Here is a 57,671-nt window from a genome sequence, read left to right as displayed (position 1 = left end):
ATCAACACCATTTCGGCTTTCGATAGATGACGCGGTCTGTGCACCGTGGGTGCTTGCCGGTGGTAGACCGGAGGCTAGTCACTTTCTTTTGCCTCGGCTCGGCGCCCCCACCAAAAGAAGAGTAATTAAAGAAAAGGCGACCGCAGAGCCGCTGCCCGCGGTAGGCGGGTCCCCAAATTTTTCGACTGTCAGTCGGGTTGAAAGACCAACTCTCTACGCTCAAACATGTTTTCCAACAATTCCCGCCTAACACCCGAAAAACTTGGCAGCGCCGATGACGGGGTAGCTCAACTTCAACTTCAACTTCAACTGCAACTGCAACCCAGAGTGTCACTTTTGACGTGTTTGGCGTATTAGCGACAACTTGCCTTGAGTTACGCGATCACGGTTCCCAGCGCTGCTAATAATGCTTGTCGCACTTTCATTTCTTGAGGTGCTACGCCGAAGCCGACCATTACACCTTGGGCGTCGATGAATCGGCAGATGGTTCTTTCGCCGTCTTGCTCTGTCTCCCAACGGCCGCCTTCTATAGCGTGGCGTGGTGGTGGGACGAGTGCTAGCGGGTAGCTTGGGGTTTTGACGATTACCGGGGATTCTTTTAGCTCAATTGGTGTGTGCTCGCCTGTGAGCGTTTTGGCGATGGCGCGGGCGGCGCTCATTATTGGGGCGATGTAAGGTAGTGGGCCGGTGCGGCCTTCTTTGTCCAATAGATATTCGGCGCAGTCGCCCAGCGCATAGATATCTGCGTTGCTGGTGCAACCGTGGGTATCGACCAGAATGCCACGTTCGGTTTTTAATTGCGCGGCTTGTGCCAGGCGCAAGTCTGGGCGTAATCCGACCGCAGATAATACTAAATCTGCATTGAGAATTTCACCATTTGCCAACGTTATTTGTAGGGCGCCGTCGGCATGGTCGATACGACTGGCGGTGGTGCTTAAATGCAGTTTGATGCCGCGGGATGTGAGCGCTTTTTGCAGACCTTGGGACAGTGCCGGTGCGGCGAGGGCTGCTAACGGTAATGCGTTCGGATCAATCAACGTCACTGCGTGGCCGTGCGCGGCAAGATCATCGGCGAATTCGCAGCCGATTAGACCAGCGCCAAGTATCGCGACGCGGGCAGATGCGCGTTGATCCGGTAGCAGTTGGGCGCGGAATGTCGCGTAATCGCCGATGTGATTGACCGATAGTACGGTGTCGCTGGCGTCTCCATCAATATTGAGTCGAATGGGTTGCGCGCCCACTGCCAATATCAACTTTTCATATTCAAACAAGCCTGCGCTGGTATCCAGTGTCTTGGCCATGGGGTCGATGTTATTTACCTGAACGCTGGTCATGATGTCGGCTTGCAGTTGCTCGGCCATTTGCGCTGAAGTCTGTGTGATCAACTGCGCCGCTAATTTCTTTTGGGCAAAGGCAATTGACAACATTGGTTTTGAATAAGACCCGCCATCGTCACCGGTGAGGATGAGCAGCGGAGTGGCTTTGTCCAATTTGCGCAATTCGCGGGCCAAAGTGTAAGCGGCAGTGCCTGCGCCAATAATGATGATGGGATTCATGATGAGTTTCTGAAGAGATCGATTGGCCGTGATGATAATGCGGATTGCTTGCAGCGGCTAGAAACTAATTATTGTGGATACTGATCTGGCCGAAGTGTAGATGCGTATTAAAGACGGATGCCTTGAAATAAATTAATAATTTAATAATTTATTTTTATGAAAATTGACTGCCTGATAATGTAAATTCCCCAAAACTGTCAAAAAGTGGCTTGATCAGTAAGCTCCATTCACCAGAAGCGGAAGCGGATTGGCTCCGGGATAGTATTGTTTCTTAAGTGGCAACTGATGGTAGCGCTGCATCGATTTGGGTAAATAGCCCAAGGTATTCTCGCCCAGAAAGTACTTCTGGTACAAGTTGTTCATAACAAATACATAAGTGACAGCGCCCAGTCTGCTAAAATTACTTTCTTTACACTAGAACTTTGGGGACGGCAGCGTATGGATTCGATGATCGACAAAAAAGAAGAACTTCGCCAGCAGTTGCGTCAGGCTGCACTCGAATATCACGAGTTTCCAACTCCTGGCAAAATTAGTGTTACTGCGACTAAATCATTAACCACCCAGCGCGATCTGGCGCTGGCGTATTCTCCGGGTGTTGCTGCGGCATGTGAAGAAATCGTCGCCGACCCCGCTAATGCTTTCCGTTACACGGCGCGTGGCAATCTGGTTGCAGTGATCACTAACGGGACAGCCGTGCTGGGCCTTGGCAATATCGGTCCGCTGGCTTCCAAGCCGGTAATGGAAGGCAAGGGCGTTCTGTTCAAAAAATTTGCAGGCATTGATGTCTTCGACATCGAAGTCAACGAAACCGACCCGGACAAACTGTGCGACATCATTGCATCATTAGAACCAACTTTCGGCGGTATTAACCTCGAAGACATCAAAGCGCCAGAATGCTTTGAAATTGAACGTAAATTGCGCGATCGTATGAAGATTCCAGTCTTCCATGACGACCAGCACGGTACCGCGATTATCGTCGGTGCGGCTATTTTGAACGGCCTTAAAGTGGTCGGTAAAGATATAAAAAACTGCAAGCTGGTCGTATCCGGCGCGGGCGCTGCGGCGCTGGCCTGTCTCGACCTGATCGTTGATCTTGGATTCCCGATTGAAAATATCTTTGTCACCGATTTAGCTGGTGTGGTCTACGAAGGCCGTGTTGAGCTGATGGACCCGGACAAACTGCGCTTTGCCCGCAAAACAGAAGCACGCAAGTTGGCAGATTTAATGCCCGGTGCCGATATATTCCTCGGCTTGTCTGCCGGTGGCGTGCTAAAGCAAGACATGGTAAAGGTCATGGGACCGCGTCCAATAGTCTTGGCTTTGGCAAATCCGAATCCTGAAATTTTGCCGGAAGACGTCAAAGAAGTGCGTGATGACGTGATCATGGCAACCGGCCGTTCGGACTATCCGAATCAGGTTAACAACGTCTTGTGCTTCCCCTACATTTTCCGTGGCGCGCTGGATTGTGGTGCCACCACGATCACCCGCGAGATGGAAATCGCGGTGGTCCATGCGATCGCGGAACTAGCGCAGGCTGAGCAGTCCGACGTCGTTGCCGCTACCTATGGCATCGCCAATATGTCGTTCGGTCCGGAATATATTATTCCGAAGCCTTTCGATCCGCGTCTGATGATCAAGATTGCACCCGCGGTAGCAAGAGCTGCTGAAGCGTCCGGAGTGGCTGCACGTCCGATTCAGGATATGGAAGCCTATATTGAGCGTTTGCAGCAGTTCGTCTATCACAGCGGCACTTTCATGCGTCCACTTTTCCAGATCGCCAAGAAAGCACCGGCGGGGGAAAAACGGATTGTCTTCGCAGAAGGCGAAGAAGAGCGCGTTTTGCGTGCAGTCCAAATTGTTGTGGATGAAAATCTGGCAAAACCGATTCTCATTGGACGTCCGGCAGTATTGCAACAGCGTATTGAACGCTTCGGCTTGCGCCTGAAAGTCGATGTCGATTTTGAGGTCATTAATCCAGAGTTTGACAACCGCTATCGCGATTACTGGCAGACATTCCTGGCAATGACCAAGCGCCAGGGCGTCACTGAGCAATACGCCAAACTTGAAATGCGTCGTCGTCACACGTTGATCGGATCAATGGCGATTCATAAAGGCCATGCAGATGGCATGATTTGCGGCACGTATGGAACGCATGATTTGCATTTGACCTACATCGACATGGTGTTGGGCCGTCGTGAAGGCGTCAACGTTTATGCAGCGATGAACGCGTTGATTCTGTCGAATCGCCAATTGGTATTGGTCGATACGCACGTCAACGAAAATCCTACCGCTGAAGAGTTGGCGGAAATTACTATTTTGGCTGCAGAAGAAATGCAGCGCTTCGGTATTAAGCCGCATGTTGCATTGCTGTCGCACTCCAACTTCGGCACCAGCAATAGCCTCTCTGCACAGAAAATGCGCAAGACGTTAGCGATCGTCCGCGAGCGTGCGCCAGACCTTGAGATCGACGGTGAAATGCATGGCGATACAGCATTGAACGCCGGTCAGCTCAGAAAAGTGATGCTTGATTCACCGCTGACAGCAGATGCCAACCTGGTTGTGATGCCGAATATCGACGCTGCCAATATTGCCTACAATCTGCTCAAAACAACTTCAGGAAATGGCGTTGCAGTGGGTCCGATTCTGTTAGGTTGCGCTAAGCCGGTTCACATTTTGACGCCATCAGCGACAGTACGTCGCATCGTCAATATGACGGCATTGTGCGTAGTGGATGCGATTTCGGTACGTAAGCCTTAGTAGCCAGAAAAAACTGGAAGCGACCTCGATATGCGATCCTTTAGGGACCGAATATCGAGGCTTTTTTTTATCGAAAATATAGGTTGCTGGCTTTTGGCAAAGACTAGCGATAGACCGATCTCCGGATTGAGCCAGCCTATTCAACGCACCGAAAAAAAATCCCTGACGCTGTGATGCTGGCGTTTAGATTTCGCCGCCGTCATCTTTCTTTTTTTGCCGCTTGATAGGTACGCGGCCGGTCTGCACATGCCGAGAAGCATGGTCGCAATGACCTGGCTGATCATCAAAAAACATATGCGGCCTGAATGCTGCCAACACGTCCGATTTGGCGACGCCACCCATGAAAAACGTTTCATCAATCGTCACGTTCCAGGCGCGTAACGTGCGTATCACGCGTTCGTGTGCGGGAGAGGAACGGGCTGTTACCAATGCCGTGCGAATCGGACCGGCGCGTCCATCGGGATTTTTAAAATTACTCTGAATAAAAGAGAGCGCCATCAGCAACCGCGCAAACGGGCCTTCTGGCAAAGGCTTCAAAGCGTTTTCACGTTCATGGCGTTCAAAAGCTTCAATGCCTTTGGTTTGAAAAATACGTTCCGATTCATCCGAAAAAATCACGGCATCGCCATCAAAGGCGATGCGGATTTGATCCAGTTCCTCGCTATCCCGCTGACCATTCTGTTGCGTCGGCATTTGATACAACAACGCCGCAGCGGTATCCGAGTTGATCGCCGCCTGCACATCGTCCTCGTGCAATGACAGAAAAAGACTCACATTAAATGCGTGCAGATATGGTGCCAATGATGCGCCGCCAGACAATACCGCACGCGTAATATCCAGCTCATAATGTTTGATCGCGTTAAAAATGCGCATGGAGGTTTCAGTCGAATTGCGCGACATGATCACTACTTCCACCAAGCGCTGATCGGGTGTCAGCCGATTTAGCTTAAGTAGTGCGCGAACCAGTGCAAACGCAGCGCCGGGTTTGAGTATCTGGTTTTCGTTCAGCAGTTGATGCTGTTGATAAGCCGCCAATCCCTGCGTACGAAAAATAACCTCTTCCGCCTCCAGATCAAACAGTGCACGGGAGGAAATACCGACGACGAGTAGTTTGGCGAGCGAGACGGGCATGGTGGACACTGAATAAGGATAGCAATGACCAATTATAGACGGCAATGTGGATTGCTAAATGCTTGTCAAATAACTGATAAAGATGAACCGCTAACACAATGACTAAAACCGCCGCCCCCGAACGTTCATTCAGTGAATTAGCAAGTTAGTAAGTAGTAAGTCTGCAATCTAACGATCAATGGCTGAGACATTGATGATTGATTGCCATACCGACTGCGGCAGAGCGTGTTTCTACCCCTAACTTGATAAAAATGTGTTCAAGATGCTTGTTCACTGTACGTGGACTCATCCCCAGAATTTCCGCTATGTCGCGGTTGGTTTTGCCTTTTGCCAGCCAGTTAAGAACATCCGTCTCGCGCGGCGTCAAACGATATTGCTCTCGCTGCGCTGCGTTGACTCCGCCTATTCCGGTGAGTTCCAGCAGGCTTGGAATACGGGCGTTATCTGCGGGCACGACGCTCTTTTCTTCCAGCAAAAGGGTCAATTCTCCGGTGCGCGCATTTCTCTCCAGGCGGATGTGCAATTCCTCGTCGTCACGCTTCAATACTAACGGCTGAAAAGGCATTGACGGCAACGTGGCTGGTCCGTTTTGTCGTTCCAATACAAGGTTTTCATTGAGCCAGAATTGCATTTGAGACGGCAGTCTGGAAACCCGTGTGTGATCGGCGGCGACTGAAAAGTATTTTTCCAGCCAATGTGACGCCTTGCTCGATTGCCACAGCGGCGCCCCATTGGCGTCAAGCACGATCACCGCATTAGCGGCCGCATCAATTGCGCCCCTTGTTTGGGACATCATGCGCGCCGTTTTAATATGCGCGCCGATGCGAGCGACGATTTCCTGCGGTCGGATCGGCTTGGTGACGTAATCAATGCCACCAACCTCAAACCCTTTGATCACATGTTCGGTCTCCGTCAGGCCAGTCATGAACACTACAGGCACGTGCTCAACATGCTTCAACAGCTTGATGCGCCGGCACGTTTCAAAGCCATCCATGCCCGGCATCACCGCATCCAGCAGGATCAGATCTGGCGTAATGCGTTGCAGACGCTCCAACGCGCTGGCACCATCGGTGGCAACCAGAACGATATGGCCGCTGTCGTCCAATGCATCCGACAACAGTGCCAGATTGTCTGGCATATCGTCGACGATCAACACCACGTGCCGGTCAAACCTTGTCGACATCCTCACGCATCATCTCCTTAATACGGTTGTTAAAGTCATTGAGCCGAAACCGTTTTACCAGCCGACGCATGTCGCTGGTGAATGGCAAATACAACGCATCCTGCTGCGCGATTTCATCTAGTCGTCGCAGAATACCTTTGACGTAACCGATCTCGCCCAGCGCCAGCAAGGTTTCAAGTTTTTCTTGCGATGGCGTCAGAAACATCACCTTGGCTGGTACTTCAGGCTTAACTTTATCCTGAACTTGCGGTGTTGATTCTTGCGTACTTTGTTCTGGTATTTTCGGTTCCTCCGCGATCCAGTCCAGTTTAAGATGTAGGCGGATTTTATAGAGTAGTTCATTGAACGACACCGGCTTTGCCACAAAGTCGGTGTGCAGCATTGCTTCCTGACGTCCCGGTCCGCTGTCAATGGCGCTGGCCGACACCATAATGACTGGCAAGTCGGCATGTCCGCGTGCACGAATCGTCTGACATACCGCCCAGCCATCCATCGTCGGCATCGAAATATCAAGCAAGATCAAATCGGGCAGTTGCCCGACACCCGCCGCCTCGGCACTCGCCGCCACGGCAATGGCCGCCAATCCCGCTGCGCCGCTTTCCGCTTGTGCGATGATAAAACCCAGCGGTGACAGCATCGCATGCAGCACGGCGCGTTGCGAAGCATGATCGTCGATGATGAGTATACGTTTTCTGGCTCCGCGATAACCAGACATTTGATCTTCCAACTTTAAGCGTGGACGCGGCACATTCACCCTCGGCAGATAGATTTTTAATTGAAACGTGCTGCCGCGACCAGGTTCGCTGTTAACAGTGAGTTGACCGCCCATGATGTGCGTCAACATGCTGCTGATCGCGAGACCCAGACCAGTGCCGATATCATCCCGCAGATTGGCCGCATTGCTGCGTTCAAACGGCAGAAAGATGCGCGTCAGATCATCAGCGCCAATTCCGATACCAGTATCGATAATCTCGAAATAAGCCATTTCCCTGACATAACGCACGCGTAAAACGACGCCACCACTATCCGTAAACTTCACCGCATTACCGAGCAGGTTAATCAAAATTTGACGTAGCCTTTTCTGATCGGCATGAACGACTTCTGGCAACCGTTCCGCTTTATCAAACTGAAACTGCAAGCCTTTCTGTGCGGCTTGCGGTGCGATCATGTCGACAATTTGATCTAAAAATTCGCTCAGCGGCACTTCATCGGAAGCTAAGCGCATTTTGCCAGCTTCGATCCGGGCGATATCGAGCAGCCCGTCAATCAAACTTAACAGATGTTCGCCGCTGCTACGAATCACACTCACCGCATCCCGACGCCCCGCTGGCAGCGCAGCGTCCATTTGCAGAATCTGCGCATAGCCGAGAATGCTGTTAAGCGGCGTGCGCAGTTCGTGGCTCATGCCGGTGACGAAGCGGCTCTTCGCCAGATTTGCTGCCTCCGCCGCCTCTTTGGCGCGCTGCAATTCGGCATCAGTGTGCTTATGGGCTTCGATTTCCTGCAATAACAGATTAGTCTGGCGCTCCGACTCCTCATGCGCCACCTTGCGGCTTTCGTTGGTCAGAATCAGCCACCACGTGCCGACGCCAGTCACAACAATTAATACCGAAAACAACTTGATAAAAACGCTAGCCATAGAATCGGGCGTGCCAGTTGATGCCGTCATTGCAACGTTGAGCGGGGCTGTCAGGCTGGATAGTTGCTGGTAATACAGCGTCCACAAAATCAACGCCAGCCCAGCCGATAGCAGACCGAAAACAATCAGATAATGCCCAATCCGGGTATTCAATTTGCTGGTGAAGCGCATCGGTAATACGGCGCGCATCGCATGTAGAATCTGATCCGGCATCCGCGATTCGGTCTTGCAGCGATCATTGCAACGGGCATCCAGCGAACAGCATAACGAGCAAATCGCGCCCTGATAGGCCGGGCAGTGCGCCATGTCAGGGGTTTCGAATTGTTTTTCGCAAATGACGCATTCGCGTTGCTCGGGGGCGTTTTCGGTCAATGCATTGGTTGGTAAGTCGGACAAGATATTAGGTCGTGCAATGTAATAGTGCCCTTTGGTTAACCATGCGATCACCGGCGCAATCAGCATCGCGCTGCACAATGCGATGAACGGCGAAAGCGCTTTAGCCACAGGCCCAAATACGCCTGCCATTGCAATGCCAGCCAATATCGACGCCAACAGCATCGCACCGACGCCGACCGGATTGATGTCATACAAATGCGCGCGTTTGAACTCAATATGCGGCGGACTCAGCCCCAACGGTTTGTTAATCACCAGATCTGCCACGACCGCACCGATCCACGAAATCGCCACCAATGAATACAAACCTAATACATGCTCCAGCGCCTTGAAGACGCCAAGTTCCATCAACAACACCGCGATCAGAACATTGAATACTAACCACACGACACGCCCCGGATGACTGTGCGTCAGGCGGGCGAAAAAATTCGACCACGCCAGCGAACCGGCATACGCATTCGTCACATTGATCTTGATTTGTGACACCACCACAAACGCCGCGACCGCGGCTAATCCCCACGCAGGATCAGAAAATACATAGCGATACGCAATCAGGTACATTTGGGTTGGTTCAATTGCCCGATCCATCGGCACTTCATGTTGAATCGCCAGAAAGGCCAACAGCGCGCCACCCAACATCTTGGCTGCACCGATCAAGATCCAGCCGGGACCAGCAAGTAACAAAGCGATCCACCAGCGTACGCGATTGGCGGGAGTCTTTTCTGGCAGAAACCGCAAAAAGTCGACCTGTTCACCGATTTGCGCAATGAGCGAAAACGCCACGGTGGCGGCTGAACCGAACAACATGACATTGAATCCCGTACCGTCTTCAGCACGACCGGCAAAGGACATCAAATTTGAAATCGCATCCGGTTCTTTATGCAGTACGGCGATATACGGCAACACTAACAGCGTGATCCAGACTGGCTGCGTCCACATTTGCAGACGATTGATCAGCGTAATGCCATAGGTCACCATCGGAATGATAATCAACGAACAGACGATGTAACCCAGCACCACAGGGAGTCCGAAATAGAGCTCGACCGCCTGCGCCATGATCGACGCTTCCAGTGCAAAAAATATAAACGTAAACGAAGCGTAAATCAGTGACGTGATGGTCGAGCCGATATAACCGAATCCTGCGCCACGCGTCAGCAAGTCCATATCGACGCCGTACTTTGCAGCGTAATAACTGATCGGCAAACCAGTCAGAAAAAACAGAATGGTCACGCAAATGATGGCCCAAAACGCATTCGTGAATCCATAATTCAGCGTGATCGACCCGCTGATAGCCTCAAGCGCCAGAAATGACACCGCACCCAAAGCAGTATTTGCCAGCCGAAATTCCGACCATTTGCGAAATGACCGAGGCGTAAATCGCAACGCGTAATCTTCCAGCGTCTCGTTAGCGACCCAAGTATTGTAATCGCGCCGGACTTTAACGATGCGCTGTGATGCAGGAGCTTTCACGTCGTGTGCTTCTCTTCTTATGCGTTAGCGACAGTTTTCAGACTAAAGCCGACCAATCGCTGCCAAGGGATAAATTTGTCAATAACCATAAGCAATTTCCACACCAGACACCGCCAGGATTTATACGTCATTTGACGTAGAGATGAGCGGTTTTGTATGTTTTTTTAAGGGACTTAGTGCGCAGCGCCTTCTTGTCGAACGAGCTGTGCACTGTTTCAGTGCGGGAGTGTAGATTTTTGTAATAAAAATCGCTGACGGGCGACGTACACCCGTTGTAAAACTTGCCCTCACTAATTCCAGTCATCGTGTAGGAAAGCAATGCCGCAGGCGAGCTTTTATAAATCTCACAAATAGACCGCGGGAGTTACGCAAACGCGTCCCAGCAAGGCGTGCCGACGCAGACAGGACGCAAGTACGGCAAGGAAAGCACAACGCAGCTGGTGCGCGTTTACGTAACTCCCGCCTAAGTTAAATGACTTATTGTTGCAATGCAGTATAGAACTTACTCTTCAATCCGTAACGCGCTATTTGGATCAAGCCGAACAGCGAAAAAAGCCCAAAAGCTCAAAAGCTCAAAGCCCAAAAATAACTCTCGCCCCCTAACCGTCTAACAAGGAGCACCGCATGCCGCATAGTCCATCCTCGCGTCGTACATCTTCAACCGTCGCTTCTTCTCAACGTCGCAAGATGTTATTGGGATTGGCTGCCAGTGCCGCGATGGCGCTGCCGTTGACCGTTTTTGCGCAACAATTTCCAACGGCTAAAGTCAACACGACCAAGCTGGCGATTACCGACACTGAAGTTACCGTCGGTCAGTTACATTCGGCCACCGGCACCATGGCGATCAGCGAAACTGGTTCGATTCAGGCCGAACGTCTGGCGATTGATCAGATCAACGCCGCTGGTGGAATTCTGGGACGTAAGATCAAGATCATCCAGGAAGATGGTGCCAGCGACTGGCCGACCTTTGCTGAGAAAGCCAAAAAATTACTGCAAAACGATCACGTTGCCGCGGTATTCGGTTGCTGGACTTCCGCCTCACGCAAAGCCGTATTACCGATCTTTGAAAAAGAAAACGGTCTGTTGTACTACCCGACTTTCTATGAAGGCCTTGAGCAATCGAAGAATGTGTTTTATACCGGGCAGGAAGCCACGCAACAAGTACTTGCTGGCCTAAATTGGGTAGCTAAAGAGAAGAAAGCAAAAACCTTCTTCCTCGTTGGTTCTGACTATATCTGGCCACGCACGTCGAACAAAATTGCGCGTAAACATATCGAAAACGTGCTCAAGGGCTCAGTCGTTGGCGAAGAATATTATCCACTGGGAAATACGCAGTTCGGCTCTTTGATTAACAAAATCAAACTGAAAAAGCCGGATGTCATCTTCGCTGACGTGGTCGGCGGAAGTAACGTGGCGTTTTACAAGCAGTTGAAGGCCGCTGGCGTCACCGCCAAGACTCAAAACCTGCTAACCATTTCAGTCACAGAAGACGAAATGCTCGGCATTGGTGGTGAAAACGTTGAAGGCTTTTACGCTTCGATGAAGTATTTCCAAAGCCTCGACAATCCGGCGAACAAAAAATTCGTCGCCGAATTCAAAGCAAAATACGGTCCGAATGCGGTTATCGGCGATGTCACCCAAGCAGCCTATCTGGGCCCTTGGTTGTGGAAAGCGGCAGTCGAAAAAGCGGGTAGTTTTGATGTCGATAAAGTGGTTGCCGCTTCGCCTGGAATAGAGCTGAAAGCCTCACCTGAAGGCACCGTAAAAATTCATCCGAATCATCATCTGTGGAGCAAAACGCTGATCGGCGAAGCGCAAAAAGATGGTCAGTTCAAAGTGGTCTATACGTCTGATCTGATTGAGCCAAATCCTTTCCCAAAAGGCTATCAATAATCCACGCATAGTTTATTTTTCTTAATATCGATTACCCGGTGCAGGATTGCGCACCGGGCAATCAAGATCTGAAACTTGAATATTCCGTACCCGATTTTGTCATTAGACTTTTTTCACAACCGTAGCAAGCCTCAGCAAGCGGAAACAGGTTACGAAAAATTTTTATTCACGTGGAGTCACCATGGTCTCACTATCCGAATTCGGTGCCGTCTTTGTCATGCAGGGCTTTAACGGCCTATCGGTTTTTTGCGTGCTACTGCTGATGGCACTTGGTCTCGCAATCATTTTCGGGCAGATGGGCGTCATCAATATGGCGCACGGAGAGTTCCTTACCATTGGCGCTTACGTCACTTATTTGCTGTCCCAATTAACCACCCAATACGCACCCAGCCTTCAACCGTACTATTTCTTCGGCGCGATTGTTTTATCGTTTGTTGTGGCCTATGCGGTTGGTTATCTGGCCGAATGGCTGATGATCAGTCGACTCTACAAACGTCCGCTCGATACCTTGCTGGCAACGTGGGGATTAAGTCTGGCGATGCAGCAAACGTTTCGTTCAGTGTTCGGCGCGAAGGAAGTCAGCGCCACGCTGCCGGAATGGCTAATGGGTTCTTTCAAGCTGACCTCGAATATCGATATTCCTATCAACGGTGTGTTCATCATGGGATTAACCCTGTTGCTCACCGGTGGTATCTTTCTGCTGTTATTCCGTTCGCGCTGGGGTTTGCAAGTACGCGCTACGGTCCAGAACCGTGTGATGAGTGGTGCTGTCGGCATCAATACGCGCAAGGTTGATCGCAGCACCTTTGCTCTTGGTTGTGGCGTAGCCGGTATCGCTGGCGCCGCATTCACGACGATTGGTTCAACTGGCCCGACTAGTGGCTCCTTGTATATCGTGGACACCTTTCTGGTAGTAGTTTTTGGCGGCGCGCAAAGTCTCATTGGTACCATCGCTTCGGCTTTCACGATTGCCCAGACCCAATCCACAGCCGAGTTTTTCCTGACCGGTTCGATGGCCAAGGTGTTGACCTTATCGGCCGTGATCCTGATCCTGATGTTGCGTCCGCAAGGTCTGTTTTCTGCCCGGCTGCGCAAATAAGCGTGCCCTTCCAATCGTACAAAGGCGCAATATGAATACGGTATACGAAAAATTGTTGGGCGGTCGATCCGGTGCTATCGGACTGCTGATACTCGGTGTACTGTTGTTAGTGGTGTTTCCCCTCTTGTTTGATAGTTTTCGTCTGAATCTGGTCGGCAAATATCTGACTTATGCTTTCGTCGCCGTGGGCTTAGTGCTGTGCTGGGGTTATGGTGGCATCCTGAGTTTGGGGCAGGGCGTATTCTTCGGTTTGGGTGGCTATTGCATGGCGATGTTTCTGAAACTTGAAGCATCTGATCCCATCAGCACAAAAATCCAGTCGACACCCGGCATTCCAGATTTTATGGACTGGAACCAGATCACCCAATTGCCAATGATGTGGAAGCCATTCCATAGCCTCAGTTTTACTATTTTGGCAGTGTTGATCGTGCCAACATTACTGGCGTTGATAATCGGTATCGCCATGTTCAAGCGACGCGTTGGAGACGTCTATTTCTCCATCGTGACGCAGGCAATAGCCGCCATTCTGTCTATTCTGATTATCGGACAGCAAGGCCTGACCGGCGGCGTTAACGGCATCACGGATTTGAAGACGATGCTGGGATGGGATATTCGCACCGACTCGGCAAAGTTAATGTTGTATTTCGTCAATGCTGGACTATTGCTGAGTTGCGTGGTGTTTGGTCGCATTATCCTGACGTCCAAATTGGGCCGTTTGTTAATGGCGATGCGTGACAAAGAAGAGCGGGTGCGTTTCTCCGGCTACGACGTCGCCAGTTTTAAAATATTTGTATATTGTGTCGCTGCACTCTTTTCCGCGATTGGTGGCGCAATGTTCACGCTGCAGGTTGGCTTTATGTCGCCATCCTTTGTCGGTATTGTGCCATCGATCGAAATGGTGATCTATGCAGCAGTGGGCGGTCGTATGTCATTGCTGGGCGCAGTGTATGGCACCTTGCTGGTCAACTTTGGGAAGACCTTCTTTTCTGAAACGTTTCCTGAATTATGGTTGTTCCTGATGGGTGGACTGTTCATCGTTGTTGTGATGTATTTTCCAAATGGTCTTGCTGGTCTATATGACAGTCACGGTAAAAAATGGCTATTAAAACTGATGCCGCGCCGTTCCGTAAAAGAATCGTTACTCCCAACGCCAGTAGTTGTGCCAGTGAAGAAAAACTCTGTCATACCGACATCTGATCGCACGCTAGCCAATTCTGACGGTGGCAATCTGGAGGTGTTGAAATGAGTAACCCGATAGGATTTGAATCCACCGAACATCCGGTCCTCGCCATTGAAGATTTGACCGTCTCATTTGACGGTTTCACCGCAGTCGATAAGTTAAATCTGTACGTGCAGCGCAATGAAGTACGGGTCGTCATCGGACCGAACGGTGCAGGAAAGACTACCGTGCTGGATTTAATTTGTGGCAAAACGCAAGCGACTTCTGGAAGCATTCAGTTCAAGAATCGTGAACTGACAAAAATGCGCGAACACGAGATTGTGCAAGCTGGCGTTGGACGCAAATTTCAGACGCCATCGATCTATGAAAATCTCACCGTATTTGAAAATCTGGAACTCTCGTTTCCTCGCGGTCGAAAAGTCTTTGGCGCATTGGTGTTCAAGCGTAGCGCTGATGTCATTGAGCGCGTTGAGGCGGTTGCCATCGATATTTTTCTCGAAGAGTATTTAAGCATGCAAGCTGACCTTTTATCGCACGGACAGAAGCAATGGCTGGAAATCGGCATGCTGCTGATGCAAGAACCGGAATTGTTGATGCTCGACGAACCAGTCGCCGGGATGAGCGTATCAGAACGTGAAAAGACCGCAGAGTTGTTGGGTCGCATCAGCAAGGGACGTTCTGTGCTTGTCATCGAGCATGACATGGAATTCGTTAAAAGTATCGCCCATAAAGTGACCGTCCTGCATCAGGGAAAAATCCTTGCCGAAGGCAGCATGGAGTCGGTCCAGGCCGATCCCAAAGTGATCGAAGTGTATCTGGGTCACTGATTTCTTACCAAAGGATTGACTATGTTTAATGTTGCGCATCTCGCTTCCGGTTATGGCCAAAGCCAGGTCATTCATGACATCAACTTGCGCGTCGCCAAACAGGAAATAGTGGCAGTCATGGGCCGCAACGGTATGGGCAAGACTACACTCTTCAAAACGCTCATGGGAATTCTGCCGACACGTGGCGGCAGCATCCAGATCGATGGCGTGGAGTTATCCAAAATGGAAAGCCATCAGCGCGTTGCCAGCGGCGTTGCTTACGTTCCGCAAGGGCGCATGATTTTTCCTGGGATGACAGTATTGGAAAACATCCAGACCGGGTTGCCAGCCGCTGCGCAGGGAAGGGTCCCGGAAGAGTTGTATGCGTTGTTTCCAGTGCTTTTCGATATGCGCAGCCGCAAGGGCGGAAATCTGTCTGGCGGTCAGCAACAGCAACTGGCGATTGCCCGCGCGCTGGCAACTAATCCAAGAGTGTTGTTGCTGGATGAGCCAACCGAAGGTATCCAGCCATCGATTATCAAAGATATCGCACGTAGTCTCAAAGAGATTCGAAAAATACGTGAATTGACCATCATTGTTTCAGAGCAAGTGCTGAGTTTCACGATGGAGATTGCTGATCGTTTTCTGGTCATCGACAAAGGAAATCTGGTGTACGAAGACACCAGGGATCGAGTGGATGCAGCCACGATCAGTCGCTACTTATCGGTTTAAGTCCCTAACTAATTTGCTAGTCGCCAGGCAGACTAACGAAGTCATTTATTTTTTTTCATTACCTCCAATCAACGAAAGCGCACGATGAGACACGGCGATATTTCAGGAAGCAAAGATGCGGTTGGCGTCGCAGTGGTGAATTACAAAATGCCGCGGTTACATACAAAAGCAGAAGTGTTGGATAACGTGCGCAATATTGCGGCGATGGTGGTGGGTATGAAGCAGGGATTACCAGGGATGGATCTGGTCATTTTTCCTGAGTATTCCAGTCACGGCATCATGTACGACCCGACCGAAATGATGGAGACCGCTTCCACCATTCCCGGGGAAGAGACCGATATTTTTGCACAGGCTTGCCGCACTGCGAATGTCTGGGGTGTGTTTTCACTGACAGGTGAGCGGCATGAAGAACATCCGAATAAGGTCCCGTACAACACCTTGATTTTGATGAACAATCACGGTGAAATCGTACAAAAATATCGCAAGATCATGCCTTGGACACCGATTGAAGGCTGGTATCCGGGCGAGCAAACGTATGTTTCAGAAGGCCCAAAGGGTTTGCAAATTAGCCTGATTATTTGCGATGACGGTAATTATCCGGAAATCTGGCGTGATTGCGCGATGAAAGGTGCTGAGTTAGTCGTGCGCTGCCAGGGTTACATGTATCCAGCGAAAGAGCAGCAAGTAATGGTATCCAAATGTATGGCGTGGATGAATAACATCTACGTGGCCGTCGCCAACGCGACGGGCTTCGATGGCGTGTATTCGTATTTCGGTCACTCTGCCATTGTCGGGTTTGACGGACGCACATTAGGCGAATGCGGCACCGAAGAAATGGGGATTCAATACGCCGAATTATCAGTCAGCCAGATTCGCGATGCACGGCGGAACTGGCAATCGCAAAACCATTTGTACAAACTTTTACACCGTGGTTATACCGGAAAAATCAATTCCGGCGAAGCACCTGAAGGCGTTGCCGATTGTCCGTTCGATTTCTATAAAACCTGGGTCAATGATCCGCAGGCCGCACGGCGCCAGGCAGAAGCACTTACACGTACCACCGCCGGAACTGCGGAGTGTCCGATTGAAGGTATTCCGAATAGCTAGTTTTTTGGCTTCGGGTCGTACACGCCATTCCTACTTTTTTTCTTTATTTAACATTTTCGTCTGTCACTCGATAAGGAGATACGTATGCAACATTTCAAAATTAAACCTGGCGTGCCGCTGGCAGAACAAGCGGAACTTGGGCATAACCGCTGGCATCCGGATATTCCCTTTTTGTCTTCGGTAAAACCCGGTGAATCGATCATGATCGAATCACTCGATTTTCTCGATGCGCAGATTAAAGATAATGATGACGTGTCGGATGTACAGAACGTTGACCTGACGCGCGCGCATCCATTAACAGGCCCCTTTTATGTTGAAGGAGCAGAGCCAGGCGATCTCTTGGTGATTGACTTACTCGACATTAAGCCAATTACGCCGGTAGGTTTTTCAGGTGTGTTTGCAAAAGAGAATGGCGGTGGATTTCTGGCCGATATGTTCCCCAATGCCGACAAAGCGATCTGGGATTTGAAAGGGTTGTATGCGACCTCGCGCCATATTCCCGGCGTTCGGATAGCGGGCCTGACGCATCCTGGCTTGATGGGTTGTTTGCCGTCGCACGATTTGCTGGCCGAATGGAACCGGCGCGAAGCGCCACTTGCTGCCAAAGGGCTGGCAAAGCCGCCTGATCCTAGCACTGCTGTTTTGCGTGGTTTGAGTGGTGCAAAGTTCGATGCAATGGCACGAGAAGCAGCGCGCACCGTGCCGCCGCGCGAGCATGGCGGCAACACCGACATCAAGGATTTATCGGCTGGCACGCGTATTTTCTTCCCCGTGTATGTTAAGGGCGCTGGTTTCTCGATGGGCGATTTACATTTCTCGCAAGGTGATGGCGAGATCGGTTTTTGTGGCGCCATTGAAATGGATGGCGTCAGTCACGTCGGTTTCGATCTTATCAAAGGCGGTATGGCGAAATATAATATTTCGTCACCGATTTTTATGCCGAGTATTGTCAAGCCGCATTACGAGCAATGGCTGACTTTTGAAGGTATCAGTGTGGAGAACGGCGTCAACTATTATCTTGATGCGACGGTCGCTTATCGTCAGGCCTGTCTCAAGGCAATCGACTATCTGACACACTTTGGCTATACCGGTAGCCAGGCTTATATGTTGCTCACCGCAGCGCCGGTAGAAGGGCGGATCGGCGGAATCGTCGATATTCCTAACTGCGCGTGCACGGTGTCGCTACCGACCTCCATTTTTGACCAGGACATCACGCCAAAAGGCATGTTGAACGACAAAGCTTATTGGGGAAGATAGTCGCTTTGATTGATTGACACCGAGCGCCGCATCTCCGTTGATGCGGCGCTATTCGGTGAGATAACAGACCTGACATGACGGGAAAATACAATGCCGCTTTACGATATTCGCTGTAGCCATTGCGATGGCATATTTGAGAAGTTGCTGCGTTTGCAGGCTTTGGGCAACGATATTGGCTGTCCTTATTGCCAGCAACAGACCAATGCAACCCCATTATTAAGCGGCGGCCATGTCGCGTTAAAGACGACGCACAGTTGGAAACCTCGGAACGGTGCCGAGCAATTGGCGGGTATGGTCGCTGGTGGTCCGGGTGCACATGCAGGTGCCGCACCCAGCAGTGTCTTACATAATTGCAAAGGGTTTAATTGCAGTGTTTGTGATACCTGAACTGAAATGGAAGATCGTATTGAGGCGTGCCGACGACATTTGGTTGCGTCGTTGCGGGCTGATGTGATGTTATCAATTAACCTCTACATTAGGGTGCAGACAAAGCGGTAGCGTTGTGTTGATTCTGGCGAACGGTTCTTATTTTGCAGTGTCAAAGCTGCTCTATACAAATAAGGAAACCGACCTCATGATAGACAGCATATTGACTAGTATAAAAAATACGATGAATCAGGTACTGACTACGATAAAAAAGATAAATATAACAACAAAAAAAAATTATAGTAAGCAAGCTATCAACTTGGGTACTCAACCATGAAAAATATGTTGATGGTCACATTACGTGTAGTAAGTTTGTTAACTGTCTCAATAACTGTCTTATTAACTGTCTTAGTCACAGTGGGTTGCGCAAGCCATCCGGCCGAACCGGGTAGAGGTCCAGTGGTGCAAATGTACGGCACCATCGACACTGGCGTTACCATGCAATCTCGATAGTATTAAAACCTCCCCGCCAAATGGAACGATTGCGCCGACAAGGCGCATGACGTTCCTTTTCCTGTTTCCATCAGCTCATGGAATCAACGCTTAGCTATCACGTGTGACCTGTTTCACTAGGCAGTCGGCCGTTGCACCAAATCGGACGGATGTCAGGTTTTTCGCAACTAAAATTGTCGGGTGAAACGCAGCCAGTTAGTATTGAACATAGTACGGAAATGATGAACGCTGTTTTCATGGAGTCGCTCCCTGTCGGTGGTCCCAGTAGTTTATGATGCGTAACTTTTTTAATACTGTTTGTGTTTGACGTTGCCCTCGTTTTTAGCTTACCCGAAGATTTTGTTCAAGATTAAAATAACCGCTTAATAGATCACCCTGTCATTTTTCATTCCTTTTTGCCTTCATTCAGATTGGTTAAGATTGATTGTGTTGCGCCGTTTAATCACGCCATTCAGCCTCTTGTGAATTTAGTAGACTTATAGTTACCACATCGCTATGCTTTAGTTAAAGCAAAGAAAGACTAAGCACACGTGCGAAATTTTTAATATGTTGTGTTATTAAATCGAAAAAAATGCGTACTAATTTATCGATTTGTATCTTCTCCGATTCTGTTATTTATATCACTATTTTTATACGAAGACCCTTGGTAAAAGGAAATTGCCATGGTGGCTAAAGTAGTTAATATCGCCGCTGGCGAGAAGGCCGGCATGAGTCCCAAAAAACAGGAAGGCGATGAACGCTTTCCCATCGTAGGTATTGGCGCTTCGGCCGGAGGGTTGGAAGCGTTCGAGCAATTTTTCCGCCCTGTTCCAGCCGATTGCGGGATGGCCTTCATACTCATTTCTCATCTCGACCCAGATCATGTCAGTCTGCTAACAGAAATATTGCAACGCACAACCACGATGCAAGTATGTGAGGCTAGGGACGAGCAAAAAGTAGAAGTCAATTGCGTCTATGTTATTCCCCCCAATCGGGATATGACAATCAGTCGCGGCGCGCTACGCCTCAGCGTTCCCAAAGTTCCGCGGGGGCAACGGATGGCGATCGACGTATTTATGGGGTCTTTAGCTAAAGATCAGGGATCAAGGGCGATTGGTGTTGTTTTGTCAGGTACCGGCACGGACGGTACTGTTGGCTTGAGTGCCATCCTTGCGGCGGGTGGAACCTCTATTGTCCAAGATCCGACTACCGCTAAATACGACGGCATGCCTCGCAGTGCGATCAACGCCGGGTGCGCCCGTTTTACATTCCCTGCAGATCAAATGGCGGCATATTTGTTAGATAACACTCTAAAGCCAATGCCATCGAAAGAACATTTGCCGAGTGTGAAGGATACGTCTGGTAGCGTCGCCAAGATATTGCAGTTATTAAAAAGCGGCGCAGGACACGACTTTTCGCTTTATAAAACAAATACCATTTGTCGTCGTATTGAACGACGCATGTCGACTCATAACATTCGCGATATGGAAATGTACGCGCGATATCTCAGTGAGCATCCGGCCGAGGTGCAAATCTTATTTAAGGAATTGTTGATTAACGTCACACGTTTTTTTCGTGATCCAGAGACTTTTGTCATTTTGAAGCAGGATATTCTTGCAGCGCTCTTAGCCGATATATCGGATCAATATGTACTGCGGGTGTGGGTGGCAGGTTGCGCCACCGGCGAGGAAGCTTATTCGATTGCCATCATTCTGCGTGAATTGATGAATGAGTGCGGACGAGAGTGCAAAGTGCAGTTGTATAGTACTGATCTCGATGATGAAGCAATTGCTATCGCCCGTGCCGGATTTTACGTATCGGGCATCAGCGAGGACGTCACGCCAGAGCGGCTTCATCGATTTTTCATCAAAGAAGATACTGGCTATCGTGTAAAAAAAGAAATCCGCGAGATGATCGTGTTTGCGGTCCATAACATTTTGAAAGACCCACCTTTCACCAAACTGGATTTACTCAGTTGTCGCAACGTAATGATCTATCTTGAGCCGGAATTGCAAAACCGTCTGATTCCTTCTTTTCATTACGCGCTTAAGCAAAACGGAACACTGCTATTATCGCCTTCTGAAGGCTTAGGTTCGCATACAGACCTGTTTGCCCCCATTAATCGGAAATGGAAATTATTCCGGTCTGTACCGTCCTCCACGCCGACACGACTTGTGCATGCGCGGGACTTATCATGGACAGCGGAAATACGTAAGAAAGTCCCCGAGGAAGTTATCAAAAAAACTAACGAAAATAGCTTCGCCGAGATCACAAAACGCGCGTTAATTCGCGCCTTTGCGCCTGCCTCAGTCATCACCGATTTGAAGGGTGACATTTTATATGTGCATGGCGATACTGGCAAATACCTGCGTCCAGCTCCCGGGCAGGCCACGCTGAATGTCATCGAGATGGCGCGTGAAGGATTGCAATCGGAGCTTCGTGTTGCCATTTATGCTGGCGCTAACCTCGGGACCTCGACACTGGATCAGGAAGTCACTCTCAAAACGGATGACGCTACTCAAATAGTGAGCATTAGTGTCAGACCGCAATCTGAGCCAGACACGAAAAAGGGATTATTGCTAATCAGTTTTAGGGAAGTGGCACAACCACCGGCAGGAGTTCCCGCTGCGGACGCACATCCCGCCAGTTCTGAGGAGTTGCGTCAGATTGAAGAGTTGCAACGCGAGCTAGCTTATATTAAAGAGAGTCTCCATTCGACCATCGAGGAACAGCAGAATTTTAACGAGGAACTCAAATGCGTTAATGAGGAGATGCAATCGACTAACGAAGAACTGCAATCGACTAATGAGGAGTTGGAGACATCTAAAGAAGAGCTGCAATCGGTCAATGAAGAACTGGTGACCGTCAACGCAGAATTAGAGGCCAAGATAGAACAATTGGCCGATATGCAAAATGACATGAAAAATTTGCTGGAAAATATTCACGTCGGCACGATTTTCCTTGATCAAAATATGCATGTGCGCAGGTTCACCCGGGATGCTGTGCGGATTTATCGGTTGGCACAGTCAGATATGGGGCGTGCCCTGGGCGACATTAAATCGGACCTCACTGGCGACGACCTGTTAAGCGAGGCCAAAGAAGTTCTGGAAACGTTGATTCCGCTTGAGCGCGAAGTCAGCACCGCCAACGGCGACTGGTATTTGGCCCGCATTCAGCCTTATCGCACTCTCGACAATGTGATTGATGGTGTCGTCCTGACCTTTACCGACATTACTGAACACATCAAAGCGATTGAGGCACGCGAGGCCCAGCATCTGGCCGAGGGCATTATCAATACTGTGCGTGAGCCATTACTGGTACTGGATAGTTCCTTCAGAGTGATATCTGCGAGCCAGTCGTTCTATCGGGAGTTTAAGGTTCAACCGCAAGATACAGTGGGTAATTTGATTTACGATTTAGGTAGCCGTCAATGGGATATTCTGGCACTGCGCCAGTTGCTGGAAAGTGTCCGACAACACAATGAGACTTTTGAAGACTACCCGGTAGAGCAGGACTTTCCGATTATTGGTCGCCGCAAAATGCTGCTCAATGCGCGTCGTATTGTCAGTAAAACCGGCGAATCGAATTTGATATTACTTGCTCTGGCGGCGGTCACATGAACGATAAGTCCAACAACGCAGATCGGCAACGATCAGAGGCTGAAACTAAACTCGCCCATTCGACGGTGACAACGGTATCGGAGTTCGCAAACCGCTCCACGGACGAAATTCTGCACGAACTACGCGTGCATCAGGTCGAGCTGGAGATGCAGAACGAAGAGTTGCGGCGGACGCAAATTATTCTGGAAGAGACCCGTGATCGCTACGTCGACCTCTACGATTTTGCGCCGGTCGGTTACCTCACGTTGACTTCCGAGGGTTTGATTATTGAGGTCAATCTTACCGCCGCAACGTTGTTGGGGATAGATCGGTCGAAATTACTACAGCGTCGTTTTGCACGTTTTGTCACGGTGGAAGATAAAGATCGCTGGCATCGATATTTCATTGGCGTATTGCGACAGACGCAACAGCAGCAATGTGAACTAACGATGTTGAGTAACGCTGGCTTGCCATTTGAAGTGCAGCTCGATTCTTTGCGTATAGACGCTGATGGGCCGATGAATCCGACACAGGTAGTGCGGGTGACTCTTACGGACATCCACGTCCGCAAACAGGCAGAAGCCAAGCTGCATTTGATTGCTAAGGTTTTTGAGCAGAGCGGCGAAGCCATCATGGTGACGGATGTCAACCGTGCGATCATCATGGTCAACCACGCGTTTACGACGATCACCGGTTATAGCGAAGCCGAGACGATCGGCAAGAATCAAAACATGTTGCAAACCGACCATCACGGTCAGGATTTTTATCAAAAAGTGTGGACCACCGTCGATATGGAAGGGCATTGGCAAGGCGAGATGTCATGCCGTCGTAACGATGGCCGTCTATATATGGGATGGTTTTTGATAAGTCGTGTGCTTGATGCAGACAGCAATCCCTCTAACTATATCGTGATTTTCAGTGATATTACTGAGCACAAAGAAGCGCAAGCGCATATCCATCGGATGGCGCATTTCGATGCTCTCACCGGATTACCGAACCGTGCGCTATTAAAAAACCGTATTCTCCACGATCTCGCTATCGCACAGCGCAACCAGAGTGCGCTGACACTGATGTTCCTTGATCTGGATCATTTTAAAAATGTGAACGATTCGCTCGGGCACCAAGTAGGTGACCAGTTATTGGTCGCATGGTCGAATCGCCTGATCCAGGCGGTGCGCGGACAAGACACCATTTCGCGACTCGGTGGCGATGAATTTATTCTGGTATTTCCGGATACAGATGCAATAGGTGCGGCGCATTTGGTTGAAAAGATACTTGAGTTGGCGAAGAAACCTTATCAGATTGAGCAATATGAGTTGGTGGTGACGCCATCCATCGGCATTGCCATATTTCCTGGTGACGGCACTGATTTTGAAACGCTGTCTCGCAGCGCCGACGTGGCGATGTATCGTGCCAAACAAGCAGGGCGAAACGGGTATCGTTTTTTTACGTCCGAAATGCAGGCCAATTCGGCGCGAGTCATGGTCATCGAAAATGCTCTTCGTCACGCACTGGAGCAAAAACAATTTCAGCTGCATTATCAACCCCAGATACGATTAAGCGACGGCGGTATGGTTGGTGCAGAAGTCTTGCTACGTTGGGAACATCCTGAACTCGGACACCTGGAACCCTCTGATTTCATCCCGATTGCAGAGGATAGCGGTCAAATTTTGCAAATTGGCGAATGGGTGTTACGCCAGGCAATTCGGCAATGCAAAGCGTGGCTCGACAAAGGATTGCCGCGGACACGGATAGCGGTCAACCTTTCTGCCGTGCAGTTTCGTGATCCACGTTTGCCTGAGTTGGTGATGCAGATATTGACGGAAGAAGATTTACCTTCGCATTATCTGGAACTGGAGTTGACCGAAAGTGCGGCCATGGATAATCCTCATGAAGCCATCATCATTATCGACAGACTGTTGGCACATGGCATTCGGTTATCTATCGATGACTTCGGAACGGGCTATTCATCCCTCAGTTATTTACGCCGATTTAAGATTTGCAAGCTAAAGATAGACCAATCTTTCGTGCGGGATATTAGTGAAAGCACGGAAAATCGCGCCATTATTACTGCCATTATTGGTATCGCCAAGAGTCTCGGGTTGGGGACCATCGCCGAGGGCGTGGAAACTGAGGAGCAAATGACGTTTTTGCGAACAAAAGGTTGCGACGAGGTGCAAGGATTTTATATAGGCCTACCACTTCCACCGGATCGTTTTGAGCAGAATTTTGAACTTAAAAAAATACGCTAAGTAAATAATATATTAGCGCTTTTCGGTGTAACCAGATTTTGTCGAAACAGGAGTTAGTTCGGTTTAAGCCATTAAACAGCTTTGGCTTAAACCTCTGCTGTACTTCACGGTACGGTGCGTAATCTACGATTTAACTACGATTTAACTACGCCGCAACTAGGTTGCATAAGCGGGCATGGCCTGATCACGCACATGGGGAATTTCTAGTTCGCGTAACTTTCGATATAGCGACGCACGGCACATTCCCAATTGTCTTGATGCTGCAGAAATATTCCAGCGACTACCAACTAAAGCATCGATCACCCGCGAGCGCTCGTCTCTAAGCGGAACGTTAAACGTGCGCGATGGAGATAATCGGCTTGGTGGGAAAGCCTGATGGACGGTATTCGAGTGATTAACTGAATGACTGACCGGCAGATCCTGAAGCTGCATTAAATCCTCGGGAAGATCGCTTGCTTCGATCCGATTGTTGCTCATCACCGCGCAGCAATAGCGGACCACCGCGTGCATTTGCCGTAGATTGCCGGGCCACGAATAGGCCATCATTTGTTGCAGAGCTACTGGTGACATAATCCGTTCAGCCTTGCAACTCAGATAGCCAGAAGAGTTGATTGGGCTCATTTGATCGATTTGATCGAGAGATAATTCATCAGCTATCATTTGCATGATTAATTGTTTTTTATCTGCACGTGCGCGCAGTGTTGGCAAGCGCAACACGCCACCCGCAATGCGATAATACAAATCTTCGCGGAAGCGGCCTTGCGCAATTAACGTTTTTAAATCCTGATGCGTTGCACAAATCAAGTGGATATCGACGCTGACAGGATGCGCCGCACCCAGTGGAATGACTTCGTGTTCCGACAGCACTCTCAACAATCGGGTTTGTAGAGAAAACGGCATGTCGCCGATTTCATCCAAAAATAATGTGCCGCCATCGGCTTGTTGGACTTTGCCCTTCATGCCACCGGGCAAAGCACCAGAAAATGCGCCTTTGCAGTAGCCAAATAATTCACTCTCAGCCAGACTTTCCGGGATTGATGCGCAATTGACGGCAATCAGGTTGCCTTTGCGCCGCGCACTATATGCGTGAAGTGCGCGTGACAGATATTCCTTACCGGTTCCGGTTTCACCCAAAATTAAAATGGGAATACCTTTATCGATCAGTAATTTACCGCGCATGATCAATTCTTGCATCTGGGGATCGCCACCACATAGTTCATCCAATGAGCGATACGAAGTGGTTTTTGAAAGGCCGGTATTGCTAGATACGGTGACCGTTTGTGTCGGCATGCTTGTCTCCTAGTTCTACATTGTGAACTGATTTTTATGAGTGGCATTGTCTGGCTTGTGACCTGAGACGCCTTTAGAACTATTCAATATTCACAACGCTGGTGAATATTGAAACTTTTTCAGAGTGTGCACTAACATCTGAATCAAACTGATTTGGTGAAGCTGCACTCGCTGTGCCTAAGAATAGCTAGCTTGATTGATTACTTCCAATACAATATAGTCACCCCATTAATACCTTGAAGGTATCAGATGATCGAATTACGCCATTTGACTTATTTCAGAACGGTCGCGGAAACCCTGCATTTTGGACGTGCGGCTGGATTGTTGCATATCTCGCAACCGCCATTAACACGACAAATTGCGGCCTTAGAGCGTGAATTAGGCGTGTTGCTGTTTGACCGTAGCAAGCGCAATGTGCAACTGACAAAGGCAGGGCACAATTTTTACAAAGACACGGCGGAGATATTTAGTGCGTTGGAGCGTGCAAAACGGAATGCCGTCTCTACCAGTGCAGGCAAAATCGGTCGGTTAATGGTCGGCTTTATGATGTCGTCGGCGTATAACATCTTGCCATCGGTAACGCGCCATTATTCGGTGACCTATCCTGACGTCGATATGCAACTGATCGAATACGTGCCTAATTTGCTGGTCGGCGATATCAAGGAAAGCAAAGTTGACGTCGGTATTATGTACCGGCCTGAAGACTGCACCGGTCTTGATAGTCGCACTATTTTTAGCGAGCCATTGGTCCTGGTACTACCAAAACATCATCGGTTGGCAAGTCATGAAACGATCTCGCCGAACGATCTGGCAAGTGAATCTTTTATTAGCATTCCGCGCACGATTGCGCCAGTCGTCTATGACATGATAGTCAGCTATTGCCAGGCTAACGGCTTTCACCCACGCATCAAATTAGCCGCCAATTTGCAGCAAACCATTGTCAATTTAGTCGGCGAAGGGTTGGGTGTGGCGATGGTCCCGCGCTCAATGCAAGCCATGCATCTGGAAACAACGGTGTTCAGGCAGATGACGGACGCGCCGGTGGTTGAGGTGGCTGTGATCTGGAACAAAGAAAATCGGAATCCGTGCGCCCGCACATTTGTCGAAACCGCAGAGGAAGCGTGGAAGAGTTTTAGACAAACATCGGATTAACTATGTCACTCGGACACCATTAAGTAGATCAAAGAAGAGGCCTTAACAAGCGCTGTATCGGCATTCTTTTCTGATCGACTGGCGTGTAAATATGAGGAAAAATATAGCTGGTTCAAATACACTTGAGCGTCAGTCCACCATCCACAATTAAATCTACGCCGGTAATATACCGCGCTGCATCCGACGCCAAAAACAAAGCCGCGTGTGCAACATCCCAGGCATCGCCCATAAATCCCATCGGACATTGCTCGTGACGCTTGCGACGCATTTCTTCGATATCGCCGCCATACGATGCTTTGAGTGGCTCGCGTATCATCGGTGTATCCATCAGGCCGGGTAAAATACAATTCGCCCGAATTCCGGAGGATGCGTATTGTATAGCGATGTTTTTGGTCACCGCCAGCATGGCTGCCTTGGTCGCGCTGTACGCAACATAAGGAAAGCCGATCCAACGCAATGCAGCGACTGAGGAAATATTAATGATGACACCTTTCTTCTGGCGCTCCATCACCGGCAACACATATTTGCACGTCAGAAACACGCTGCTTTGATTGACTGCTACCAGACGATCCCAGCTTTCTTCGCTCGTTTCAACCGGACCGCCAACTTCGGCAATCCCGACATTGTTATGCAATACATCAATCCGATCGAAATGGTCGAGCGCCGCTTGTATCATCGCTTGAACATCGTCGCTTTTCGAAACGTCGGCGGAAATAGCCTCACACACGCCGCCTTCCGCGCGGATCAAATCGCGGGTTTCTTCTGCCGCTTGCAAGTGGCGATCCACCGCAAGAATCGTTGCGCCTTCGCGTGCATATAAAGCAGCAGCGGCCTTGCCATTACCCCAGCCAGGCCCAACCGAACCGGCACCCGTGACGATGACAATCTTATTTTCCATAGTGCGCAACATAAATTATTCCTTGTAAGTAGGACTTAGGCAAAACCACTCCAGCGGCGTTGTGCTTTCCTGGCCGGTCAATAGATAGGCAAATAGATATTCAATATTCCAAATTAGATACTGAGTACGCCAGCGGCAATAAAGCCACCATCAACCGGCACAACATGACCGCTGATGTAGGCGGCATCGGCTCCGGCCAAAAACGCCACAGCGGCGGCGATTTCATCGGGTGTTCCGTAGCGTTTCATCGGAATACCGTTGGTAAAACTGAGGCGTGTTTCAGCAGAATGCAAAGTCTGCGTCATTGCCGTATCGATCGGGCCGGGCGCAACGCTATTGACCGTTATGCCGTGTTCTGCCAACTCGATTGCCATCTGGCGCGTCAAGCCGATGACCGCGGCTTTTGACGTGCCGTAAGCGGTGCGTCCAGCGCTGGCCCGTAAGCCCGAGACAGACGATATATTCACAATGCGACCCCATTTGTGTCGCAGCATCAGACGTGCCGCATGCTGACCGCATAGCAACACGCTGGTGAGATTGGTGGTGACGGTTTTTTGCCAGGCATCCAGTGGCAAGTCCAGAAATGCATAGGTTTTTGCGATGCCAGCGTTATTGATCAGCACGTCGCAGCGACCATAATCCAGCGCGATAGCGGCGAATACTTGTGCGATCGTTTCAGGATTGCTGACGTCCATGCAAATTGGCGTAGCTGAGCCGCCCGAGTCGTTTATTTTGTTTGCCGTTACGGTGGCTGCGTCGAGGTTGATGTCGGCGACCAATACGTGCAATCCATCTGCCGCCAGACGTGCCGAAATGGCAGCACCGATACCCATGGCTCCGCCCGTCACCAGCGCCACCCGAGGTGCGCGGTTATCATGTTGGGACATTTTATCTCCGTTAGGTTGGCGGTCTGTTTAGCTAGTTAGCTATCTCTTGCAGACCGCCGGTTTTGAAGTCGAATGGTTTTTAGGTCGATTATTTATCGAGGAATCCGATTGAAATCCAAGGAATAGCAACGACGATCAGCAATGCTATAACCAGCGCAGCGAGATATCCCCAGACCCGATTGAACACTTTATCCGGCGATACTTTGCCGATGGCGCATGCTGCATAGAAACCGACTCCGAACGGCGGTGCGAACAAGCCAATTCCCATTGACAGGATTACCACCATGGCATAGTGCACGTCGTGCACGCCTAATGAACGCGCCACTGGAAATAGTAACGGGCCAAACAATACAATCGCTGGAATTCCTTCCAATATGCTGCCCAGCACGATGAAGATAACCACTGAAATCAGCAAGAAACCGATACCACCGCCTGGAACACCTTGCATCAGCGTCACCAGCTTGGCCGAGAAACCGGATTGTGTCAGTGCCCACGCCATTGATGTCGCCATACCGATGATCAGCAGAATCGCGCCTGACAAGGTTGCGGCTTCAACCAGCATTGGATAAATACGTTTGAAGTCGAGGTGACGCATAAACAGATGCATTACCAGTCCTACCACGATGGTATAAGCCACGCCGATAGTCGCCACTTCGGTCGCTGTCGCGACACCTTCGATGACTGCCACGCGGATCAGTATCGGGAGTGCCAGAGCGGGTATGGCGATGATCAGTGTTTTACCAATGACTGCAAATGAAGCACGTTTGATGTTGGTGATCGGCTCCCGACGGGCCCGAAGCCAGCAGACTGACCCAATAGCGATAGTCGCAATTACCGCTGGCATCAAACCACCGATGAACAATGACGTAATGGATACGCTACACACCGCACCGATCGTGATCAGCACCAGACTTGGCGGAATCGTTTCGGTCATGGCACCGCTTCCTGACAATAGCGCCACCAATTCCTCCGGCTTGGCGCCGCGTTTCTTCATCTCAGGGAACAGAGCCGGTGCAATGGCCGCCATATCGGCTGCTTTAGAGCCGGATATACCCGATACCAGAAACATCGCGCCAAGGAGGACGTATTGCAAGCCGCCGCGTACGTGTCCAAGCAACGCGGCCATGAAATCGATCAGCGTACGCGCCAGACCGCTGATTTCCAGCAGTGCGCCGAGCAAAACAAATAACGGTACCGAGAGTAAAATCAGACTGGACATACCTTCGTCCATGCGGCTCACCACGATCATCATTGGCGCATTCGTGGCTAACGCCAGATAAGCCATGGTGGCAGTACCGAATGCAAACGCAATTGGAATACCGCCAGCCACGCACGCACCAATCAGCACGACGAAAAATATGATCAGATTGTAGTTGCCCATGGCGAGCAGCAATGGTTTGCCTAGCCACAAAGCCAGAGCGATAACGCCAACCACACCGATTGCTGAGGTGACTTGTTTAAAGGTCGCATGGCTAGCCATACGGGCAACCGCAGCCAGCAACATCAAAATGGCACCGACTGGCAAAGCCGCCGCACGCAGGCCGTCCGGAATTTCCAGAGCGGGCGTGGTGATCGCCATTTGGTCGGTCGCATGGGTGACGGCCGGGTGAATGATCATCAGAACAAAGATGCAGACAATCAGCGCTGCCACAGTCTCGAACCAGATGCGCCATTTTTCGGAAAGTTTATTAACAATCGCCGTTAGCCGCATATGTTCACCACGGTCAAGCGCCAGCACCGCACCCAGCATCGATAGCCAGATGAATAGTGTTGAGGCCAGTTCGTCCGACCAGATCAGCGGATCGTGCAACGCATAGCGATAGGTCACGCCGATCAGCAATATCAACGTCTCAACAATCACCAGCGTTGCCGCCACCGCAGCGACAACGTGCATCACGCCGCGGTTGACCGTCGCCAGAAGCCGCGCCAGAAAATGGCTTTGCACTGGTGTGGTATAGGTCGTAGCGGCGTCCATCAGGCCAATTTTCCAGTGTATTTCTCAAGGATGGCCCAAGCCTCATCCCCAAATTTTTTGTGCCATTGCTCGTAAAATCCAGCACTACGTAGCTTGGTGCGAAAAGCGTCGTTGTTGGTATCGTTGAATTGCAGGCCTTTGGTTTTCATTTCGGCGACTAGTGAATCGTTAAGTGCCTTGGTGTCAACGCGTTGCTTCAGACCGGCTTCGTTGATATTACGCGTGACGATATCCTGAAGATCCTTCGGCAGCTTTTCGAACGAGGTTTTATTTGCCAGACACCAAAAACCATCCCACATATGATTCGTCATCGAACAATATTTCTGCACTTCGTACAGTTTGGCAGTCGAGATGATCGCTAGTGGATTTTCCTGGCCTTCGACGATTTTTGTTTGCAGCGCTGAATAGACTTCGGCAAAGTTAATGCTGGTTGGCGCAGCATCAAATGCGCGGAACATTGAGGTCCAGAGTGGACTTGGTGGAACGCGTAATTTCATACCTTTCAAGTCTTCCGGCTTATTAATCGGGCGACTGCTGTTGGTGATTTGGCGATAGCCGTTATCCCAAATTTTGTCGAACGCGAACAGTGTCGATTTCGCCGAAATCTGTTTGCGCACGTGGGCGCCAAGATCGCCATCCATCGCTGCCCACACTTGGTTGTAATCTTTAAATGCAAAACCAATTCCGCTGATTTGTGCATCCGAGACTAGTGTTCCAAGAATCAACGGTGAAAGCAAAAAGTAATCAATAGCGCCAGCACGAATTTGCGACAGCATGTCGGTATCAGTACCGAGCTGGCTATTTGGATAGACTTGCATATCAATGCGACCTTTTGAGTCGGTCGCAATTTTTGCCGCCATTTCTTTTGCCCGCACATTCATCGGATGTGTGACTGGCAGATTATTGGCGAATTTTAAGGTGAACTCGGCAGCGGCAAAAGCTTGTGTCGAAACCATACTTAAGCCACTGGCGGCGATTGCCGATGTGGCAGAAATTGTTTTCAAAAAATTGCGGCGTGAAATGATACCAACGCGATTACCCATCTGTTTGTCTCCTGGATTTTAGTTATATAAAAAATGATCTCTGGAACCTGGTAGCTACGCTGCGTAAGATTGGATAGAGCAATTTAAGTGCCAAGGCCCAGTTTTGCTATCGGCGGTTATTCCGATTGGCTATATTGTCGTGCTTCTCTTCCTCCTCGTCTCTTCCTCCTCGTCTCTTGCTCTGGCAGCTATCCTCAGCCCAGTGCTGATATTCTCGTCTAAAAATGCAATTTCGACAAAGGATGTCAGGTGTTTATTTTGTGCGACACCTGTCGCATAAAATAAACACCTGTCGTTACTGCGGTGCAGCAAAATTCTTTATCGCACGCTGCACGTCAGTTGCTATGCAATCGCCGCCCCAAAAATCGGTCCATACGCCACGCCGCTGCGCAAAAGGATAATATTGACGCCATACGCTTTCATTCGCTTCTACTTCATTTTTCGCCTTGATCTACATTGAGAATGACCATTTGATAGTTCTTGGCGACAGTTACCTATAGTTGCCGTTCGTGTCATAACCTTGGCATTATTTTTGCATAGCATTATTCTGAAAACTCTTTTTAGGAATCCAAATGACGACTTCCTCTCCATCGACTTCCGCCCCATGCATTACCGGCTGGAACCATTCTAAGTTTGGTAAACTTGATGCCCTCGATCCTGAAATATTGATTGCCGAAGTAGCGCAGGCGGCGATAGCGCACGCGGGTCTGACACCGGCCGATATCAGTTCTATTCACATCGGCACCTTTAATGGCGGCTTTCTGCAGCAGGATTTTCCTTCTTCGCTCATTTTTAATAGCATTCCGGAAATGCGATTCACGCCAGCAGTCCGGGTCGAAAACGCTTGCGCCACCGGCTCAGCAGCAATTCATTCAGGATTACAGGCAATTTTATCCGGTCAGTCGCGCCATGCGCTAGTCATTGGCTACGAAAAAATGAGCGAACTGGCTACAGCGGCAGTTGGCGATGTCTTGCTCAAATGTTCCTACGTTAAAGAAGAAGCGGCCATTGCTGGCGGTTTCGCAGGGGTGTTCGGCAATATTGCCCAAGCCTATTTTGATCGTTACGGCGATCAGTCGGATGCTTTGGCAGCAATCGCAGCAAAGAACCATAAAAATGGCGCGGCCAATCCTTATGCGCATATGCGCAAAGATCTGGGCTTTGACTTTTGCCGTCATGTATCTGAAAAGAATCCATTCGTCGCCGGCCCGCTGAAACGTACCGATTGTTCCTTGATTTCAGACGGTGCAGTGGCAATGATCATCAGCGCCGCTGATGTCGCTAAAAGTATGCCGCGTGCGGTGCAGTTTCGCTCGGCAGTGCACGTCAATGATTTTCTGCCGCTCAGTCGGCGTGACCCAACGTCCTTCGAGGGCGGCAGTCTGGCGTGGAAGAGGGCGCTGGCGCAGGCAAAGTTGACGCTTACAGATCTGTCGCTGGTAGAAACCCACGACTGCTTTACTATCGCGGAATTGCTGGAATATGAAGCAATGGGTTTGGCTGAGCCAGGACGAGGCGCGCACGCGATTCTCGACGGCGTCACCACCAAAGAAGGCCGTTTACCGATTAATCCTTCTGGCGGACTGAAATCGAAAGGTCATCCAATTGGCGCCACCGGTGTTTCAATGCATGTCATGGCAGCGATGCAGGCTTGCCACGATGCGGGCGAAATGCAAATAGCGGATGCCAGATATGTCGGCGTATTCAATATGGGCGGTGCCGCAGTAGCAAATTATGTCAGCATTTTAGAGCGCGTCAGGTAGGTACCTCGAAAAACCTGCTGCCCAAACAGGTACCTCAAAAAACCTGCTGCGCAAACCAATCTCGCATTTCCGATGCTCACCGTACCTCCGTACGGCTCTGCTTCTCAATGCGACCCTGGCTCGTGCAACAGGTTTTTTGAGGCACCTGATGAGGCGGTGTAAAAGCAAAGCAAACCAGAGCAAATCAATCTTGAATTCTTGATGTTTGTCTTGTCTCCGCACAGCTCACATGCAACAACAATTAATAAGCCCAACCGAAATAAGAGCGAGACCATGTTAAAAAAAGTCATGAATCTGGGGCGGCTGTTATCGGATGTCGCGCGCCGTTTTCCCGATGACGCGGGCATCATTATTGGCGATGACGTCGCTACCTGGAAAGATATTAATGACCGCGTCGATGCGGTAGCGCATGCTTTGCATCAATTAGGCGTCAAAAAGGGTGACAGGTTTTTGGTGCATTCTCGCAACAATTTGCAAATCTTTGAGAGCGCCTGGATCGCATTCAAACTCGGCTTGGTATGGGTTCCTACCAACGTGCGTATTACGCCACCGGAAGCCGCTTATCTGGGGCAATCCAGCGGTGCGACGGTGATGTTGTATGACCGTGGTTTGGCACATTACGTCGATGCTATTAAAGCTGTTTCTCCTGCGCTGACACATGTGATTGCCCTCTCCGATGCGCGTGACGGAGAAATGGACTATGGGACTCTTGCAGCAGCGCCGACAAGCGGTGCAGTGCCGTTTGACGAGGTCGAGGTAGAGTATGAAGATCCGCTCTGGTTCTTCTATACATCAGGTACGACCGGCCATCCAAAAGCAGGAATGTTATCGCACGGACAAATGGCGTTTGTGGTGACCAACCATCTGGCTGATTTGCTACCAGGACTATCGCATCGCTCGCGTTCCTTGGTAGTTGCTCCACTCTCGCACGGCGCTGGAATACACGCGATTGTCAATACGGCCCGCGGTGCTGCCAGCGTATTGCTTGCGACCGAAAGATTAGTGCCGGAGGAAGCCTGGCAACTGGTAGAGAAACATCGTATCGATAATATGTTTACTGTCCCGACCATCGTCAAAATATTGACCGAAGATCCATCGGTAGACCGTTACGATCACAGCTCGCTTCAGCACGTCATCTACGCTGGCGCGCCGATGTATCGTGCCGACCAGCGTTACGCGCTACAGAAGCTCGGTAAGGTGTTGGTGCAGTATTACGGGCTCGGCGAAGTTACCGGCAACATTACATTTTTGCCGACTTATATGCATACCGACGATGACAACGATCCGCATGCGCGGGTCGGCACGTGCGGCATTCCCCGCACGGGAATGGAGATTGCCATTCTCAATGATAGCGGACAAAAGTTGACGGCATTCGAGACCGGCGAAATATGCGTACGCGGCCTCGCCGTATTCATGGGTTATCACAACAATCCGGATGCCAATGCCAAGGCATTTAAGGACGACTGGTTTCATACCGGCGACATAGGCCACGTTGATCGTGAAGGATTTCTTTATATCACCGGTCGTTCCTCTGATATGTATATTTCAGGTGGTTCTAATGTGTACCCGCGCGAAATTGAAGAAGCATTATTGACCCATCCGGCAGTGTCGGAAGTCGCGGTACTGGGTTTGCCGGACCCGAAATGGGGCGAAAGCGGTATTGCGGTGATCGTTACCAAAGACAATTTGACTGTGGAGTGCGGACAGTTAAAGGCACATTTGGAGGAACGCATCGCCAAATATAAGTGGCCGCGTCGGTTTGTGTTTTGGGAAACAATGCCGAAATCCGCTTACGGAAAGATTGTAAAGAAAGAGGTTAAAGCGTTATTGGAGGCAGAAGGGGAGTGTCATCTATGAACACCAGGAACGCGTCACATACGAATGCCTCGCCACAGGCGCATCGGCCACGCATGATGCTGCATCCCGGACCGTTTAATCCGGTCCGTATTCAAAGTCGGCATTCCGCCAGTGGCAGACATGTCCGTTTGACGCTGGTGCCAGGCTTAAGTCTCTTTGACGCTATTGTGAAGCCATTGATCGAGATCGGTATCAAGAATGCCTCGACCACGATACTCGGTGGTTATTTCGATCATCTCGAATACTGCGTCGCGCCGCCCGATCCATCTCATCAAGCCATGATCGCTTATTCGAAACCGATTCAGGCTGGGCGCGCATACATGATTTTTGGCAATGCTACGCTGGGTAAAAATCAGCATGGTCGTCCCATCGTGCATTGTCATGCGGCTATTCGCACAGAGAATGGGACAGTGAAGGGCGGTCACATCATTACTGATACCTGTATTGTTGGATCGACCCCAATTTCGGTGCTGGTTACCTCGTTGGATGGCTTTGAACTACGCGTGACTTTCGATCCAGAAACGAATATTCCCTTAATACAACCGCAAGCGGAGAGTCCGAATGAATGATACAACGATCGTTGAAACCGGCACTATGGGACGCGTTGCTTATGCACGTATCGCACCTAACGAAGATCTGGTTTTAGGGGTCGAGAAACTGTGTATCGCAGAGGGCTTCAAGAACGCCTTCGTGCGGGGGGCGCTGGGTAGTCTGGTGGATGCGTGTTTGGGAACGCTGGATGGCAAATATGTCCAGATTAAAGGGCCAGCGGTTGAGATTGTCAGCCTTGCGGGAGAGGTTCGCTCAAAGGATGATGGTTCTCTCATTGCATCACTCACTGGCGTCGTTGCCGACCCGGAGGGTAACGTTTATGGTGGCCCCTTTGTCGCCGGTGCGAACCCAATTTGTATGACCTTCGAGGTGACTCTGGAAGAGTGGCTTCCGACCGCGCACTCATAATTCTCACCCACTTGTTTCGCTTTTAAACGTGTGACCGATTCAGCAATCGTCGATGCGATTGCAATGCAAACTATGTGAAGATGGCGAAGGCAGCGCTTGGTTGGCTGCCTGTTTACATTTTTATTCACTGTGAATATACTCATCCAGCATCAAATTATTGCACGCATTCAAGTCATGCAAAATTAATCATCGCCATCTCGCATCATTTAAATTTACACTAGACCATTCTGGCGAATCACCACTGGTTAGTATCTGCCAATCGCGATGAAACAAATCGGGCTCTACTTCTGTGCGCAAACACAATTGTGATGGAGTAAAAGAGTTATTTCATGTCCCGCCTAAAAAAATTTTACGCCTGATATTTATCTATTATGATTAGTAACTCGCATAATTAATAAAAGTTGATATTCCGAGTTATTAATAGAAGACGTGAGACTGATTATTATTTCGCAAAGAGCATCAGAAATTTCATACTCGGGTAGACATAACATGACAACTTCGCACAGTAGTGGATTGACACCGACAACGCTCAATATGAAAGCGAATGGTCCGAAAATCATCAACCAGTTGTTTGAACATGCGGGTGTCAAGTTGAACGGAGACGCGCCATGGGACATGCAAATTTACGATAGTGCTTTTTTTCGGAAAATGTTTACAAAATGGGAACTGGGGATCGGCGAGTCATACATGGACGGAGATTGGGACAGTCAGCAGCTTGATGAATTTTTTTTCAAAATCACCAGTCATGACCTCGAGCAAACAGTCGTAGGTCCCGCCAAGTTCAGATTTGCGCTGGAAATTTTACGTCAAAAATTCTTCAATCTTCAAACTGAAAATCGTGCCTTTCAGGTGGGCGAGCAGCACTATGACATCGGTAATGATCTATTCGAAAGCATGCTCGATTCAAATTTGATGTACTCATGCGGCTATTGGGAGCACGCAAAAAATCTGGAAGAGGCGCAACTGCATAAGCTTGAATTGATTTGTCGTAAGCTTGAATTAAAGCCGGGTGAACGGTTACTAGATATCGGATGTGGTTGGGGCGGTTTAGCACGCTACGCTGCAGAAAAATATCAGGTCGAAGTCGTCGGAATTACTATTTCAAAAGAGCAACAAAAGCTGGCGCAAGAAAAGTGCGCAGGATTGCCCGTCACCATTTTGTTAACCGACTACCGAGAACTTACCGGTGAGTTCGATAAGATTGTATCGGTGGGTATGTTTGAGCACGTCGGAGCAAAAAATTACGCTACTTACTTTGATGTTGTCGGCAAGTTGTTAAAGGCAGATGGTCTTTTTCTATTGCATACCATTGGTAACCATGTGACTGAGACGAGAAGGGATATGTGGCTGGATAAATATATTTTCCCGAATGGTCATTTGCCCTCGGCGAAACAAATTTCCAGCGCCCTTGAAGGACGGTTTTTGATTGATGACTGGCACAACTTCGGCCGCGATTATGACCGAACGCTGATGGCATGGTGGGATAATTTCGATAAAGCATGGCCCACATTGAAGGATAAATACGGCGAGCGTTTCTATCGAATGTGGAAATACTTCTTACTTTCTTCTGCTGGTTTTTTTCGCTCAGGTCAAGGCCAGCTTTGGCAAATCGTTTTGAGCAAACGCGGTCGGCCGGTTACTTATCGTTCCGTGCGTGGGTCCCCAGCAATTGAAAGGAACCAAGGGTAATATTTAGCATGCATGTTTTATTTCCCTTGCTCACTTACAGGGAAATGTTGCAATGTAATAATTTACACACCAGAGAACCAGCATTGCAACGCTGGTTTTCCCCGCATCTATCAGACTGCCCATTAAAGTGTGTCACTGCGCGTCGGGCACGAAGCCAGCGCACCGCTTAAAGCGTCGAAAACGCGTAAGCACGCATGAATATCCGCGGTATCTATATCGGTAAACAACTGCCGTCGGAAGGGTAACAGTGCCGCTTCCAGTTTCAGCACGCGACAACTTCCCTCTTCAGTAAGATATAACAGCTTCGCCCTGCGGTCGGTAGGATCTTCGCGCCGTTCGACCAATTTTGCGGCAATCAAATGATCAATCACGCGCACCACAGAGGCGGGATCCAATCCCAATGCATCAGCGACGCTGCCCGGGCGCACGCCGCTACCGAGGCGGCCAATCATAACCAGTGGCCATGCGGTAGCTTGCGACAAGCCTAAATTCGATACGCTTTGATCGGCGGCAACCTTATAGGCGCGTGTTATCTGGCCGAGTGACATTGTCAAATGCATTAGGTCACGGTCATGTTGTTGAAGTGTGTCAGGCATAGTTTGTCTCTTTTTTAGTTTTCATACTAAATATTAACATGCAAAGTAAAAGGCGTATAATTAGTTTTGTCGGACAACAATCAATGCAAGTTGTAAGGCAATCAAGTTGAAGCCACAGATTGGCTTATTCGTTATTTCAGAAGTAAAGAAAAAGTATTAGAAGCATTGTAATTTTAACAACCAACACAAAGGAGTACATCATGTCCAATAATTCTATCTCCGCCCTTACTGCCGCTGGCACACTGCGCACTTCGCTTTTGGCTTCAATACTCGCCATAGCATGCTCTTCCTCATTTGCAGCAGAATTGCCACTGAAGTTTTTGGGTGATCCCGGTACGACAGGAACCGCGACGCAAACCATCAACATCAAACCTGATACCAAGTATGTCAATGTGACCGGCGGTCAAACGGTCAAGTTTGTTGTTGGCGACAAATCGTTCGCCTGGTACTTTGACGTCGGTACCAATGTTTCAACGTTTGACTTGAATCGGGTCGCACCGGCTAATATCCTTACGCAACCGATTAAGGTTTATGTCGCGCAAGACGTTACGTCGATTTAGTATTGCGTAGCAGACATGCCGCGGCAACGAGCCCGCGGCTGTTTGTTTTAACCTCAACAGTCCATCGCCGCATTGCGCTCCCTCGGCATCATTTTCCCCGACCCTTCAGTCAAAGAGCAGATTTTATTGGCCTCACTTTTGATGGCTAGTCATTGATTTATCACACTTTAAAATAACACCATTCTGTCCTCGCTTCGTATCAAAGTGTGAATGCGGTTCTACTAATTAAAATAAGTTATCCAAGGCTCGCGTGGTATCATTTTCGAAATAAAGAATAATAATTCGAAATTTCGATAAAGAGACGCAGCGTTCTGATGCTGATCGAGCATCATTTTCCGCATCCAATTCGCTTACCATCGCCCTAGGTAGAACAGCAATGACAATCCGATCACCCGCTTCGCCCCAGCGTCGCCACATCATTCAGAGCGCGGCCGTAGCCCTATCAAGTTTGGCGTTTGGTATTAATCCTGCCGCCGCCGCCCGCTTTACTGATGGGGTTGTAAAAATCATGGTCGGCTTTCCGCCCGGCGGTTCCGGCGATACGTTCGCGCGCATTTTTGCGAACGCATTACGGGAAGAGTTAGGCAATCCGATTATTATTGAAAATAAGCCTGGTGCCGGTGGTTTGACCGTCGCCCTGACATTTTTGCACGGCCCCAAGGATGGTAGTCAATTGATGATGGCAACCGGTTCCACTGCCGTGTCCGCCCCCATTTCGCATGCTAATCCGCCTTACAATCCAGTGACCGATTTCCAATGGATAGCGCTGCTGAGCAACGCCCCATTCGTGATCGCTGTCAACCCAAACCTTCCCTTTACGGACCTCAAGGGCCTCGTCGCTTACGCCAAAGCACATCCCAATAAATTATCTTATGGGCATGCCGGACTTGGTACAACGGTCCATCTGGCAGGCGAGCTATTTAAATCGATTGCAGGGATTGATGTAGCCGATATTGCGTACAAAGGTAGCGCGGGCGCGATTGTGGCTTCCCTAGCCGGTGAAGTGCAAATGGTTATCGAGACCTCCGGCACGCTCATGCCATATCAAAAATCCGGCAAATTGCGCATCATTACCACGATGGCGGAAGCGCGAGAAAGAAATCTGCCGGATGTGCCAACCTCACGGGAGGCAGGATACGATTTGATCGCGGGAACTGCTAACCTGCTTGCGGCACCATTAGGCACACCGCGTGATGTAACTGACCCGATTTCGCTGGCCGTAAATCGTACGATGGCGCGTCCTGCCATACAGGCACAGTTGACCCAACTGGGAATTGAACCTGTACTGAAATCTAGCCCTGCCCAAGCGCAAGCTTTTGTCGCTGCTGAAGTTGCACGCTGGACACCGCTGGTGAAAAAGCTTGGTATTGCGCTGTAACTCTTATTTAAATTTACTATCTCGCACTCGCTTCGCTAAGGAATAGAACTATGCGTACCCCTATTTGTGAAAAACTCGGTTGTGATTTACCGATCTTCGCTTTCTCTCACTGCCGCGACGTCGTGGTGGAAGTGACCAAGGCGGGCGGCTTCGGCGTGCTAGGTGCCTCGACTTTTTCGCCTGAGCAACTAGAAACCGAATTATGCTGGATCGATGAACATGTGGGCGGTCGCCCGTATGGAGTAGATGTCATTATTCCGACGAAGTACGACAAACAATCAGAAAGCAGCACGCAAGATCTGGAAAAGTTAATTCCGGATGAGCATCGCGCTTTCCTGGATAAAATATTGGATGACGCTGGCGTTCCGCCCCTTCCCGAAGACGAACGTGAGCGCATCCACGCTTCGATTGTGCATGGTCGCGGCAACATGACACCCGATGGTGCACGCCGCTTGCTACGCGTGGCGTTGACGCATCCCCAAGTCAAGCTGGTCGTCAGCGCGCTGGGATCGCCGCCACCGGATATAGTGGCAGAATTGCGCGAACGTGGTGTCATGATCGGTGCCATGTGCGGCAAAGGCGAGCATGCTGCGCGTCATCGCGCTGCTGGTGTCCAGCTTATCGTTGCGCAAGGCACTGAGGCAGGTGGACATACTGGTGATATCGCCACGATGGTATTGGTGCCGCAAGTCGTTGAAGCGTGCGGTGATGACGTCGCCGTGTTAGCGGCGGGCGGCATTGCCAAAGGTAGTCAGATTGCAGCGGCGCTGGCATTAGGAGCACAAGGGGTCTGGTGCGGCAGTCTTTGGCTCGGCACACGTGAGAGTGAGTTAGACCCATTTGAGAAAGAAGTCTTATTCGAGACTAAGACTGAGGATGCAGTGCGGCGTCGTGCCCGGACCGGCAAGCCGGTACGCATGATTAAGAGCTTACTGTCGGAGGCATGGGAGCAACCGGGTGCGCCCGCTTACTTACCGACTCCGCTACAAGGTATTCTCTACAACGAAGCGCATGCACGCGTAGTGCGCGCCAAGCGCAAGGATTTGTACTCTTTCCCTGTCGGTCAGGTCGTCGGCATGCTCAATGAAGAAAGTTCAGTGCGGGATGTCATGTACCGACTACAGCTTGAGTATATCGAGACCATGGAGCGACTACATAAGTTGTCGCCCTCAGACGCTTAAGCTACCGCAGGTTTAAGCAGGAACAACGCTGGCGTCAATCAGGGCGCTGGCGGGAAACTGCAATATGAGCACTTCAACACCTGTCGCCCCAGCTTGAAGTTCCAGCACATTATCGTGCGGGATAAAGAGTGTTGCCAAGGCAGTTAAATCTGTTTTGTCGACACACAGCGCACCGTCTGTCACTACATAAAAACGCCCACCGTTATTCTCCCCGCATTCAGGAGCAGCTACTTTGTGGTGGGGTGGCACACGGACGATCCATGCGGCAAGCCCGCTTTCTTCCGGCGCGATCAGCACTTCTTCAACTACTGATTCCAAACCAGACAATGCTTGCGCCATCACTGTGGCACTGGGTGCCGCATGCATTTGCTGTTTCTTAATGCGTAGCGGTAAATGTGGTCGTGATTCCGGCAGATACCATGCGCCAGTATCGCCAAGCAGGCGCAAAGTCAGATAAGAGACGCCCCCTTCACCAGACATCAGCGGCCCATAGGCAGAATAGCGAGACGCATAATGCACCTCTAAATGTCGGATGCCATGCTTTCCAAGAAATCCGTCGCCGGCGACAAATACCTGAAATTGATGCTGAGTATGAAAATGTGTCGGCAGCGTCCAATTCGCTTTTTGCTCGACCAGATAGGCTTGCGCTCTTGCTACGCCGTTGGTGGTAATTGCTTTGCTATCCGGCTCGATCAAATCGGTAATATGTCCAACGAACTGTGGACTATTGCGCGCACGACAACCGGTTTCTATTGTTCGCGCTTTTTCTAATGTTTGCATGACAATCAAAATAAATTCCTCTTTGAATTAACTTCATGAGTCTCAATTAAATTTCGAAATAGCGAAAACTTTTTCGAAATTAAAGTATAGTTATCTGCAATCGCCGCGTCAACCATGAGTCAATTGTGCACGAACAGGCGGTGCAACGACGCAAAAAAAACGATATAGTTGTCATAACAAAATGTCGCGTCGGATTTTTGACCTTAAGACGCCACGTCTCTATCAACCCACTCGAGTAATCACATGCCAACATTAGACCCTGAAGTCGAACATTTGCTCGCGCTAGGCCGTGCAGCGGGGCGCGTCCCGTTTGAAGCAATGACGCCCGACGCTGCCCGCGTTGCCTACGCTGCTTCGAAGGATGTCATGCAAGCACCATCAGTGGAAGTTGCATCGGTGCGTGATATTTATATTCCCGGATTGGGTGGATCCTTGTGCCTGCGGCTGTATCGTCCGATGGGCACTCTTCTGGACGAGCAACTTCCTTGTCTGGTCTTTTTGCATGGCGGCGGATGGGTGATCGGCAATCTGGAAAGCCACGACCGGTTATGTCGTCGCTTAGCCAATGCAGCGCGCGTGTGCGTGGTGGCGGTTGATTATCGGTTAGCACCGGAGCATCGCTTTCCAGCGGCGCTGGACGACGCAGCGACTGCATTGCGATGGGTCGTGGATAATGCCGTCGAGATGTCGATCGTGCCGGACCGCATTGCTGTCGGTGGCGACAGTGCAGGCGGCAACCTCGCCGCAGTACTGGCATTGATGGCACGCGATGGTACTGTGCCTCCGCTGGCGTTTCAGGCGCTGATTTATCCTGCCGTAGATTTGACTGCCGCCAGCAATTCCTATCAGACCATGACTGCTGGCATCCCGCTGACCGCCGCCACCATGCACTATTTCATTGATCATTACACGCCTGAGGTGAAGGACAGGCTTGACTGGCACGCTTCTCCGATCAAGGCTTCGAGTCTGGCCGGAACACCGCCTGCACTGGTCGTGACGGTCAGCAACGATCCGTTGTGTGACGAAGGGTTAGCATACGCCCGTCGGCTGGAGGAGGAGGGCGTGCGCGTCACCTCGTTGCACTTGTCGGACCAGATTCACGGCATGCTGATGATGGGACAATTTTTGTCTACCAGCAATATCGTTGTCGATTATATCGGCGCCACGCTCGGTGCCGCTTTGTATTCCCTTACCGCAACAGATTAGAAAGACACACCCATGATTCGCACTTCCTCACCCACTCACTCCGCCCTTGCAAGCGATGTCGACGTCGTTGTCGTTGGGGCTGGCTTTGCCGGTTTATATATGTTGCATCGCTTGCGCCAGCTCGGCTTGAAAACCCAAGTGTGCGAGGCGGGAAAGGGCGTGGGCGGCACTTGGTATTGGAACCGTTATCCTGGCGCCCGTTGCGACGTAGAAAGCATGCAATATTCCTATTCCTTCTCCGAGGAGTTACAACAGGAGTGGCAATGGACTGAGCGTTACCCGAAGCAGGACGAGATTTTGCGTTACATCAACCACGTCGCCGACCGTTTTGAATTGCGTTCCGACATCGCATTCGAAACCAGAATTAGCAGCGCCATCTATGATGCTGAAAGTCAGCGCTGGACTGTTCTTACAGAGCATGGCGACACCATGTCAGCGCGTTTCCTGATCACTGCCGCAGGTTGTCTGTCGGCAGCGCGCATGCCGGATCTGGCCGGACTGGATAGTTTTAAAGGACAGTTCTATCACACCGGAAACTGGCCGCATGAGCCGGTCGACTTCACCGGCAAGCGTGTCGGCGTTATTGGCACTGGCTCGTCCGGGGTCCAGACCATACCGGTGATTGCGCGTCAGGCCAGCGAATTAGTGGTGTTTCAGCGCACACCTAACTTCAGCATTCCTGCGTGGAATTGTCCACTATCGGACGAAGACCAACAAAGTTGGAAGGCTGACTACGCCGCGAACCGCGAAAAAGCGCGACACACCCGTTCCGGTATCTTGTATGAATACAGCACGCGCGCCACCACCGACGTGCCGGAAGCTGAGCGCGAGGCGGAATACGAGCGCCGCTGGCAGCGTGGCGGAGCCAACTACACGCATGCGTTCAACGATATTTATACCAACCGCAGCTCGAACGACAGCGCTGCACAATTCGTGCGAAATAAAATTCACACCACGGTCAATGATCCCGATGTCGCGGCATTGCTAGCACCGAACGACCACGCCATCGGCACCAAACGTATTTGCGTCGACACCGATTATTACCAGACATTTAATCAACCGCACGTCAGTCTGGTCGATTTGCGCACTGCACCGATTGTAGAAATCGTACCGGAAGGAATGCGTACCGCTGCTGCTACATATGATTTGGACTGTATCGTGTTTGCCACCGGTTACGACGCGGTGACCGGCGCGCTTGATCGCATTGATATTCGCGGGACCGGAGGCCTCTCACTAAAAGATAAATGGACTGATGGCCCGCGGACTTATTTGGGATTGATGACAGCTGGTTTCCCTAATCTCTTCTTCATTACGGGTCCTGGCAGTCCATCGATTTTGACCAACGTCGTCGTGGCGATCGAGCAGCATGTAAACTGGATCGCCAATTGTCTTGCTTCCATGCAAAAAAACGAGCGTGGGGTGGCCGAGGCGGATTTGAGTGCCGAGAACGATTGGGTCGCGCACGTGAATGAAGTCGCCTCAAAGACACTCTTTCCAAGTACGAAGTCCTGGTTTATGGGCGCAAATATTCCGGGGAAACCGCAAGTCTTTTTGCCTTATGTGGGCGGCTTCGGAAATTACAGCGTGATTTGCGAAGAAGTAGTCGCCGATGACTATCGTGGCTTTGCATTTACACCTGCCTGACGTTGCGCTGGACCGATCCAAACACCTGATGTGGCTATAACAGCCCGTGCGATCAACGGACCAATTTTGCATCAGGTGCAGAGCCTTTCAAACCTTATTATGAATGCCAATATGACTCACGAACAGACGCGTTTTACTAACAAAGTATTTTTGATTTCCGGCGGCGCACGTGGCCTCGGTACTGCGCAAGCCCGTTTTCTGGTGGCCGAAGGCGCGAAGGTTGTGATTGCCGATGTCCTGATCGAAGAAGGCCAGCAACTGGCGCAAGAATTAGGCGACGCGTGTATTTTTCAGCCGTTGGATGTCACCTCCGAAGCGCAGTGGGATGCAGCCGTTGCCGTCGCCCGCAGCATGGGAAAATTACACGGTTTGGTCAACAATGCTGGCGTGTACACCCCGCAAGCGCTAGTCGATACCGACACCGCCCAGTTCGAACGGCATATGCGCATCAATCAATTGGGTACTTTTCTTGGCATGCGCGCTGTGGTCGCAGCTTTCGAAGAAACCGGCAGCGGTGCGATCGTAAATATGTCATCCACTGTGGCCTTGCGCAGCGCGCCGAATTCAATCGCTTACACGGCCAGCAAATGGGCGGTGCGCGGTATGACCAAGGCCGCCGCGCTGGAATTGGCGGATCGCAATATTCGTGTCAATTCGGTTCATCCAGGGCCGATTGATACCGATATGCTCAACATCCGTAGCCGCGAAGAAAACCTTCGTCGGGTACAGCAAGTGCCAATGAAACGTCTTGGCACCAAGGAAGAAATTGCCAAATTGGTGTTGTTTCTTTTGTCTGATGACAGCGCATACATGACCGGATCGGAAGTAGCTATGGACGGCGGTGCCGCCCTATAGTTTGTAGGAGCTACGTCAACCCGCCCCAGCGGCTTTGTGCTTTCCTTGCCGTACTGGCGTACTGTCTGCGTCGGCAGGATTGGCAAGCCCGTTGCTGGGACGGGTTTGCGTAACTCCTACAAAACCGATTTGGCATCCAAGTGCTTCGCCAACGGGGTATTCTTCTTCTTCTTCTTCTTCTTCTTCTTCTTCTTCTTCTTCTTCTTCTTCTTCTTCTTCTTCTTCTTCCCGTATTTTTCTACCTTTACTCCCCAAGTTAATGTCTTTGTGGTGAAGGTTCATAGCCACTTCGCGGGGCAAAGTTGCCTATGTCTTATCACTATTTCCTGGATGCATTAAGCATTGAAATGTTTCGGCGATAAATCGTTAAATCAACCTTGCTGGGATGCATATTCGTGATAATATTTTCGCAAACAAAGATTGGTTTTCGAATATTCGAAAAACACTAAATATTAAAACGACTTTCCTGCGATCGCTTAGCGTTGACAGGTGAGCGACCACGGGAGATGAAATGACTATGTTGAAAAGTGGCGCACGCGCCTCTGCTGGTAAATTTGCGCTTGGCTTGATCGCAGCCAGCTTCGCTTTTAGCGCTAATGCTTTCGAGCAAGAAAGCGATGGCGTCTATGCCGATCATATTGATTGGGGCGTCATGATGGATCTGAGTGGACCGGCTTCGGCAGCCCAGTTGCCTTGGGTAAAGGGTTTTCAGGCGTATATGCGCAAGGTGAATGAAAGCGCCGGTATTCATGGCCGCAAAATCAACATTCTGGCTGAAGATGACCGCTACGACGCATCGCTGGATCGCGTCGCTTACGACAAGCTAGTCAATCAAACTCCCGTATTAGGCATTTCTGGCGTCGGCAACTCGAGCGCGCAGGTTGCCTTGGCACCGTCAATCCGACGTGGCAAGGTGCCTATTGTCGGTACTTATGTGACGACCAAACCAGCGGTTGAGCCTGCATCGCCACTATTTTATGGTTCCTTTTGCGGTTTCCGTGAAATGGCACAAGTTGGTGTCGGATTTTTTATCGATAAGCTGAAACTGAAAGCGCCAACGGTCGCCACCATCAACCTTGATGTCGCGTCCGGTAAAGAATACGCAGGATATATTGATGAAGCGGTGGCGCAGCGCGGCGGCACGTCGAAGTCGATTCAAATAAAAGTAGCCGCTGCTGATGCGACTGCGCAAGTGCTCGAAATCATTAAAATGAAACCGGATTTCGTCGCCATTCATGGCGTACCGACTACCGCCATTTTGGTAATGCGGGCGATGCAGCAATACGGTTTGAATATTCCAACCTTCGCCATTACTTATCTCGGCACGCCGGGTGTGTATGAGGCTTTGGGCCCTAAGACTGGCAGCAACTATTATTTTGTCAGCTGCTTCACGCCGGGCGGAATCGAAGAAACGCCTGCTATTAAAGAGATGTCGGCGTTAGCCGATAAATATGGCAATGGCGCGTTGAAGAACGATGGTAATTATGTCGCCGGATGGGTGGTTGGCCAACTGGCAGCCGAATCGATCGCCCGGGCTGGCGCTGCGCCGACCCGTGCTGCGATGGTTGCAGCAATGGCGAAAGGCTTTGAAGTAGATACTAAAGGCGTATCGTCGCAACTGAAATACACACCCGACAATCATCTTGGGTTAGTGCAACTGAGACCTTATAACTACGATTACGACACCAAGCGCTTCAAGGCGTATGGCAAGTACGGTGACTATCAGCAGGTCGCCAAATAATATGATGACCCAAATCCTTTTCAGCGGCTTAGCGCTGGGTAGCATTTACGGCTTGGTGGCGCTTGGCTTCGCGGTGATATTTAAGGCGACCGGGGTGTTTAATTTTGCCCAGGGTATGTTGGTTGTTGTCGGTGCTTATTTGGCCGTGACTGGCAGTACGCAGCTCGGTTTGCCTTTCCCGATGGCGGTGGTTTTCATCGTCCTTTCCGCGGCATTATTGGGCGCTGCAATCCATGCGTTATTGATTCGTCCTTTGGCCGGTCGTCCATTGTTACCGGTGATTATGATCACTATTGCATTGGCGATTGTGCTGCGTGCCATGATCGAATTGATTTACGGACCACAGGCAAGGTCATTGATGACGCCCTTGCCAACCGGCAGTTTTTTAGTCGGCGGTGTACGGATATCAGAATTGCATTTAACCGCTGCGTTGGTGAGTTGGGCCTGTATGGCAGGCGTGGGTGCTTTCTTCAAGTTCACGTCGGCCGGTTTACTGATGCGGGCCACTGCTGATAGTCATGAAGCAGCGCTTGTGTCTGGCATCAACGTCAATCGCATCAATGCCCTGGCGTGGGCTATCGGATGCGTCCTGGCGGCTATCGGGGGCGTCTTTTTAGGACAGTTGCAAGTGGCGACTGTCGAGCTGGAAAACATTGGTTTGCTGGCCTTACCAGCGGTGGTGATCGGTGGCTTGCAAAGTATTCCGGGCGCCATTGTGGGTGGTTTGCTGGTTGGCTTAATTGAACAATTCGGGTCCGCATATATCTCACCTAAAGCGCGTGACATATTGATTTATGCACCGCTATTGATGATTCTGATGGTGAGACCGTGGGGTTTGTTCGGTCAACGTGAACTCGGTCGGGTGTGATGCGATGAGTACTCAACCTCAATTACAGGCATCCGCCCAAACATTGGTGATCCCAACACCAGCCGCTGTTTTTCCCTGGCGCTGGATCGGCATCATCGCTGCTATCGCTATTCTGTGCTACTTACCGGTGGTACTGGATCAACGTGCGATATTCGGTTTTCGGCTATCTAACCTGCAACTGCTGAATATTGGTTTAACGCAAGTCAACCTGACGCTGATCGCCATTTTAGGTGCACTATCGCTCAATTATTTAACGGGTTGTGCCGGTTTGATTTCTATCGGTCACGCTGCGTTTTATGCGGTTGGTGCGATTGCTGCCGCCGTGACGGGAACGCAATGGGGCTGGCCTTTTCCATTGGTGCTGATCGCCGCGGGAGTAGCTGGCGCCTTAGCCGGAGTCTTCGCGGGTTTGCCGTCGTTACGCGTGCGCGGATTGTATTTTGTGCTGTCAACGTTAGCGTTGCATTTTATCGTCGTATATCTGCTTGCCGAATACCAGTACAAATTCTTTGACGTAGTGGGTATTCCTTTCAACGAAGCTAAGGTCGGACCGTTTGCACTCGACTCTGGATTGCGCTGGTATTTCTTTTTGCTGCCATTGGTGGCCGTGGTTTATATGTGTTTGCGCAACACCATGCGCTCACGTGAAGGGCGCGCATTGATGGCAATGCGTGATCATGAGCTGGCTGCCACTGCGGCTGGTATCGACGTACGCATTTTGCGCTTGAAAGCCTTCGCTTTTAGCTCCGCCATCGCTGCAATGGCGGGTGCTTTATACGCGTATTTCATGACCAATGTTGCTGCGGATTTTTTCAGCATCAACTTCGCGGTCCAGTTCATCGCCATGATCATTATTGGCGGGATGGGATCGCTGGCCGGTTCAGTATGTGGGGCGGTTATCTGGTTATTGTTGCCAGCCGTGATCAGCGGTTTTGCGACCCATGCGGGCGGATCGCCTGGTGTGGTTGGTCAGTTTTTGCTAAATAGTAAGCCGCAACTGGTGAATCTGACTTTTGGACTGCTGGTGGTTATATTGTTGATTTTTGCGCCGGGCGGCATGGCTGGCCTTGGCGTCCAATTGCGTAAGCGGTTTTCCTCATGGCGGAGCAACGTATGGAAATAATGCTCAATGTAGACAATCTGTCGGTTGCCTATGCACGTAAAGGTTTGGCGCTGGATTCGGTCAGTCTGGCCTTGCCAGCGGGCAGCATCGTCGCCCTGCTAGGCGCTAATGGTGCTGGCAAAACCACCTTAATCCGCGCGATTACCGGTTTGCTGGGTTTGCATGGCGGCGGCGTCACAGCTGGCAGGATCGATTTCGCAGGGAATTCTATTCTTGGTTTGCCTTCGCACCAATTGGTGCGACTTGGTATGGCGCAGGTGCCGGAAGGCAGACTGGTATTCAAGCAATTAAGCGTCGAAGAAAACTTACAGGTCGGCGCTGCTATATTGCCGCGGGCGGCTGTCAGCAAACGGATGGAAGCGGTATACACACTTTTTCCACGCTTGCTTGAGCGACGTCGACAAGCCGCTGGCTGGCTTTCCGGCGGTGAACAGCAAATGCTGGCGTTAGGACGGGCGTTGGTAGCAGGACCCCGACTATTGCTGGTCGATGAGCTGTCGCTAGGCCTCGCGCCCTTGATCGTGGAAACGATTTATGAGCAACTGAAAGTCGTCGGCGACACCTTGGGAACCTCCATGTTGGTGGTCGAGCAAAACGCGCGATTGGCACTGCAATTCGCCAGCACCGCTTATGTCCTGGATCGTGGCCGGATTGTATTGTCCGGTCCTGCGAGTGAAGTAGCCGCCAGCGCATTGGTCAAGCAATCTTACCTTGGCAGTCAGCGCGAAGAGGCAACAGTTTGAGCGCCCCGAGTGAGATGAACACTAGCAAGATGCCATCAACGACTACTATGAAGAGTAACGTTTTACTCAATATTGCATCGTTGCAAATGCGCTTTCAGGGTTTAAGTGCGCTGGATGACGTGTCATTTACCGCACAAACAGGGCAGATTACCTCGTTGATCGGTCCTAATGGCGCCGGAAAAACCACCTTATTTAACTGCGTCACTGGCATGTATCGGCCAACATCGGGACAGGTGGTTTTCGACGGTGCCGACATTACAGGGAAAGCAGCGCATCAGGTCTCGCGGCATGGCGTGGCGCGGACGTTCCAGAATTTGGCATTGTTCGGTGGCCTGACGGTGATGGATAACTTGTTGGTTGGCGCATATCGGCAAGGCGCATCCGGCCTGCTGCAAGGTGCTGTCACAAGCTGGCGGGCGCGTGCGGAGCAACGGGCCGCATTCACGGCAGCGACCGAGGTTTTGGAATTTTTAGGTATGCCCGATATCGCTGACGTGTTGCCGGGAGAGTTACCTTATGGACGACAAAAGCAAGTCGAATTCGCCCGTGCGTTAATGCAAAAAGCGCGCTTGGTGTTGCTCGATGAACCGATGGCTGGTATGAGTAGCGCGGAAAAAAGCGCAATGACCGAATTGATCTTGCGCGTGCGTGAGCAATACGGCGTCAGCTTTTTGATTGTGGAACATGACATCCCGGTGATCATGGATATTTCTGACAAGATCGTCGTTCTTGATTTTGGCCGCAAAATCGCTGAGGGAACGCCGCGCGAGGTGCAGGCAAATCCAGCGGTGATCAAGGCGTATCTTGGCACCGAACATGGCGCTGCCACGGACAACGTTTAAATTTTTTACACACCAGCTTTTCGCTGCGATAACTATAAAAAAGAGACCGATACGATGCCACATTCCAAGCCACCGTTGCAGCATGGCGACGCCCAAGTCAAATCATTGAATTCTGCATCGGATGCAGCGTACGACGTCTTAATCATCGGAGCCGGATTTGCCGGCTTGCACATGCTGCATCAGGTTCGTGCAATGGGTTTGACAGCGCGTGTCTTCGAGGCCGCAAATGATGTCGGTGGTGTCTGGTATTGGAATCGCTACCCCGGCGCTCGTTGTGACGTAGAAAGCTTACAGTACTCGTATTCGTTTTCTACTGAACTTGAGCAGGAATGGGTCTGGACCGAAAAGTACGCGGCACAGCCAGAAATATTACGCTATATCATGCACGTAGCGGATCGCTTCGATCTGCGTCGGGATATTGATTTTAATACGCGCATTACGGCTGCAATTTTCGATGAAACGCAAAATCGCTGGCAATTGGAAACTGATACTGGCGCACAGGCATCCGGACGTTTTTGCGTGATGGCAAGTGGTTCGCTCTCTGCCACAAGATTGCCGGATATTCCGGGTCTGGCCAAGTTCACCGGCAAGATTTATCATGCCGGCGCATGGCCGCATGAAGGTGTCGATTTCAGTGGCAAAAGGGTGGGCGTGATCGGGACCGGTTCTTCCGGCATTCAAACGATTCCTGCGCTCGCCCGTCAAGTAGAAAACTTAGTGGTCTTTCAACGTACCGCCAACTTTTCCATTCCAGGATGGAACGAAGCGCTCAAGCCCGAAGACCAGCAACAATGGAAAAGCGTCTATCGCGAACACCGCACCCGGGCGCGCGAAGTGGGGACCTTGTATGAGTTTTCAGATAAAGGCGCGATGCAGGCGACGGAACAAGAGCGCGCACAAGAATACGAACGTCGCTGGAATAAAGGCGGCGTCAACTTCGTTCATTCCTTTAATGATGTGATGGTCGATAAGCGTGCCAATGACACGATTTCAGACTTCGTTCGCGCCCGAATTAGAAATACAGTAGAAGATCCTGTCGTGGCAGAAATGCTCTGTCCACACGATCATCCGCTTGGCACCAAACGTATTTGTGTAGATACCGGTTATTACGAAACATACAATCGCACCAACGTTAAACTGGTCGATTTAAAAAAGACGCCGATTACCGAAGTAAGTGCTGAAGGGGTGCGTTGTGGTGACACAGAATATGCGTTAGATGCGCTGGTGTGTGCGACCGGTTACGACGCATTGACCGGGGCGCTACTGAACATGGATATTCGTGGCAGAAACGGCTTGACGCTGGTCGATAAATGGGCCGATGGGCCATGCACTTATCTGGGCTTAATGACGGCCGGTTTCCCCAATATGTTCATCATCACAGGCGCGGGAAGTCCGTCTGCGCTAGTCAATATGGTGGTCGGTATTGAGCAGCATGTTGAGTGGATTAGTGATTGTATAACCTATCTGGATCGAGAGAAAATCACCACCATTGAGGCGGGAGTGCCGGCGGAAAAAGACTGGGTAGAGCATGTCAATAAAGCGGCTAACAAGACACTTTTCCCACTGGCTAATTCATGGTTTTTGGGTGCCAATATTCCGGGGAAACCACGCGTATTCATGCCGTATGTGGCAAGAATTGGGGTGTACCGCAAGGAGTGTGATGAGATTGCGGATAATGCCTATCGCGGGTTTATCCTGACCGCGGCATAATTGATCAGACCGCAATCAAACCACAATCTTAAAATTAAAATTGCTGTGATGAATACCTGAATTTATTTCAGGTTTCAACCTCACGCTTGCAACATTACTTCAACTTGTTATCACGCCTACGATGAACGATTTCATCGTAGGCACATTCTACTGCGTCATTAGACGTTGATGCAGCTTAACAGGCCAGAAATCCACCATCGACCGGCAATATGACGCCAGTGACATAACTCGCCATCTCAGAGGCCAGGAACACGACTGGTCCAACCAATTCCTCCGCTTGCCCAACGCGTCCCAACGGCATTCTAAGCATAAATTTATGCAGCGTTTCAGGTGTGCCGCGACTATCAATAGTCATTGGTGTTTCGATCAATCCCGGGGCGATAGCATTCACGCGGATGCCGTCTTTGGCAAGTTCCACCGCCAGCGATTGGGTAAGCAGTTTGACCGCGCCTTTAGAGGGCGAATAACCCATACTGTTAGGCTGTCCGGCAAAGGCAGCGACTGAAGCCACATTAATGACTGTTCCACGTGTTGCACGCAATGCTGGTAACCATGCGTGCGTCACGTTGAAAGTGCCATTGACATTGACATCCATCATGCGCTGCATATTGGCGACAACACGTGGACTATCTATATTCTCGCGGATCAGGATTCCAGCATTATTAACAACCACATTCACCTGACCAATTTCATCACCAATTTTTTGCGCAAGAGCCGCACAGGCGTCGGTCGACGTAACATCGAGAACGTGCGCCCACGCTTCTCCGCCAGCGGCACGAATCTCTTCTTCCACTTGCTTGATGTTGGCTGCGTTGATGTCGGTGACGATGACACGCGCACCAGCTCGGGCCAGGCCAATTGCAATGGCGCGACCGTTTCCTTGCCCTGCACCGGTTACCAGCGCCAAACGTCCAGTCAGCACCTGCGGTGCCATATTCGAAGAAATGTCCATGTGTGTTTCCTTTTGGTTGTGCGCTGCAATACTTAGCATGTCCGTAGTTGTGCGGATTAATGTTTAACGTTGCGGCGCGTTTGAAGAGGTGATTTCCATGGCAGGTGTCATGGAAGTATTTTTCCAAATATCGAAATATATTTTTTATTTTCGAAAATATTAACACATAATGATTTTAATAAAATTGATGATGAAGACTTTGAGTTCGAACAGATCGGTGCTTTGGACGAAACAGTGTTCGTTACGTCTGCAACTTTTTTATAAATCAAAAAGAGGGAAATAAAAGGGGATTAACAAAGCCAAAGAAGAGAAGAAAAAAATAAAAGAGACGTGAAAGATCACGCTCGAATCCATGTCAGTCGTCAAAAGGGCGCTCAGAAATTAATCGAGACGTTCGATACGACTTGGCATAGTTGCCAAATTCAGGAGACAAAATGAATCACCATCATCATCACCATAATCATGCGGTCAAACCGTCTACTTTCTTTTTCAGATATAAAACACCCACATCAGGTCTGAGTAGCTGTGTCAGAAGAGTAAGCGTCAGTCTGGTCATCGCCACCGTAGCGATCACCGCGCATGCCTTTGAACAACCTAACGATGGCGTGTACGCCGACAGGATTGATTGGGGCGTGATCATGGATATGAGCGGCACGGCGTCAGGATCGCAGATACCTTGGGTCCGCGGAATGCAGTCGTACATGCGCAACCTTAACGAGGCCGGAGGAATCAACGGCCGTAAAGTTAATCTTGTACTTGAGGATGATCGTTACGAGGCGCCATTGGTACGCATCGCCTATGAAAAATTGAGTAGCCAGACGCCAGTCATTGGCATATCAGGATTGGGTAACACCAGCGCCCAGGTCGCGTTAATGCCATCTATTCGCCGTGGCAAACTACCCGTCGTCGGAACCTTCGCCGTCACCAAAGCCGGTATCGAACCGCCGTCGCCGATGTTCTACAACGGGTACTGCGGGTTCAAGCAAATGGCGCAGGTCGGGGTCGGCTATTTTGCGGATAAACTTAAACTCAAGGCGCTCAAAGTTGCAACTGTTCACATGGATGTGGCGGGGGGAAAGGAGTACGCCGATTATGTCGATGCAGAAGTGCATAAATATGGTGGTACCTCGCAAGCGTTTCCAGTCAAGGTCGGTTCAGCCGACGTGACCGCGCAAGTGATGGGAATCATCGCCATGAAGCCGGATGTTGTGACGGTATACGGCGTTCCTACTCCGACCATTTTGCTGATGCGGACGATGCTGCAATATGGTTTGAAAATTCCTACTTTTTCCATTACGCAACTTGGTACGCCTGATATCTATTCTGCGTTGGGCCCTGAGGCCGGTCGCGATTATCACTTTGTCAGTTGCTTCACGCCAGGTGACATTGAGGAACCGGGTGGTATCAAGGAAATGGCAGCCGCCGCTGATAAATACGGTTTCGGCGGATTGAAGACCAACGTCAATTTTGTGGGTGGATGGGTGGTTGGCGAACTGGTGGCGGATGCGATTACAAGAGCAGGGAAGGAGCCGACCCGTGCAGCGATGGTAGAAGCGATGTCAAAAGGCTTTGAAGTCGACACGAAGGGTGTTTCTTCACCGCTGAAATTTACTCCCGATAATCATCTTGGCATGTCAGCATTGCGGGTATACAGCTATGACTACGATGCAAAACGGTTTAAAGCCTACGGCAAGTACAGCGATTATCTCAAGTACGTTAAATAGTCCTGAAATAGTTTATTAAACTATCTCTCTAAATATGCACAAATATGCTCACGTCATTCCTTCAGTTAATGTGAAGGAATGACGTTATCGGTAGTGCGTAAAGTTGACGTGTTGAGATGGCACAAATTTTGCTATAATTTCGAGTCGAAAAATCACTTTTCGATATTTCGAAACTACTAAATCATTTGGTCAATAACAGTATCTTGTCGCCATCCGTGGCAGGATCGGTAATTTCTGTTTAACGAGGCATCCCATGAGTCCGGACCGATATCTACGCACCTTCGATGTGCTTGACTTGTTAGTGCGCTTTAAAGAAGGTCTGCGCCTGACCGAAATCAAAGAAGCGTTAGGCCTGCCGGTCAGCAGTGTCCACAATATGTTGCAAACCATGGTGGCGGCAGAAGTCTTAACCATGACGGAAGACTTGCGCTACTCAATCGGTCCGCGAGTCGTCGGCATCGCGCTATCGACCGTGGCCTCGCTCGATGTGCGGCCATTGGCGCGCCGCCATTTGCAAGATCTGGCAAAAATCATTGGCGACGACGTCTATCTCGGAATGAATATGGGGCAGCGTGTGTTTTATGTTGACCGATGCATGGGTACGCAGCGTATTTCGCTCGATATTCGTTTGGGCGAGCGGCTGTCGCTGCACTGCACCGCGACCGGCAAGCTATTCGCCGCCAACGATACGCGCCTTGCTGCGAAGGCTTTATCTGGGCCGCTAAAAAAACTGACTACTAATACCATCACTGATGCGCGTGCATTGGAAGCGGAATATCAGCGCATTCGCAAGCAGGGTTACGCGAAAAGCGAAGAGGAAGCGGTCGAAGGCGTTGTCGGCTATGCCATTCCCATCCGACATGCCAATGGTAATTTGGCGGGGGCGATTCACGTTTCCGTCATTGGTCGGCGGGCAACCAAGTCGCACGAACATAAACTATTGGATGCCGCCCGTGCTTGCGCAGAGCAGATTGAGCGCAGCCTAGGCAACATACGGCCGGTCCTGACGTAAACGCGCCCCAGCGGCGTTGTGCTTTCCTTGCCGCACTAGCGTGCTGTCTGCGTCGGCACGCCTTGCTGGGACGCGTTTGCGTCAGGACCGTTGGCTGACTTGGCGACCGTCTTAACCTCCCCCAATATGCGTTGTGCCTTCCTTGCCGCACTAGCGTGCTGTCTGCGTCGGCACGCCTTGCTGGGACGCGTTTGCGTCAGGACCGTTGGCTGACTTGGCGACCGTCTTAACCTCCCCCAAGATGCGTTGTGCCTTCCTTGCCGCACTAGCGTGCTGTCTGCGTCGGCACGCCTTGCTGGGACGCGTTTGCGTCAGGACCGTTGGCTGACT

At 50.5% G+C, this 57,671-nt stretch carries 45 protein-coding genes; 31 read left to right on the top strand and 14 right to left on the bottom strand.

Annotated features, from left to right (window positions below; genetic code table 11):
* Positions 1-374: 374 nt before the first annotated feature.
* A complete protein-coding gene (locus tag QN379_RS13820; protein WP_323506889.1) occupies positions 375-1,556 on the bottom strand; it encodes an FAD-dependent oxidoreductase in 1,182 nt (393 codons plus the stop codon).
* Positions 1,557-1,994: 438 nt separating this feature from the next.
* On the opposite strand from QN379_RS13820, the gene QN379_RS13815 reads away from it, so the two are divergent.
* Positions 1,995-4,313 carry an NADP-dependent malic enzyme gene (locus QN379_RS13815; RefSeq protein ID WP_323506888.1) on the top strand — a complete coding sequence of 773 codons (2,319 nt, stop codon included), beginning with the start codon at positions 1,995-1,997 and terminating at the stop codon, positions 4,311-4,313.
* A gap of 183 nt (positions 4,314-4,496) precedes the next feature.
* Here QN379_RS13815 and QN379_RS13810 read toward each other — a convergent pair whose 3' ends face one another.
* From QN379_RS13810 to QN379_RS13800, 3 genes are all read right to left on the bottom strand, one after another.
* Positions 4,497-5,444 carry a 5'-nucleotidase gene (locus QN379_RS13810; RefSeq protein WP_323506887.1) on the bottom strand — a complete coding sequence of 316 codons (948 nt, stop codon included), beginning with the start codon at positions 5,442-5,444 and terminating at the stop codon, positions 4,497-4,499.
* 175 nt (positions 5,445-5,619) lie between these two features.
* Positions 5,620-6,627 (bottom strand): response regulator, encoded by a 1,008-nt coding sequence (locus tag QN379_RS13805; protein WP_323506886.1) that lies wholly within the window; start codon positions 6,625-6,627, stop codon positions 5,620-5,622.
* Positions 6,611-10,129: an ATP-binding protein gene (locus QN379_RS13800; RefSeq protein ID WP_323506885.1), complete on the bottom strand. Its 3,519-nt coding sequence runs from the start codon at positions 10,127-10,129 to the stop codon at positions 6,611-6,613. Before QN379_RS13800 ends, QN379_RS13805 begins: the two co-directional genes overlap by 17 nt.
* Before the next feature lie 624 nt (positions 10,130-10,753).
* On the opposite strand from QN379_RS13800, the gene urtA reads away from it, so the two are divergent.
* The 10 genes from urtA (at position 10,754) to QN379_RS13750 (ending at position 24,912) form a co-directional block, all read left to right on the top strand.
* Positions 10,754-12,022: an urea ABC transporter substrate-binding protein gene (urtA, locus tag QN379_RS13795; RefSeq protein WP_323506884.1), complete on the top strand. Its 1,269-nt coding sequence runs from the start codon at positions 10,754-10,756 to the stop codon at positions 12,020-12,022.
* Positions 12,023-12,203: 181 nt separating this feature from the next.
* A complete protein-coding gene (gene urtB / locus QN379_RS13790) occupies positions 12,204-13,121 on the top strand; it encodes an urea ABC transporter permease subunit UrtB (RefSeq protein WP_322233088.1) in 918 nt (305 codons plus the stop codon).
* Positions 13,122-13,152: 31 nt separating this feature from the next.
* Positions 13,153-14,367 carry an urea ABC transporter permease subunit UrtC gene (gene urtC / locus QN379_RS13785; protein WP_322233086.1) on the top strand — a complete coding sequence of 405 codons (1,215 nt, stop codon included), beginning with the start codon at positions 13,153-13,155 and terminating at the stop codon, positions 14,365-14,367.
* Positions 14,364-15,128 (top strand): urea ABC transporter ATP-binding protein UrtD, encoded by a 765-nt coding sequence (gene urtD / locus QN379_RS13780; protein WP_322233084.1) that lies wholly within the window; start codon positions 14,364-14,366, stop codon positions 15,126-15,128. The genes urtC and urtD overlap by 4 nt, the downstream gene beginning before the upstream one ends.
* Positions 15,129-15,149: 21 nt before the next feature.
* Complete coding sequence (urtE, locus tag QN379_RS13775) at positions 15,150-15,839, top strand: urea ABC transporter ATP-binding subunit UrtE (protein ID WP_323506883.1); 690 nt, start codon at positions 15,150-15,152, stop codon at positions 15,837-15,839.
* An 84-nt stretch (positions 15,840-15,923) separates the two neighbouring features.
* On the top strand, positions 15,924-16,946 hold the full coding sequence (locus QN379_RS13770) for an aliphatic amidase (RefSeq protein WP_323506882.1): 1,023 nt from the start codon (positions 15,924-15,926) through the stop codon (positions 16,944-16,946).
* A gap of 84 nt (positions 16,947-17,030) precedes the next feature.
* On the top strand, positions 17,031-18,203 hold the full coding sequence (fmdA, locus tag QN379_RS13765) for a formamidase (protein WP_322233078.1): 1,173 nt from the start codon (positions 17,031-17,033) through the stop codon (positions 18,201-18,203).
* A 90-nt stretch (positions 18,204-18,293) separates the two neighbouring features.
* On the top strand, positions 18,294-18,590 hold the full coding sequence (locus QN379_RS13760; protein WP_323506881.1) for an FmdB family zinc ribbon protein: 297 nt from the start codon (positions 18,294-18,296) through the stop codon (positions 18,588-18,590).
* Between the two features lie 1,154 nt (positions 18,591-19,744).
* A complete protein-coding gene (locus QN379_RS13755; protein ID WP_323506880.1) occupies positions 19,745-22,681 on the top strand; it encodes a chemotaxis protein CheB in 2,937 nt (978 codons plus the stop codon).
* Complete coding sequence (locus QN379_RS13750) at positions 22,678-24,912, top strand: putative bifunctional diguanylate cyclase/phosphodiesterase (RefSeq protein ID WP_323506879.1); 2,235 nt, start codon at positions 22,678-22,680, stop codon at positions 24,910-24,912. The genes QN379_RS13755 and QN379_RS13750 overlap by 4 nt, the downstream gene beginning before the upstream one ends.
* A 156-nt stretch (positions 24,913-25,068) precedes the next feature.
* Here QN379_RS13750 and QN379_RS13745 read toward each other — a convergent pair whose 3' ends face one another.
* Positions 25,069-26,202 carry a sigma-54-dependent Fis family transcriptional regulator gene (locus tag QN379_RS13745; protein WP_322233068.1) on the bottom strand — a complete coding sequence of 378 codons (1,134 nt, stop codon included), beginning with the start codon at positions 26,200-26,202 and terminating at the stop codon, positions 25,069-25,071.
* A 249-nt stretch (positions 26,203-26,451) separates the two neighbouring features.
* On the opposite strand from QN379_RS13745, the gene QN379_RS13740 reads away from it, so the two are divergent.
* Entirely contained in the window at positions 26,452-27,354 is a 903-nt protein-coding gene (locus tag QN379_RS13740; RefSeq protein ID WP_323506878.1) for a LysR family transcriptional regulator, read from the top strand.
* A 112-nt stretch (positions 27,355-27,466) separates the two neighbouring features.
* On the opposite strand, the gene QN379_RS13735 is transcribed toward QN379_RS13740, so the two are convergent.
* The 4 genes from QN379_RS13735 to QN379_RS13720 all read right to left on the bottom strand — a co-directional run bounded on the left by QN379_RS13735 (position 27,467) and on the right by QN379_RS13720 (position 32,157).
* Complete coding sequence (locus QN379_RS13735; protein ID WP_322233064.1) at positions 27,467-28,264, bottom strand: glucose 1-dehydrogenase; 798 nt, start codon at positions 28,262-28,264, stop codon at positions 27,467-27,469.
* Positions 28,265-28,365: 101 nt separating this feature from the next.
* Positions 28,366-29,139, bottom strand: coding sequence for an SDR family NAD(P)-dependent oxidoreductase (locus QN379_RS13730; protein ID WP_322233062.1), 774 nt, complete (start codon positions 29,137-29,139; stop codon positions 28,366-28,368).
* Between the two features lie 88 nt (positions 29,140-29,227).
* The gene (locus tag QN379_RS13725) at positions 29,228-31,114 is read right to left on the bottom strand and encodes a TRAP transporter large permease subunit (RefSeq protein ID WP_416186779.1); all 1,887 of its coding nucleotides are present in this window, start codon (positions 31,112-31,114) and stop codon (positions 29,228-29,230) included.
* The gene (locus tag QN379_RS13720) at positions 31,114-32,157 is read right to left on the bottom strand and encodes a TRAP transporter substrate-binding protein (RefSeq protein WP_322233060.1); all 1,044 of its coding nucleotides are present in this window, start codon (positions 32,155-32,157) and stop codon (positions 31,114-31,116) included. Before QN379_RS13720 ends, QN379_RS13725 begins: the two co-directional genes overlap by 1 nt.
* A 572-nt stretch (positions 32,158-32,729) precedes the next feature.
* On the opposite strand from QN379_RS13720, the gene QN379_RS13715 reads away from it, so the two are divergent.
* The 5 genes from QN379_RS13715 (at position 32,730) to cfa (ending at position 38,426) form a co-directional block, all read left to right on the top strand.
* Positions 32,730-33,920, top strand: coding sequence for an acetyl-CoA acetyltransferase (locus QN379_RS13715; protein ID WP_322233058.1), 1,191 nt, complete (start codon positions 32,730-32,732; stop codon positions 33,918-33,920).
* A gap of 201 nt (positions 33,921-34,121) precedes the next feature.
* Complete coding sequence (locus QN379_RS13710; RefSeq protein WP_323506877.1) at positions 34,122-35,777, top strand: acyl-CoA synthetase; 1,656 nt, start codon at positions 34,122-34,124, stop codon at positions 35,775-35,777.
* A complete protein-coding gene (locus QN379_RS13705; RefSeq protein WP_323506876.1) occupies positions 35,774-36,346 on the top strand; it encodes a PPC domain-containing DNA-binding protein in 573 nt (190 codons plus the stop codon). The genes QN379_RS13710 and QN379_RS13705 overlap by 4 nt, the downstream gene beginning before the upstream one ends.
* Complete coding sequence (locus QN379_RS13700; protein ID WP_322233053.1) at positions 36,339-36,737, top strand: PPC domain-containing DNA-binding protein; 399 nt, start codon at positions 36,339-36,341, stop codon at positions 36,735-36,737. Before QN379_RS13705 ends, QN379_RS13700 begins: the two co-directional genes overlap by 8 nt.
* 489 nt (positions 36,738-37,226) lie before the next feature.
* Positions 37,227-38,426, top strand: coding sequence for a cyclopropane fatty acyl phospholipid synthase (cfa, locus tag QN379_RS13695; protein ID WP_323506875.1), 1,200 nt, complete (start codon positions 37,227-37,229; stop codon positions 38,424-38,426).
* Between the two features lie 122 nt (positions 38,427-38,548).
* On the opposite strand, the gene QN379_RS13690 is transcribed toward cfa, so the two are convergent.
* The gene (locus QN379_RS13690; RefSeq protein WP_322233049.1) at positions 38,549-39,022 is read right to left on the bottom strand and encodes a MarR family winged helix-turn-helix transcriptional regulator; all 474 of its coding nucleotides are present in this window, start codon (positions 39,020-39,022) and stop codon (positions 38,549-38,551) included.
* Positions 39,023-39,222: 200 nt separating this feature from the next.
* On the opposite strand from QN379_RS13690, the gene QN379_RS13685 reads away from it, so the two are divergent.
* From QN379_RS13685 to QN379_RS13675, 3 genes are all read left to right on the top strand, one after another.
* On the top strand, positions 39,223-39,582 hold the full coding sequence (locus QN379_RS13685) for a CzcE family metal-binding protein (protein WP_322233047.1): 360 nt from the start codon (positions 39,223-39,225) through the stop codon (positions 39,580-39,582).
* A 376-nt stretch (positions 39,583-39,958) separates the two neighbouring features.
* Positions 39,959-40,960 (top strand): tripartite tricarboxylate transporter substrate binding protein, encoded by a 1,002-nt coding sequence (locus QN379_RS13680; protein WP_322233045.1) that lies wholly within the window; start codon positions 39,959-39,961, stop codon positions 40,958-40,960.
* Positions 40,961-41,010: 50 nt separating this feature from the next.
* Complete coding sequence (locus tag QN379_RS13675; protein ID WP_323506874.1) at positions 41,011-42,141, top strand: nitronate monooxygenase family protein; 1,131 nt, start codon at positions 41,011-41,013, stop codon at positions 42,139-42,141.
* 12 nt (positions 42,142-42,153) lie between these two features.
* Here the strand turns inward: QN379_RS13675 and QN379_RS13670 are convergent, their stop codons facing one another.
* Positions 42,154-42,921: a hypothetical protein gene (locus tag QN379_RS13670; RefSeq protein ID WP_322233041.1), complete on the bottom strand. Its 768-nt coding sequence runs from the start codon at positions 42,919-42,921 to the stop codon at positions 42,154-42,156.
* Positions 42,922-43,164: 243 nt separating this feature from the next.
* Between QN379_RS13670 and QN379_RS13665 the strand changes: the two genes are divergently transcribed.
* The 3 genes from QN379_RS13665 (at position 43,165) to QN379_RS13655 (ending at position 46,626) form a co-directional block, all read left to right on the top strand.
* A complete protein-coding gene (locus tag QN379_RS13665) occupies positions 43,165-44,127 on the top strand; it encodes an alpha/beta hydrolase (RefSeq protein ID WP_322233039.1) in 963 nt (320 codons plus the stop codon).
* A gap of 12 nt (positions 44,128-44,139) precedes the next feature.
* On the top strand, positions 44,140-45,771 hold the full coding sequence (locus QN379_RS13660) for an NAD(P)/FAD-dependent oxidoreductase (RefSeq protein ID WP_323506873.1): 1,632 nt from the start codon (positions 44,140-44,142) through the stop codon (positions 45,769-45,771).
* A 111-nt stretch (positions 45,772-45,882) separates the two neighbouring features.
* Entirely contained in the window at positions 45,883-46,626 is a 744-nt protein-coding gene (locus QN379_RS13655; protein WP_323506872.1) for a glucose 1-dehydrogenase, read from the top strand.
* A 15-nt stretch (positions 46,627-46,641) separates the two neighbouring features.
* Here QN379_RS13655 and QN379_RS13650 read toward each other — a convergent pair whose 3' ends face one another.
* Positions 46,642-46,908 carry a hypothetical protein gene (locus QN379_RS13650; protein WP_323506871.1) on the bottom strand — a complete coding sequence of 89 codons (267 nt, stop codon included), beginning with the start codon at positions 46,906-46,908 and terminating at the stop codon, positions 46,642-46,644.
* A 229-nt stretch (positions 46,909-47,137) separates the two neighbouring features.
* Here QN379_RS13650 and QN379_RS13645 point away from each other — a divergent pair, with 229 nt between their 5' ends.
* Genes QN379_RS13645 through QN379_RS13620 form a run of 6 tightly spaced genes read left to right on the top strand, consistent with a single transcriptional unit; the run spans position 47,138 to position 53,653 of the window.
* Positions 47,138-48,367 carry an ABC transporter substrate-binding protein gene (locus QN379_RS13645; RefSeq protein ID WP_323506870.1) on the top strand — a complete coding sequence of 410 codons (1,230 nt, stop codon included), beginning with the start codon at positions 47,138-47,140 and terminating at the stop codon, positions 48,365-48,367.
* Between the two features lies 1 nt (position 48,368).
* On the top strand, positions 48,369-49,235 hold the full coding sequence (locus QN379_RS13640) for a branched-chain amino acid ABC transporter permease (protein ID WP_322233029.1): 867 nt from the start codon (positions 48,369-48,371) through the stop codon (positions 49,233-49,235).
* Between the two features lie 4 nt (positions 49,236-49,239).
* Positions 49,240-50,358, top strand: coding sequence for a branched-chain amino acid ABC transporter permease (locus QN379_RS13635; protein ID WP_322233027.1), 1,119 nt, complete (start codon positions 49,240-49,242; stop codon positions 50,356-50,358).
* Positions 50,349-51,101: an ABC transporter ATP-binding protein gene (locus tag QN379_RS13630; RefSeq protein WP_322233025.1), complete on the top strand. Its 753-nt coding sequence runs from the start codon at positions 50,349-50,351 to the stop codon at positions 51,099-51,101. The genes QN379_RS13635 and QN379_RS13630 overlap by 10 nt, the downstream gene beginning before the upstream one ends.
* Before the next feature lie 47 nt (positions 51,102-51,148).
* Positions 51,149-51,943 (top strand): ABC transporter ATP-binding protein, encoded by a 795-nt coding sequence (locus QN379_RS13625; RefSeq protein ID WP_322233022.1) that lies wholly within the window; start codon positions 51,149-51,151, stop codon positions 51,941-51,943.
* Positions 51,944-51,997: 54 nt separating this feature from the next.
* Positions 51,998-53,653, top strand: coding sequence for an NAD(P)/FAD-dependent oxidoreductase (locus QN379_RS13620; RefSeq protein ID WP_323506869.1), 1,656 nt, complete (start codon positions 51,998-52,000; stop codon positions 53,651-53,653).
* Positions 53,654-53,828: 175 nt separating this feature from the next.
* Here QN379_RS13620 and QN379_RS13615 read toward each other — a convergent pair whose 3' ends face one another.
* Positions 53,829-54,605 carry a glucose 1-dehydrogenase gene (locus QN379_RS13615; RefSeq protein WP_323506868.1) on the bottom strand — a complete coding sequence of 259 codons (777 nt, stop codon included), beginning with the start codon at positions 54,603-54,605 and terminating at the stop codon, positions 53,829-53,831.
* 434 nt (positions 54,606-55,039) lie between these two features.
* Between QN379_RS13615 and QN379_RS13610 the strand changes: the two genes are divergently transcribed.
* On the top strand, positions 55,040-56,329 hold the full coding sequence (locus QN379_RS13610; RefSeq protein ID WP_323506867.1) for an ABC transporter substrate-binding protein: 1,290 nt from the start codon (positions 55,040-55,042) through the stop codon (positions 56,327-56,329).
* Positions 56,330-56,582: 253 nt separating this feature from the next.
* On the top strand, positions 56,583-57,341 hold the full coding sequence (locus QN379_RS13605) for an IclR family transcriptional regulator (RefSeq protein ID WP_322233014.1): 759 nt from the start codon (positions 56,583-56,585) through the stop codon (positions 57,339-57,341).
* Positions 57,342-57,491: 150 nt separating this feature from the next.
* Here QN379_RS13605 and QN379_RS13600 read toward each other — a convergent pair.
* A partial coding sequence (locus QN379_RS13600) for a hypothetical protein (RefSeq protein ID WP_323506866.1) occupies positions 57,492-57,671 on the bottom strand: 180 nt, incomplete at its 5' end.

It is taken from the genome of Glaciimonas sp. Gout2 (assembly GCF_035018905.1).
Taxonomy (GTDB): domain Bacteria; phylum Pseudomonadota; class Gammaproteobacteria; order Burkholderiales; family Burkholderiaceae_D; genus Glaciimonas.
This window is presented reverse-complemented; position numbering and strand designations above follow the sequence as displayed.

What these genes read in the sequence shown, in the direction of transcription:
- QN379_RS13740 (WP_323506878.1), top strand. Translation starts at nt 26,452, where the DNA reads ATGATCGAATTACGCCATTTGACTTATTTCAGAACGGTCGCGGAAACC.
- QN379_RS13745 (WP_322233068.1), bottom strand. Translation starts at nt 26,202, where the DNA reads ATGCCGACACAAACGGTCACCGTATCTAGCAATACCGGCCTTTCAAAA.
- QN379_RS13635 (WP_322233027.1), top strand. Translation starts at nt 49,240, where the DNA reads ATGAGTACTCAACCTCAATTACAGGCATCCGCCCAAACATTGGTGATC.
- QN379_RS13665 (WP_322233039.1), top strand. Translation starts at nt 43,165, where the DNA reads ATGCCAACATTAGACCCTGAAGTCGAACATTTGCTCGCGCTAGGCCGT.
- QN379_RS13630 (WP_322233025.1), top strand. Translation starts at nt 50,349, where the DNA reads ATGGAAATAATGCTCAATGTAGACAATCTGTCGGTTGCCTATGCACGT.
- QN379_RS13820 (WP_323506889.1), bottom strand. Translation starts at nt 1,556, where the DNA reads ATGAATCCCATCATCATTATTGGCGCAGGCACTGCCGCTTACACTTTG.
- QN379_RS13735 (WP_322233064.1), bottom strand. Translation starts at nt 28,264, where the DNA reads ATGTTGCGCACTATGGAAAATAAGATTGTCATCGTCACGGGTGCCGGT.
- fmdA (WP_322233078.1), top strand. Translation starts at nt 17,031, where the DNA reads ATGCAACATTTCAAAATTAAACCTGGCGTGCCGCTGGCAGAACAAGCG.
- QN379_RS13610 (WP_323506867.1), top strand. Translation starts at nt 55,040, where the DNA reads ATGAATCACCATCATCATCACCATAATCATGCGGTCAAACCGTCTACT.
- cfa (WP_323506875.1), top strand. Translation starts at nt 37,227, where the DNA reads ATGACAACTTCGCACAGTAGTGGATTGACACCGACAACGCTCAATATG.
- QN379_RS13650 (WP_323506871.1), bottom strand. Translation starts at nt 46,908, where the DNA reads ATGAACCTTCACCACAAAGACATTAACTTGGGGAGTAAAGGTAGAAAA.
- QN379_RS13805 (WP_323506886.1), bottom strand. Translation starts at nt 6,627, where the DNA reads ATGTCGACAAGGTTTGACCGGCACGTGGTGTTGATCGTCGACGATATG.
- QN379_RS13675 (WP_323506874.1), top strand. Translation starts at nt 41,011, where the DNA reads ATGCGTACCCCTATTTGTGAAAAACTCGGTTGTGATTTACCGATCTTC.
- QN379_RS13640 (WP_322233029.1), top strand. Translation starts at nt 48,369, where the DNA reads ATGATGACCCAAATCCTTTTCAGCGGCTTAGCGCTGGGTAGCATTTAC.
- urtB (WP_322233088.1), top strand. Translation starts at nt 12,204, where the DNA reads ATGGTCTCACTATCCGAATTCGGTGCCGTCTTTGTCATGCAGGGCTTT.
- QN379_RS13730 (WP_322233062.1), bottom strand. Translation starts at nt 29,139, where the DNA reads ATGTCCCAACATGATAACCGCGCACCTCGGGTGGCGCTGGTGACGGGC.
- QN379_RS13715 (WP_322233058.1), top strand. Translation starts at nt 32,730, where the DNA reads ATGACGACTTCCTCTCCATCGACTTCCGCCCCATGCATTACCGGCTGG.
- QN379_RS13710 (WP_323506877.1), top strand. Translation starts at nt 34,122, where the DNA reads ATGTTTGTCTTGTCTCCGCACAGCTCACATGCAACAACAATTAATAAG.
- QN379_RS13690 (WP_322233049.1), bottom strand. Translation starts at nt 39,022, where the DNA reads ATGCCTGACACACTTCAACAACATGACCGTGACCTAATGCATTTGACA.
- QN379_RS13625 (WP_322233022.1), top strand. Translation starts at nt 51,149, where the DNA reads ATGAAGAGTAACGTTTTACTCAATATTGCATCGTTGCAAATGCGCTTT.
- QN379_RS13725 (WP_416186779.1), bottom strand. Translation starts at nt 31,114, where the DNA reads ATGGACGCCGCTACGACCTATACCACACCAGTGCAAAGCCATTTTCTG.
- urtD (WP_322233084.1), top strand. Translation starts at nt 14,364, where the DNA reads ATGAGTAACCCGATAGGATTTGAATCCACCGAACATCCGGTCCTCGCC.
- QN379_RS13770 (WP_323506882.1), top strand. Translation starts at nt 15,924, where the DNA reads ATGAGACACGGCGATATTTCAGGAAGCAAAGATGCGGTTGGCGTCGCA.
- urtC (WP_322233086.1), top strand. Translation starts at nt 13,153, where the DNA reads ATGAATACGGTATACGAAAAATTGTTGGGCGGTCGATCCGGTGCTATC.
- QN379_RS13760 (WP_323506881.1), top strand. Translation starts at nt 18,294, where the DNA reads ATGCCGCTTTACGATATTCGCTGTAGCCATTGCGATGGCATATTTGAG.
- QN379_RS13655 (WP_323506872.1), top strand. Translation starts at nt 45,883, where the DNA reads ATGACTCACGAACAGACGCGTTTTACTAACAAAGTATTTTTGATTTCC.
- QN379_RS13810 (WP_323506887.1), bottom strand. Translation starts at nt 5,444, where the DNA reads ATGCCCGTCTCGCTCGCCAAACTACTCGTCGTCGGTATTTCCTCCCGT.
- QN379_RS13660 (WP_323506873.1), top strand. Translation starts at nt 44,140, where the DNA reads ATGATTCGCACTTCCTCACCCACTCACTCCGCCCTTGCAAGCGATGTC.
- QN379_RS13815 (WP_323506888.1), top strand. Translation starts at nt 1,995, where the DNA reads ATGGATTCGATGATCGACAAAAAAGAAGAACTTCGCCAGCAGTTGCGT.
- QN379_RS13615 (WP_323506868.1), bottom strand. Translation starts at nt 54,605, where the DNA reads ATGGACATTTCTTCGAATATGGCACCGCAGGTGCTGACTGGACGTTTG.
- QN379_RS13605 (WP_322233014.1), top strand. Translation starts at nt 56,583, where the DNA reads ATGAGTCCGGACCGATATCTACGCACCTTCGATGTGCTTGACTTGTTA.
- QN379_RS13720 (WP_322233060.1), bottom strand. Translation starts at nt 32,157, where the DNA reads ATGGGTAATCGCGTTGGTATCATTTCACGCCGCAATTTTTTGAAAACA.
- urtA (WP_323506884.1), top strand. Translation starts at nt 10,754, where the DNA reads ATGCCGCATAGTCCATCCTCGCGTCGTACATCTTCAACCGTCGCTTCT.
- QN379_RS13685 (WP_322233047.1), top strand. Translation starts at nt 39,223, where the DNA reads ATGTCCAATAATTCTATCTCCGCCCTTACTGCCGCTGGCACACTGCGC.
- QN379_RS13750 (WP_323506879.1), top strand. Translation starts at nt 22,678, where the DNA reads ATGAACGATAAGTCCAACAACGCAGATCGGCAACGATCAGAGGCTGAA.
- urtE (WP_323506883.1), top strand. Translation starts at nt 15,150, where the DNA reads ATGTTTAATGTTGCGCATCTCGCTTCCGGTTATGGCCAAAGCCAGGTC.
- QN379_RS13755 (WP_323506880.1), top strand. Translation starts at nt 19,745, where the DNA reads ATGGTGGCTAAAGTAGTTAATATCGCCGCTGGCGAGAAGGCCGGCATG.
- QN379_RS13620 (WP_323506869.1), top strand. Translation starts at nt 51,998, where the DNA reads ATGCCACATTCCAAGCCACCGTTGCAGCATGGCGACGCCCAAGTCAAA.
- QN379_RS13645 (WP_323506870.1), top strand. Translation starts at nt 47,138, where the DNA reads ATGACTATGTTGAAAAGTGGCGCACGCGCCTCTGCTGGTAAATTTGCG.
- QN379_RS13705 (WP_323506876.1), top strand. Translation starts at nt 35,774, where the DNA reads ATGAACACCAGGAACGCGTCACATACGAATGCCTCGCCACAGGCGCAT.
- QN379_RS13670 (WP_322233041.1), bottom strand. Translation starts at nt 42,921, where the DNA reads ATGCAAACATTAGAAAAAGCGCGAACAATAGAAACCGGTTGTCGTGCG.
- QN379_RS13700 (WP_322233053.1), top strand. Translation starts at nt 36,339, where the DNA reads ATGAATGATACAACGATCGTTGAAACCGGCACTATGGGACGCGTTGCT.
- QN379_RS13680 (WP_322233045.1), top strand. Translation starts at nt 39,959, where the DNA reads ATGACAATCCGATCACCCGCTTCGCCCCAGCGTCGCCACATCATTCAG.